Annotated in this window: 55 protein-coding genes and 1 tRNA gene (2 of these 56 running past the window's edge); 33 read left to right on the top strand and 23 right to left on the bottom strand. The window is 61.6% G+C overall.

Annotated features, from left to right (window positions below; all coding sequences use genetic code 11):
• From eno to NKJ81_RS24375, 11 genes are all read left to right on the top strand, one after another.
• Positions 1-754, top strand: partial view of a phosphopyruvate hydratase gene (eno, locus tag NKJ81_RS24325; protein WP_352471834.1) — the 3' portion only. The gene continues 521 nt to the left of window position 1, outside the view; only the last 754 of its 1275 coding nucleotides appear in the window; its start codon lies beyond the left edge, outside the window; its stop codon occupies positions 752-754.
• Between the two features lie 134 nt (positions 755-888).
• Positions 889-1209, top strand: coding sequence for an FtsB family cell division protein (locus tag NKJ81_RS24330; protein ID WP_023675088.1), 321 nt, complete (start codon positions 889-891; stop codon positions 1207-1209).
• 171 nt (positions 1210-1380) lie between these two features.
• Positions 1381-2421: a pyruvate dehydrogenase (acetyl-transferring) E1 component subunit alpha gene (gene pdhA / locus NKJ81_RS24335; RefSeq protein WP_352502934.1), complete on the top strand. Its 1041-nt coding sequence runs from the start codon at positions 1381-1383 to the stop codon at positions 2419-2421.
• A 15-nt stretch (positions 2422-2436) separates the two neighbouring features.
• Complete coding sequence (locus tag NKJ81_RS24340) at positions 2437-3840, top strand: pyruvate dehydrogenase complex E1 component subunit beta (protein WP_352542001.1); 1404 nt, start codon at positions 2437-2439, stop codon at positions 3838-3840.
• 18 nt (positions 3841-3858) lie between these two features.
• Positions 3859-5235 carry a pyruvate dehydrogenase complex dihydrolipoamide acetyltransferase gene (locus tag NKJ81_RS24345; protein ID WP_352542002.1) on the top strand — a complete coding sequence of 459 codons (1377 nt, stop codon included), beginning with the start codon at positions 3859-3861 and terminating at the stop codon, positions 5233-5235.
• 17 nt (positions 5236-5252) lie between these two features.
• Complete coding sequence (locus NKJ81_RS24350) at positions 5253-5672, top strand: hypothetical protein (protein WP_352448942.1); 420 nt, start codon at positions 5253-5255, stop codon at positions 5670-5672.
• On the top strand, positions 5669-6307 hold the full coding sequence (locus NKJ81_RS24355; RefSeq protein ID WP_352502931.1) for an SGNH/GDSL hydrolase family protein: 639 nt from the start codon (positions 5669-5671) through the stop codon (positions 6305-6307). The genes NKJ81_RS24350 and NKJ81_RS24355 overlap by 4 nt, the downstream gene beginning before the upstream one ends.
• Positions 6308-6318: 11 nt before the next feature.
• On the top strand, positions 6319-7764 hold the full coding sequence (gene lpdA, locus NKJ81_RS24360) for a dihydrolipoyl dehydrogenase (RefSeq protein ID WP_352542003.1): 1446 nt from the start codon (positions 6319-6321) through the stop codon (positions 7762-7764).
• Between the two features lie 99 nt (positions 7765-7863).
• Positions 7864-8121: a GlsB/YeaQ/YmgE family stress response membrane protein gene (locus tag NKJ81_RS24365; RefSeq protein ID WP_352542004.1), complete on the top strand. Its 258-nt coding sequence runs from the start codon at positions 7864-7866 to the stop codon at positions 8119-8121.
• Positions 8122-8257: 136 nt separating this feature from the next.
• A complete protein-coding gene (gene lipA / locus NKJ81_RS24370; RefSeq protein ID WP_352471839.1) occupies positions 8258-9223 on the top strand; it encodes a lipoyl synthase in 966 nt (321 codons plus the stop codon).
• Positions 9224-9233: 10 nt separating this feature from the next.
• Positions 9234-9695: a type II toxin-antitoxin system RatA family toxin gene (locus NKJ81_RS24375; protein ID WP_352542005.1), complete on the top strand. Its 462-nt coding sequence runs from the start codon at positions 9234-9236 to the stop codon at positions 9693-9695.
• On the opposite strand, the gene NKJ81_RS24380 is transcribed toward NKJ81_RS24375, so the two are convergent.
• Together NKJ81_RS24380 and NKJ81_RS24385 are read right to left on the bottom strand one after the other, a co-directional pair.
• The gene (locus tag NKJ81_RS24380; RefSeq protein WP_352542006.1) at positions 9671-10180 is read right to left on the bottom strand and encodes a CinA family protein; all 510 of its coding nucleotides are present in this window, start codon (positions 10178-10180) and stop codon (positions 9671-9673) included. The genes NKJ81_RS24375 and NKJ81_RS24380 overlap by 25 nt on opposite strands.
• The gene (locus NKJ81_RS24385; RefSeq protein ID WP_352542007.1) at positions 10177-11397 is read right to left on the bottom strand and encodes a bifunctional 2-C-methyl-D-erythritol 4-phosphate cytidylyltransferase/2-C-methyl-D-erythritol 2,4-cyclodiphosphate synthase; all 1221 of its coding nucleotides are present in this window, start codon (positions 11395-11397) and stop codon (positions 10177-10179) included. Before NKJ81_RS24385 ends, NKJ81_RS24380 begins: the two co-directional genes overlap by 4 nt.
• A gap of 179 nt (positions 11398-11576) precedes the next feature.
• Between NKJ81_RS24385 and dusB the strand changes: the two genes are divergently transcribed.
• The 8 genes from dusB (at position 11577) to hflX (ending at position 21698) form a co-directional block, all read left to right on the top strand.
• Positions 11577-12602, top strand: a complete 1026-nt coding sequence (dusB, locus tag NKJ81_RS24390) for a tRNA dihydrouridine synthase DusB (protein ID WP_352542008.1) — start codon at positions 11577-11579, stop codon at positions 12600-12602.
• Positions 12599-13741, top strand: coding sequence for a two-component system sensor histidine kinase NtrB (locus NKJ81_RS24395; protein WP_023675075.1), 1143 nt, complete (start codon positions 12599-12601; stop codon positions 13739-13741). The genes dusB and NKJ81_RS24395 overlap by 4 nt, the downstream gene beginning before the upstream one ends.
• The gene (gene ntrC / locus NKJ81_RS24400; RefSeq protein WP_254817199.1) at positions 13738-15198 is read left to right on the top strand and encodes a nitrogen regulation protein NR(I); all 1461 of its coding nucleotides are present in this window, start codon (positions 13738-13740) and stop codon (positions 15196-15198) included. The genes NKJ81_RS24395 and ntrC overlap by 4 nt, the downstream gene beginning before the upstream one ends.
• 128 nt (positions 15199-15326) lie before the next feature.
• Positions 15327-17612: a sensor histidine kinase NtrY-like gene (locus NKJ81_RS24405; protein ID WP_352502927.1), complete on the top strand. Its 2286-nt coding sequence runs from the start codon at positions 15327-15329 to the stop codon at positions 17610-17612.
• Positions 17602-18963: a nitrogen assimilation response regulator NtrX gene (gene ntrX, locus NKJ81_RS24410; RefSeq protein ID WP_352471845.1), complete on the top strand. Its 1362-nt coding sequence runs from the start codon at positions 17602-17604 to the stop codon at positions 18961-18963. Before NKJ81_RS24405 ends, ntrX begins: the two co-directional genes overlap by 11 nt.
• 88 nt (positions 18964-19051) lie before the next feature.
• Positions 19052-19915, top strand: coding sequence for a D-amino-acid transaminase (locus NKJ81_RS24415; protein ID WP_352502926.1), 864 nt, complete (start codon positions 19052-19054; stop codon positions 19913-19915).
• Between the two features lie 145 nt (positions 19916-20060).
• Positions 20061-20306 carry an RNA chaperone Hfq gene (hfq, locus tag NKJ81_RS24420; RefSeq protein ID WP_006202172.1) on the top strand — a complete coding sequence of 82 codons (246 nt, stop codon included), beginning with the start codon at positions 20061-20063 and terminating at the stop codon, positions 20304-20306.
• Entirely contained in the window at positions 20307-21698 is a 1392-nt protein-coding gene (hflX, locus tag NKJ81_RS24425) for a GTPase HflX (RefSeq protein WP_352542009.1), read from the top strand.
• 6 nt (positions 21699-21704) lie between these two features.
• Here hflX and mazG read toward each other — a convergent pair whose 3' ends face one another.
• The gene (gene mazG, locus NKJ81_RS24430) at positions 21705-22529 is read right to left on the bottom strand and encodes a nucleoside triphosphate pyrophosphohydrolase (protein ID WP_352542010.1); all 825 of its coding nucleotides are present in this window, start codon (positions 22527-22529) and stop codon (positions 21705-21707) included.
• A gap of 136 nt (positions 22530-22665) precedes the next feature.
• Complete coding sequence (locus NKJ81_RS24435; RefSeq protein WP_352542011.1) at positions 22666-23850, bottom strand: amino acid aminotransferase; 1185 nt, start codon at positions 23848-23850, stop codon at positions 22666-22668.
• A gap of 218 nt (positions 23851-24068) precedes the next feature.
• Here NKJ81_RS24435 and NKJ81_RS24440 point away from each other — a divergent pair, with 218 nt between their 5' ends.
• From NKJ81_RS24440 to NKJ81_RS24455, 4 genes are read left to right on the top strand one after another with little or no spacing between them, the layout of a single operon-like run.
• Positions 24069-24602 carry a sigma-70 family RNA polymerase sigma factor gene (locus tag NKJ81_RS24440; RefSeq protein ID WP_502896504.1) on the top strand — a complete coding sequence of 178 codons (534 nt, stop codon included), beginning with the start codon at positions 24069-24071 and terminating at the stop codon, positions 24600-24602.
• Complete coding sequence (locus tag NKJ81_RS24445) at positions 24599-25372, top strand: anti-sigma factor family protein (RefSeq protein ID WP_352471852.1); 774 nt, start codon at positions 24599-24601, stop codon at positions 25370-25372. Before NKJ81_RS24440 ends, NKJ81_RS24445 begins: the two co-directional genes overlap by 4 nt.
• Before the next feature lie 24 nt (positions 25373-25396).
• Positions 25397-26104 carry a Bax inhibitor-1/YccA family protein gene (locus NKJ81_RS24450; protein ID WP_352448927.1) on the top strand — a complete coding sequence of 236 codons (708 nt, stop codon included), beginning with the start codon at positions 25397-25399 and terminating at the stop codon, positions 26102-26104.
• 32 nt (positions 26105-26136) lie between these two features.
• Positions 26137-26691, top strand: a complete 555-nt coding sequence (locus tag NKJ81_RS24455; protein ID WP_352542012.1) for a DUF2076 domain-containing protein — start codon at positions 26137-26139, stop codon at positions 26689-26691.
• 102 nt (positions 26692-26793) lie between these two features.
• Here the strand turns inward: NKJ81_RS24455 and NKJ81_RS24460 are convergent, their stop codons facing one another.
• From NKJ81_RS24460 to NKJ81_RS24500, 9 genes are all read right to left on the bottom strand, one after another.
• On the bottom strand, positions 26794-27384 hold the full coding sequence (locus NKJ81_RS24460) for a hypothetical protein (protein ID WP_352471855.1): 591 nt from the start codon (positions 27382-27384) through the stop codon (positions 26794-26796).
• A 203-nt stretch (positions 27385-27587) separates the two neighbouring features.
• Positions 27588-28406, bottom strand: coding sequence for an MBL fold metallo-hydrolase (locus NKJ81_RS24465; protein WP_352542013.1), 819 nt, complete (start codon positions 28404-28406; stop codon positions 27588-27590).
• A 3-nt stretch (positions 28407-28409) separates the two neighbouring features.
• On the bottom strand, positions 28410-29204 hold the full coding sequence (locus NKJ81_RS24470; protein ID WP_352542014.1) for a TatD family hydrolase: 795 nt from the start codon (positions 29202-29204) through the stop codon (positions 28410-28412).
• Entirely contained in the window at positions 29204-30790 is a 1587-nt protein-coding gene (gene metG, locus NKJ81_RS24475) for a methionine--tRNA ligase (protein WP_352542029.1), read from the bottom strand. Before metG ends, NKJ81_RS24470 begins: the two co-directional genes overlap by 1 nt.
• Before the next feature lie 122 nt (positions 30791-30912).
• On the bottom strand, positions 30913-31968 hold the full coding sequence (locus NKJ81_RS24480; RefSeq protein WP_352542015.1) for a DNA polymerase III subunit delta': 1056 nt from the start codon (positions 31966-31968) through the stop codon (positions 30913-30915).
• Entirely contained in the window at positions 31965-32639 is a 675-nt protein-coding gene (gene tmk / locus NKJ81_RS24485) for a dTMP kinase (RefSeq protein ID WP_352542016.1), read from the bottom strand. The genes NKJ81_RS24480 and tmk overlap by 4 nt, the downstream gene beginning before the upstream one ends.
• 64 nt (positions 32640-32703) lie before the next feature.
• Positions 32704-33864, bottom strand: a complete 1161-nt coding sequence (locus tag NKJ81_RS24490; protein WP_352471861.1) for a D-alanyl-D-alanine carboxypeptidase family protein — start codon at positions 33862-33864, stop codon at positions 32704-32706.
• Between the two features lie 101 nt (positions 33865-33965).
• Entirely contained in the window at positions 33966-35189 is a 1224-nt protein-coding gene (locus NKJ81_RS24495) for a septal ring lytic transglycosylase RlpA family protein (RefSeq protein WP_352542017.1), read from the bottom strand.
• Between the two features lie 274 nt (positions 35190-35463).
• Positions 35464-36195 carry a hypothetical protein gene (locus NKJ81_RS24500; protein WP_352448919.1) on the bottom strand — a complete coding sequence of 244 codons (732 nt, stop codon included), beginning with the start codon at positions 36193-36195 and terminating at the stop codon, positions 35464-35466.
• 460 nt (positions 36196-36655) lie between these two features.
• On the opposite strand from NKJ81_RS24500, the gene NKJ81_RS24505 reads away from it, so the two are divergent.
• The 4 genes from NKJ81_RS24505 (at position 36656) to rimO (ending at position 39743) form a co-directional block, all read left to right on the top strand.
• A tRNA-Ser gene (locus NKJ81_RS24505) sits at positions 36656-36745 on the top strand.
• A 274-nt stretch (positions 36746-37019) separates the two neighbouring features.
• Positions 37020-37427, top strand: a complete 408-nt coding sequence (locus NKJ81_RS24510) for a DUF930 domain-containing protein (RefSeq protein WP_036238130.1) — start codon at positions 37020-37022, stop codon at positions 37425-37427.
• 190 nt (positions 37428-37617) lie between these two features.
• Positions 37618-38277: a TerC family protein gene (locus NKJ81_RS24515; RefSeq protein ID WP_023675054.1), complete on the top strand. Its 660-nt coding sequence runs from the start codon at positions 37618-37620 to the stop codon at positions 38275-38277.
• Positions 38278-38429: 152 nt separating this feature from the next.
• The gene (rimO, locus tag NKJ81_RS24520; RefSeq protein WP_352448918.1) at positions 38430-39743 is read left to right on the top strand and encodes a 30S ribosomal protein S12 methylthiotransferase RimO; all 1314 of its coding nucleotides are present in this window, start codon (positions 38430-38432) and stop codon (positions 39741-39743) included.
• Between the two features lie 64 nt (positions 39744-39807).
• Here rimO and NKJ81_RS24525 read toward each other — a convergent pair whose 3' ends face one another.
• The 8 genes from NKJ81_RS24525 to NKJ81_RS24560 all read right to left on the bottom strand — a co-directional run bounded on the left by NKJ81_RS24525 (position 39808) and on the right by NKJ81_RS24560 (position 48084).
• Positions 39808-40875 (bottom strand): BMP family ABC transporter substrate-binding protein, encoded by a 1068-nt coding sequence (locus NKJ81_RS24525; RefSeq protein ID WP_352542018.1) that lies wholly within the window; start codon positions 40873-40875, stop codon positions 39808-39810.
• Positions 40876-40922: 47 nt separating this feature from the next.
• Positions 40923-41897, bottom strand: a complete 975-nt coding sequence (locus NKJ81_RS24530; protein ID WP_352448916.1) for an ABC transporter permease — start codon at positions 41895-41897, stop codon at positions 40923-40925.
• The gene (locus NKJ81_RS24535; protein WP_352448966.1) at positions 41897-43009 is read right to left on the bottom strand and encodes an ABC transporter permease; all 1113 of its coding nucleotides are present in this window, start codon (positions 43007-43009) and stop codon (positions 41897-41899) included. Before NKJ81_RS24535 ends, NKJ81_RS24530 begins: the two co-directional genes overlap by 1 nt.
• Entirely contained in the window at positions 43006-44598 is a 1593-nt protein-coding gene (locus NKJ81_RS24540; RefSeq protein WP_502893792.1) for an ABC transporter ATP-binding protein, read from the bottom strand. The genes NKJ81_RS24535 and NKJ81_RS24540 overlap by 4 nt, the downstream gene beginning before the upstream one ends.
• Positions 44599-44750: 152 nt before the next feature.
• Entirely contained in the window at positions 44751-45728 is a 978-nt protein-coding gene (locus NKJ81_RS24545) for a quinone oxidoreductase family protein (RefSeq protein ID WP_352542019.1), read from the bottom strand.
• An 18-nt stretch (positions 45729-45746) separates the two neighbouring features.
• Positions 45747-46523: a phosphatidylcholine synthase gene (gene pcsA, locus NKJ81_RS24550; RefSeq protein WP_502893794.1), complete on the bottom strand. Its 777-nt coding sequence runs from the start codon at positions 46521-46523 to the stop codon at positions 45747-45749.
• A 35-nt stretch (positions 46524-46558) separates the two neighbouring features.
• Positions 46559-47173: a DUF1326 domain-containing protein gene (locus tag NKJ81_RS24555; protein WP_352502444.1), complete on the bottom strand. Its 615-nt coding sequence runs from the start codon at positions 47171-47173 to the stop codon at positions 46559-46561.
• Positions 47174-47187: 14 nt separating this feature from the next.
• The gene (locus NKJ81_RS24560) at positions 47188-48084 is read right to left on the bottom strand and encodes a DUF2182 domain-containing protein (RefSeq protein ID WP_352542020.1); all 897 of its coding nucleotides are present in this window, start codon (positions 48082-48084) and stop codon (positions 47188-47190) included.
• Positions 48085-48187: 103 nt separating this feature from the next.
• Between NKJ81_RS24560 and NKJ81_RS24565 the strand changes: the two genes are divergently transcribed.
• Positions 48188-49396, top strand: a complete 1209-nt coding sequence (locus NKJ81_RS24565) for a UbiH/UbiF family hydroxylase (protein ID WP_352542021.1) — start codon at positions 48188-48190, stop codon at positions 49394-49396.
• Between the two features lie 221 nt (positions 49397-49617).
• Positions 49618-49941, top strand: a complete 324-nt coding sequence (gene hspQ, locus NKJ81_RS24570) for a heat shock protein HspQ (protein WP_023675043.1) — start codon at positions 49618-49620, stop codon at positions 49939-49941.
• A 124-nt stretch (positions 49942-50065) separates the two neighbouring features.
• On the opposite strand, the gene NKJ81_RS24575 is transcribed toward hspQ, so the two are convergent.
• A complete protein-coding gene (locus tag NKJ81_RS24575; protein ID WP_352448908.1) occupies positions 50066-50695 on the bottom strand; it encodes an invasion associated locus B family protein in 630 nt (209 codons plus the stop codon).
• A 231-nt stretch (positions 50696-50926) separates the two neighbouring features.
• Here NKJ81_RS24575 and NKJ81_RS24580 point away from each other — a divergent pair, with 231 nt between their 5' ends.
• Together NKJ81_RS24580 and NKJ81_RS24585 are read left to right on the top strand one after the other, a co-directional pair.
• Positions 50927-52741, top strand: a complete 1815-nt coding sequence (locus NKJ81_RS24580) for an extracellular solute-binding protein (RefSeq protein ID WP_352542022.1) — start codon at positions 50927-50929, stop codon at positions 52739-52741.
• A gap of 23 nt (positions 52742-52764) precedes the next feature.
• On the top strand, positions 52765-53442 hold the full coding sequence (locus NKJ81_RS24585) for a DsbA family oxidoreductase (protein WP_352542023.1): 678 nt from the start codon (positions 52765-52767) through the stop codon (positions 53440-53442).
• A gap of 6 nt (positions 53443-53448) precedes the next feature.
• Here the strand turns inward: NKJ81_RS24585 and NKJ81_RS24590 are convergent, their stop codons facing one another.
• Positions 53449-53883, bottom strand: a complete 435-nt coding sequence (locus NKJ81_RS24590) for a hypothetical protein (protein ID WP_352448905.1) — start codon at positions 53881-53883, stop codon at positions 53449-53451.
• 628 nt (positions 53884-54511) lie between these two features.
• Between NKJ81_RS24590 and NKJ81_RS24595 the strand changes: the two genes are divergently transcribed.
• On the top strand, positions 54512-56401 hold the full coding sequence (locus NKJ81_RS24595; RefSeq protein ID WP_352542024.1) for an ABC transporter ATP-binding protein/permease: 1890 nt from the start codon (positions 54512-54514) through the stop codon (positions 56399-56401).
• Positions 56402-56673: 272 nt separating this feature from the next.
• Positions 56674-56680, top strand: the beginning of a protein-coding gene (gene mgtE, locus NKJ81_RS24600; protein ID WP_352542025.1) for a magnesium transporter. It continues 1358 nt past the right edge of the window; only the first 7 of its 1365 coding nucleotides appear in the window; the start codon lies at positions 56674-56676; its stop codon lies off the right edge, out of view.

A 56680-nucleotide genomic window follows, 5' to 3' on the forward strand; every position in this document is an offset into this window, starting at 1 on the left:
GCGCGACGGCGTGCGCTGGGGCTCGGAGATCTTTCATACGCTGCGAAAGAAGCTGAAGGACGCCGGCCATAACACCAATGTCGGCGACGAGGGCGGCTTTGCCCCCAACCTGAAGAGCGCGCCGGCCGCGCTCGACTTCATCATGGAATCGATCGAGCAGGCTGGCTTCAAGCCCGGCGAGGAGGTTGCGCTAGGCCTCGACTGCGCGGCGACCGAATTCTTCAAGGATGGCAACTACGTCTATGAAGGCGAGAGGAAAACCCGCGACCCGAAGGTGCAGGCCAGATATCTGGCCAAACTTGCTGCCGACTACCCGATCATCACCATTGAGGACGGCCTGGCGGAGGATGACTGGGACGGTTGGAAAATACTGACCGATCTCATCGGCAAGCAAACGCAGCTGGTTGGCGACGATCTGTTCGTCACCAACACGGCGCGGCTGCGCGACGGCATCCGCATGGGTGTCGCCAATTCGATCCTGGTCAAGGTCAACCAGATCGGCTCGCTTACCGAAACGCTCGACGCCGTCGAGACCGCGCACAAGGCCGGCTATACCGCGGTGATGTCGCACCGCTCGGGCGAGACCGAGGATTCGACCATCGCCGACCTCGCCGTTGCCACCAATTGCGGGCAGATCAAGACGGGCTCGCTGTCACGCTCGGATCGCATGGCCAAGTACAACCAGCTCATCCGCATTGAGGAGGAGCTCGGCAAGCAGGCGCGATATGCCGGCAAGTCGATCGTGAAAAGCTGATTTCGAGAGAAAATCCGTGGCGGCGAGGGCGGGGACATTCCCGCCCTTTTTTGCTTCCTGGCTCTGAATCCAACAGGCTGTAACCGTCCATTAAGCACAATCGGGCGACAAAGGCGGCGTAGAGGATTCGGACCATGTGGACACGCCAGCACAAGCAAAGAAACACCGGCCGGCTGATCATCCCCTCGCTCTGCGTGGTGTTCCTGACTTATTTCGGCTTCCATGCCTATCATGGCGAGTTCGGCATCTATTCCAAGTATCAGCTCGAAGCTGAGACTGCCGAATTGCAGGGCAGGCTCGATGCCGTCAGGGCGCGCCGGATCGATCTCGAGCGCCGCGTTCAGCTGATGCATGAGGGCACCCTGGAGAAGGACATGCTGGACGAGCAGGCGCGCAAGGCGCTTAATCTGTCCCACGCGGACGAGATCACCATCATGCTGCCGGTTGCAAGATAACCGGATTTCAGTTAATCGGTGATATTTGCAATGATTTTAATTGCTTAGATGCATGACAGCCATGCGTTTTCGGCATGGCGAAAGCCTTCCCTGCATGTTAGCCTGCCTCAAATCGGTGGGAGAACTGATCTCCCTCGCTGTCCGCCAAGAGACGCCAACAGGGAGTGATGCATGGCCACCGCCACCAGAAAAGCGCCTGCCAAATCCAAATCGGACGGCAAAACGCCGGGCCTTTCCACCCCAAAGCCTGTTGAATTCACCAAAGACCAGGAGCTTGCCGCCTACCGGCGCATGCTGCTCATCCGCCGCTTCGAGGAAAAGGCCGGCCAGCTTTACGGCATGGGCTTCATCGGCGGTTTCTGCCACCTCTACATCGGGCAGGAAGCGGTCGTTACCGGCATGAAGATGGCGCTGATCGATGGCGACCAGATGATCACCGCCTATCGCGACCATGGTCATATGCTGGCCATGGAGTTGTCGCCGCGCGGCGTCATGGCCGAACTGACCGGGCGCCGTAGCGGCCTGTCCAGAGGCAAGGGCGGCTCGATGCACATGTTCTCCAAGGAGAAGCATTTTTACGGCGGCCACGGCATCGTCGGCGCGCAAGTGTCGCTCGGCACCGGCATTGCGTTCGCCAACCGCTATCGCGGCAACAACAATGTGACGCTGACCTATTTCGGCGATGGCGCGGCGAATCAAGGCCAAGTCTACGAAAGCTTCAACATGGCCTCGCTGTGGAAGCTTCCGGTGATCTACATCATCGAGAACAACCGCTACGCCATGGGCACCTCGGTCTCGCGCTCGTCGGCCGAGACGGATTTCTCGCACCGCGGCGCGTCCTTCAAGATTCCAGGCATCCAGGTCGACGGCATGGATGTGCGCGCTGTAAAGGCAGCCGGCGACCTCGCCGCCGAATGGTGCCGCGCCGGCAACGGGCCGCTCATTCTCGAAATGCAGACCTATCGTTACCGCGGCCATTCGATGTCGGATCCGGCTAAATACCGCTCCAAGGAAGAAGTGCAGAAAATGCGCTCCGAACGTGACCCGATCGAGCAGGTCAAGGCGCGGCTGCTCGATAAGAAATGGGCAAGCGAGGACGAACTCAAGGCCATCGACAAGGAAGTCCGCGACGTTGTCGCCGACGCCGCAGAATTTGCCCAGAACGACGCGGAGCCAGATCCGTCCGAGCTCTGGACCGACATCGTACTTTAACGAGAGGGCAAGGACATGCCGATCGAAATTCTCATGCCCGCCCTCTCGCCGACCATGGAAGAGGGTAATGTTTCGAAGTGGTTGAAGAAAGAAGGCGACAAGGTCGCGGCCGGTGACGCCATTGCCGAAATCGAGACCGACAAGGCAACGATGGAAGTCGAAGCCGTCGACGACGGCACGCTTGCCAAGATCGTGGTTCCTGCCGGCACCGAAGGCGTCAAGGTCAACACACTGATCGCTGTGCTGGCCGTCGATGGCGAAGACATCGACGAGGCGGGCGAAGGCATTGGCGAGGAGGCTGTCGTGTCGCAAGCGGCAGCGCCCGCGGCTGCTCCGCCCCCCGTTGCTGCTCCGGCCAAGAGCGAAGCGGCAGCACCTGTTGCCGCCGCACCCAGGCTGGAAATTGCCGCCGATCCGGACATCCCGGCCGGCACCGAAATGGTCTCGACCACGGTGCGTGAAGCGTTGCGCGACGCAATGGCTGAGGAAATGCGCCGCGACGGCGACGTCTTCGTCATGGGCGAGGAAGTCGCCGAGTACCAGGGCGCCTACAAGATCACACAAGGCCTGTTGCAGGAATTCGGTCCGCGGCGCGTAGTCGACACGCCGATCACCGAGCACGGCTTTGCCGGCGTTGGTGTTGGCGCGGCGATGGCCGGCCTGAAGCCGATCGTCGAATTCATGACCTTCAACTTCGCCATGCAGGCGATCGACCAGATCATCAATTCAGCCGCCAAGACGCTCTACATGTCCGGCGGCCAGATGGGCGCCCCGATCGTCTTTCGCGGCCCGAACGGCGCGGCTGCCCGCGTCGCCGCGCAGCATTCGCAATGCTATGCCGCCTGGTACAGCCATGTTCCCGGGTTGAAGGTGGTGATGCCCTATACCGCCGCCGACGCCAAGGGTCTGCTCAAGGCGGCGATCCGTGACCCGAACCCGGTCATCTTCCTCGAGAACGAAATCCTTTACGGCCACTCCTTCGACGTGCCGAAGATGGACGATTTCGTGCTGCCGATCGGCAAGGCGCGCATTCACAAATCCGGCAAGGACGTGACCATCGTCTCGTTCGGCATCGGTATGACCTACGTGATCAAGGCCGAGGCGGAGTTGCGCGGCATGGGCATCGATGCCGAGATAATCGACTTGCGCACCATCCGCCCGCTCGACTTCGACACGATCATCGCCTCGGTCAAAAAGACCAATCGCCTCGTGGTGGTCGAGGAAGGCTTTCCGCAGAACTCGGTCGGCGACCATGTCGCCAATCAGGTCTCGCAGCGCGCCTTCGATTTCCTCGATGCACCGGTCATTACAATTGCCGGCAAGGACGTGCCGATGCCCTATGCGGCGAACCTCGAAAAGCTGGCGCTGCCCAATGTCGGCGAGGTCGTCGAGGCGGTCAAAGCCGTCACGTATCGCTGAGCAGGGCGGGAGGACAAAATGCCGATCAACATCACCATGCCGGCGCTTTCGCCCACAATGGAAGAGGGCAACCTTTCCAAGTGGCTGGTCAAGGAAGGCGACAAGGTCTCGCCGGGCGACGTGATTGCCGAGATCGAGACGGACAAGGCAACGATGGAAGTCGAAGCCGTCGACGAAGGCACGGTTGCCAAGCTGGTGGTTCCGGCCGGCACTGAAGGCGTCAAGGTCAATGCGCTGATCGCGGTATTGGCGGCTGAGGGGGAGGATGCTGCTTCTGCCGTCAAAAGCGGTGATGGCGCTGCGCCGGCCAAGGCTGAGGCTCCGAAAGCGGAAGCCGCCAAAGCGGAAACATCAAAGCCCGAAGCGTCGAAGCAGGAGCCTGCCGCACCTACGCCTAAGGCGGACGCGGTGCCGGTCGCCAACGGCCACGCAAACGGTGAGCGCATCTTCGCCTCGCCGCTGGCCCGGCGCATCGCCAGCGAAGCTGGTATAGATGTCGCGGCGCTGACAGGCTCCGGCCCCCGCGGCCGCGTGGTAAAGGCCGATGTCGATGCCGCAATTTCCAGTGGCGGCGCCAAGGCGGCACCAGCAGCAAAAGCGGCGCCCGCCGGCGCTCCGGCGCCTGCGGCCGCAGCACCCAAACCAATGTCCGACGAGCAGGTGCTCAAACTGTTTGCCGAAGGCTCCTACGAGCTGGTCCCCCACGACAATATGCGCAAGACCATTGCGCGGCGGCTGGTCGAGGCCAAAACCACCATCCCGCATTTCTATCTGACGCTCGACTGCGAGCTCGACGCGCTTCTGGCCCTGCGCACGCAGATCAATGCGGCCGCCCCGGCGAAGAAGACCGAGAAGGGCGAAACGCCGGCCTACAAGCTTTCGGTCAACGACATGGTTATCAAGGCTCTGGCCATGGCGCTGATGGCGGTGCCGGATGCCAATGTGTCGTGGACAGAAAACGCCATGGTCAAGCACAAGCATGCCGATGTCGGCGTTGCCGTGTCGATCCCCGGCGGCCTGATCACCCCGATCATCCGGCGTGCCGATGAAAAGACGCTGTCCGTCATCTCCAACGAGATGAAGGATCTTGCCGGCCGCGCCCGTAGTCGCAAGCTGAAACCGGAAGAATATCAGGGCGGCACCACGGCGGTGTCCAATCTCGGTATGTTCGGCGTCAAGGATTTTTCTGCCGTCATCAACCCGCCGCATGCGACGATCCTGGCGGTCGGCGCCGGCGAGCAACGCGCAGTGGTGAAGAACGGCGAGATCAAGATCGCCACGATCATGTCGGTGACGTTGTCGACCGATCACCGCGCCGTCGACGGTGCGCTCGGCGCCGAGTTGCTCGTCGCCTTCAAACGCATGGTCGAAAACCCGATGGGCATGCTGGTTTAAGAGAGGGGAACAGGGCGGTGCGGAAATTCTTCACCAGCCTTTTTGCCTTTTTTCTTTCCGGTTTGGCGGGCGGATTGGTGGCGCAGTGGCTCGCCGTCGCCACCAATGCCGACGTAGAGTACATCCTTGTGTTCATGATCTCGGTTCTCGTCACCGTCCTCGTGACGGTCGCGTTCTTCATCGCACAATTCATGTCGGACCCACGACGGGCAACAAAGCTGACGGCGACCATAGGGGTAGCGTTTTTTGTGCTCGTTGGAGTTGCCCTGATCGGCTGGACTTTCTCCCAGCCCCCAGGCAAGAGCCAGTGGTCGGGCGATCTTCCCGTAGTCGCCGGTCTCGTTCTGCCGGGCATCGCTACAGTGCTGGTCCAGTGGCTTTTCGTGCGCTGGCGATTGGCGCGCTCGCAACCAGGTTTCGGCGGGGCAGGCACATGAAGACGGTCCTCTGCTACGGCGATTCGCTGACCTGGGGCTATGACGCGGCAAACCTCGGCCGTCATCCGCCGGCGGATCGCTGGCCGAGCGTGCTGCAGGCAACATTGGGCAGCGGCGTCGAGGTCATCGCCGAAGGCCTGAATGGCCGAACCACCGCCTTCGACGATCACTTGGCCGGGGCGGACCGCAATGGCGCAAGGCTGTTGCCAACAATCCTGACGACGCACGCACCGATCGACTTGATCGTCATCATGCTCGGAGCCAACGATATGAAGCCGTGGATTCACGGTAATCCGGTCGCGGCCAAACAAGGCATGCAACGCCTGATCGACATCGTGCGCGGTCACGATTACCCGTTCGATTGGCCGGCGCCGCAGATCCTGATCGTCGCGCCGCCCGTAGTCAGCCGCACGGAAAACGCCGAGTTCAAGGAAATGTTCGCCGGCGGCGATGACGCGTCAAAGCGGCTGGCGCCGCAATATTCCGCCCTTGCCGACGAGGCCGGCTGCGGCTTCTTCGATGCCGGCACGGTGGCCAAAACCACGCCGCTCGACGGCGTCCACCTGGACGCGGAAAACACGCGGAACGTCGGGCAAGCGCTGGCGCCGCTCGTGCGCCTCATGTTGGAATTGTGAAGGAGAAAGCCGTGGCTGAGAACTACGACGTCATCATCATCGGCTCCGGCCCCGGCGGCTATGTCACTGCAGTGCGTTCGGCCCAGCTTGGCTTCAAGACGGCGATCGTCGAGCGCGAGCACTTGGGCGGCATCTGCCTCAACTGGGGCTGCATTCCGACCAAAGCGCTGCTGCGCTCCGCCGAGATCATGCACTATTCGGATCATCTGAAGGACTACGGCCTGAAGATCGATGGCAAGGTCAGCGTCGACACAGCCGCCGTCGTCGATCGCTCGCGAAAGGTCTCGCTGCGGCTCAACGGCGGCGTCGGCTTCCTGATGAAAAAGAACAAGGTTGACGTCATCTGGGGCGAAGCCAAGCTGACCAAACCTGGCGAGATCGTCGTGTCGAAATCGTCGAAGAAGCCGATGGAGCCGCAGCCGCCGGCGCCCAAGGGCGTCAAGGGCGAGGGCACCTACAGCGCCAAGCATATCATTCTGGCGACCGGAGCGAGGCCGCGCGCATTGCCCGGCATCGAGCCGGACGGCAAGTTGATCTGGACCTATTTCGAGGCCATGGTGCCGAAAGAGATGCCGAAATCGCTGCTGGTGATGGGCTCGGGCGCCATCGGCATCGAGTTCGCCTCGTTCTACCGCACCATGGGCGCCGAGGTGACGGTGGTCGAACTGCTGCCGGCTGTGATGCCGGTCGAGGACGCCGAGGTCTCGAAATTCGCGCAGAAGCAGTTCGAGAAGCAGGGCATGAAGATCATTCTAGAAGCCAAGGTGACCAAGGTCGAGCAGGGCACTAACTCGGTCACGGCGCATGTCGAGATGAAGGACGGCAAGGTCGAGAAGATCACCGCCGATCGTATGATCTCGGCCGTCGGCGTACAGGGTAACATCGAAAACCTCGGCCTCGAGACGCTCGGCGTGAAGACGGACCGCGGTTGCGTCGTCGTCGACGGCTACGGCAAGACAAATGTGCCGGGCGTCTACGCCATCGGCGACGTTGCCGGACCGCCGATGCTCGCCCACAAGGCCGAGCATGAGGGCGTGGTCTGTGTGGAAAAGATCGCCAATTTCCCCGGCGTGCATGCCATCGACAAGCTGAAGATCCCGGGCTGCACCTATTGCAATCCGCAAGTCGCCTCGGTCGGACTGACGGAAGCCAAAGCGAAAGCCGATGGCAAGGACATCCGCGTCGGCCGCTTCCAGTTCGCCGCAAACGGCAAGGCGATTGCGCTGGGCGAAGACCAAGGTTTCGTCAAGATCATTTTCGACAAGAAGACCAGCCAGTTGCTGGGTGCCCACATGGTCGGCGCAGAAGTAACCGAACTGATCCAGGGCTTCGTCGTGGCGATGAATCTGGAGACCACCGAGGAAGAGCTGATGCACACGATCTTCCCGCACCCGACGCTGTCGGAGATGATGAAGGAGAGTGTACTCGACGCCTATGGTCGCGCACTGAATGCATGATAAATTAGTTGGGGCGAGTCTCACACGGAAGACACAGAGGAACTCGACGGCAGAGCAATTCGTTTCGCAGGCATCATCCATCATACAAGGAGAGGGCATATGGAAATGAACGGCGTGGGCTGGGTTGCAGCCATCATCATCGGTGGCCTGGCGGGGTGGCTGGCCGAGATGGTCATGAAGAGCAATACCGGCATCCTCATGAACATCATTCTCGGCATTGTCGGCGCAATCGTGTTGAACGCCATCTTGCAGGCCCTGAACATCGGCATCTTCGGCGTCGGCTGGATAGCCTATCTGATCACCGGCTTCGTCGGTGCCTGCATTCTGATTGCGGTCGGACGACTGGTGCGCCGCTAACCTCTGTCGGCACTTGCTATGCGAAAAAGGTCACCGCGGCATGCGTGATCGCGGCCTTTTTCTTTTCGCCGAAAAGTCCTAGATGAGTGGGTAGAGCGAGCGCTGGACAAGCGCTTGCCAATGAGCCGGGTTTCACATGGTCACCGTCCTCGACACGATTGCCAATGCGCCGCGCCTGCGGCATCCCGAAAAGGCGCACAAGCCGGATCAGGACGTACTGCGCAAGCCTGACTGGATCCGCGTCAAGGCGCCGATGTCGAAAGGCTATGCCGAGACGCGCGAAATCGTGAAGTCTCACAAACTGGTGACGGTTTGCGAAGAGGCGGGCTGCCCCAATATCGGCGAGTGCTGGGAGAAGAAGCACGCCACCTTCATGATCATGGGCGAGATCTGCACGCGGGCCTGCGCCTTTTGCAATGTCGCCACCGGCATCCCGACCGCACTCGATCCCGACGAGCCGGCGCGCGTCGCGCATGCGGTCAAGCAAATGGGCTTGAGCCATGTCGTCATCACCTCCGTCGATCGCGACGATCTGGCCGACGGCGGGGCCCAGCATTTTGCCGATGTCATCCGTGCGATCAGGGCAGCAACCCCGTCGACGACGATCGAAATCCTGACGCCCGATTTCCTGCGCAAGGACGGTGCGCTGGAGATCGTGGTGGCGGCCAGGCCGGATGTTTTCAACCATAATCTCGAGACCGTGCCGTCTAACTATCTAACGGTTCGGCCGGGCGCGCGCTATTTCCACTCGATCAGGCTCTTGCAGCGGGTCAAGGAGCTTGACCCCTCGATCTTCACCAAGTCCGGCATCATGGTCGGCCTTGGCGAGGAGCGGAACGAAATCCTGCAGCTGATGGACGATTTGCGTTCGGCCAATGTCGACTTCATGACCATCGGCCAATATCTGCAGCCGTCGAAGAAGCACCATCCGGTGATCCGCTTCGTCACGCCGGAGGAATTCAAGTCCTTTGAGACGATCGGCAGGACCAAAGGCTTCCTGCTGGTAGCGTCGAGCCCGCTGACGCGCTCGTCGCACCATGCCGGGGACGACTTTGCCAGGTTGCGCGCGGCGCGCGAAGCGTTTCTCAAAAAGTCCGCCTAACACTGGTTTTATGCCACAATTCGAAGCCCATCGCCGCGTTGCGCATACGCCGGAGCAGATGTTCGCTCTGGTCGCCGATGTCGAATCCTATCCGCAATTCCTGCCGCTTTGCGAGGCACTGACGGTTCGCTCACGCAAGGAACGCGACGGGCGCACCTTGCTCATCGCCGACATGAGCATCGGCTACAAGGCGATCCGCGAGACCTTTACCACGCAGGTGCTGCTGAAGCCGGACGAGAACGCCATAGATGTCAAATACATCGACGGCCCTTTCAAATATCTGAGCAATGTCTGGCGCTTCGACCCGGCGGACGGCGCTGGTTGCAACGTCCGTTTCTTTATCGACTATGAGTTCAAGAGCCGCATTCTGGGTGCGCTCATGGGAACCATGTTCGACCGCGCCTTCCGTATGTTCTCCGAGGCGTTCGAGAAACGGGCCGAAATCATCTACGGCGCGCCATCGACGGCCTGATCCGCAGCGAGCGCGCGCAGACCCAGTTCAAGCGCATGACGGACCGTCTCCCGGCGGATGTAATCGCGGCCCTTGTCGGCGAACAGCTGGCATTCGCTGACTACCGGCCGGCCAGCCACGGCAACGCCGAACCAGACCAGGCCGACAGGTTTTTCCGGAGAGCCGCCGTCCGGACCGGCGATGCCGGTCACCGCCAGGGCGAGCCCGGCCGGCGAATGCGCCAAGGCTCCGGCCGCCATCTCCACCGCAGTCTCGCGCGAGACCGCGCCGTGCGCCTCGAGCGTAGCGGCCGAGACGCCGAGCATCTCGGTCTTGGCCTGGTTGGAATAGGTGATGAAGCCGCGATCGACCACCGCGGAAGAGCCGGCGATGTTGGTCAGCGCGGCGATGATCATGCCGCCGGTGCAGCTCTCCGCCGTCGCCAGCATCATGCCGCGCTGCTGGCAGGCCTTAAGCAGGGCATCTGCGAGACCGCTATTGCTCATTCAGGGACATCCCCTGGAAACACAACGCTGGCAGTCGCGATGGCCGCTATGCCTTCCTCACGGCCGACGAAGCCGAGCTTCTCATTGGTTGTCGCCTTGATCGAGATGCGATCGCGCGAAATTCGCAGCATTGCCGAAAGCGCTTCGGTCATGGCCTCGCGATGCGGGCCGACGCGCGGCGCCTCGCAGATCAGGGTGATATCGGCGTTGGCGATGCGTCCGCCGCGCGCGCGCACCAGCTTCACCGCGTGTTCGACGAAGATGCGTGAAGCGGCCCCTTTCCACTGCGGGTCGGAGGGCGGGAAATGCGTGCCGATGTCACCGGCGCCGCAGGTGGCGAGCAGGGCGTCGGTCAAGGCGTGGAGACCGACATCGGCATCCGAATGGCCGGACAACTTCCTATCGTGTGGAATGGCGACGCCGCACAGGGTGACATGGTCGCCGGGCACGAACGCATGGACGTCATAGCCATTGCCGGTTCGGATGTCGGGAAAACGCGGGGCGCTGGAAAGCCGCTGATCCGCCATTGCAATATCCCGTGCCCAGGTCAGTTTGACGTTGTCCGGCGAGCCGGGAACGATCTTCACCGGAATATGCGCCCATTCGGCGATTGCCGCATCGTCGGTGAAATCCGCTTTGCCCAGATGATGAGCCTTTTCGTGCGCAGCCAGGATCGGCCAGAACGGAAAGCCTTGCGGTGTCTGTGCGGCATGAAGCCCGGCCCTGGACACGGTTTCGCCGATCATGCCTTCGGCCGTTTCGCGCTTGAGCGTATCGGCAACGGGCAAGGCAGGCAGTGCCCCCTGGCGCTCGCCAATGGCGGCGATCGTGCGGTCTATCAGTTCCGCATCGACAAACGGCCGGGCCGCATCATGGATCAAGACCCGGCCCGGCGCATTGCTTCTCAACGCCAGCAGTCCAAGGCGGACGGACTCCTGCCGTGACGTACCGCCGGTCACCGCGACGACACGGTCGGCGTTCGCACCGGCCGCACGGCGGAAAAGCGCGCCGTCGTCGGCATGGATAGCAACGACGACAGGTCCAATCTTCGGATGCGTCAGAAAGGCGTCGAGCGTGCGTGCGATAACGGCGCCGCCGCCAATCTGCTGGTACTGCTTCGGCCCATTGGCCTGTCCGGCGCGCGCGCCGCGGCCGGCGGCAACGATGACCACCGCGACCTTGTCGTCCGCAGCTTGCTTTTCGCTCACATCTCTCATGCCGAGACGCTTAGCGCATGATCCCGAAAAGTGGTATCGCTTTCGGAAGACCTAGGATTGATGCTATCCGGCGATCCTTTTTTCCCAAATGCGCCTTAATGTCACGACATTGCGCGTTGCACATTGCCGCCGTTCTGGCTAGAGAATGTGCAGCAACCGAAGGTGCTTGGTTTTTGTGCATGCCTGATGTGACCAAATTGGCTTCGCCGCTGGATGTGGGTGGCGTGAGAATCCGCAATCGCGTATTTCTCGCGCCCATGTCGGGCATCACCGACGAACCGTTCCGGCAACGCGCCCATGCGCATGGCGCCGGGCTGGTCGTATCGGAAATGGTGGCGAGCGGCGAGCTTGCAAAGGGCAGGGCTGGCTCGGGCCTGCGCATCCGTCATTCCGGGCTGCCTGTCCACATGGTCCAGCTTGCCGGCCGTGAGGCGGCGCACATGGCCGAGGGCGCGCGAATCGCAGCCGGCGAAGGCGCCGACATCGTCGACATCAACATGGGCTGTCCGGCCAAAAAGGTGACGGGCGGCTATGCCGGTTCGGCACTGATGCGAGATCTCGACCACGCGCTGTCGCTGATCGAAGCGGTAGTCGGCGCGGTCGACGTGCCGGTCACGGTCAAAATGCGGCTCGGCTGGGACGAAGGCGCGCTCAACGCGCCGATGCTGGCGCGACGCGCCGAGCAGGCCGGGGTGATGATGGTGACGGTGCATGGCCGCACACGTTGCCAGTTCTATCAGGGCACGGCCGACTGGCGTGCCATCGCACGCGTCAAGCAGGCCGTCTCGATCCCTGTGGTTGCCAATGGCGATGTCGGCTCGCCGGCAGAGGCTGCGTCGATCCTTGACCAATCCGGCGCCGACGCGGTGATGATCGGCCGTGCGCACTATGGCGCGCCGTGGACCGCCGGCAGCATTGTAGCGGCCGCGCTGGCCGAGCCGGTATCCGGCATGCCGGAAAGCCCGCAAGCGCTGACCGATTACGTCATTGCCCATTACGAAGACATGCTGACGCTCTATGGCGTGGAAAGCGGATTGCGCCAGGCGCGCAAGCATCTCGGCTGGTATCTCGACCGCCACGCCGCCACAAGCGACGACCGGCGCAAGGCCATACTCACGTCTTTCGAGCCTGGGCGCGTCATTTCCTTGCTGCGCGACGTATTTTCAAGCGCTCCCGAAGCAGCGAACCTGCGGAGTGCGGCATGAACGCCACCGTCACACAGAGCACGGATATGGCGGACGCCGCGCATATTGTGCTCAACACCATTCGTCGGCCGGTGATCATGGTCGATCCGCAAGGCTTCATCACCTTCGCCAATGCCGATGCCGAGGATTTTTTCCGTTCGAGCGCCACGATGCTCGCCCGCAACACGCTGCACAAGCTCATTCCTTTCGGCAGCCCGCTGCTGACGCTTGTCGACCAGGTGCGCGAGCGCCGGGCGCCAGTCAACGAATACCGGGTGGACGTGTCGTCGCCGCGGCTCGGCATCGAGAAGGTGGTCGATCTCTACGTCGCGCCTGTGACGGAATTTCCAGGCTCCGTCGTGGTAATGTTCCAGGAACGCTCAATGGCCGACAAGATCGACCGGCAGATGACGCATCGCGGTGCGGCGCGCTCGGTCACCGGCCTTGCCGCGATGCTTGCCCATGAGATCAAGAACCCGCTGTCCGGCATTCGTGGTGCCGCGCAGCTGCTTGAACTGTCGGCGTCCGACGAGGATCGCGCACTGACCAGGCTGATCACCGACGAGACCGATCGCATTGTCTCGCTGGTCGACCGCATGGAGGTGTTTTCGGACGAGCGGCCGATCGACCGCTACCCCGTCAACATCCATGTCGTGCTCGACCATGTCAAGGCAATCGCCAAGAACGGTTTTGCCAAGCGGATCAAGATATTGGAGGATTATGATCCATCATTGCCTCCGGTTTTTGCCAATCGCGACCAGCTCATCCAGGTCTTCCTCAATCTGGTAAAAAATGCCGCCGAGGCGATCGGCAGCGATCCACAGGGCGAGATCATGCTGTCGACCGCCTTCCGCCCGGGCATTCGCGTTTCTGTGCCCGGAACGCAGGACCGCGTGTCGCTGCCATTGGAATTCTGCGTGCGTGACAACGGTTCGGGTGTCTCCGAAGATATCCTGCCGATCCTGTTCGATCCCTTCATCACCACCAAGCCGAACGGCTCCGGTCTCGGTCTGGCGCTGGTCGCAAAGATCGTCGGCGAGCATGGCGGCATCATTGAATGCGAATCGACGCCGCGCGGGACCACCTTCCGTATCCTGATGCCGGCATGGAAAGAAACCCAGTTTGGCACCGACGACGACGGTGAAGGAGACCGCAAATGACCGTTCGCGGCAATATTCTCGTCGCTGACGACGATGCGGCCATCCGCACAGTCCTCAACCAGGCGCTTTCGCGCGTCGGTCACGACGTGCGCGTCACCTCCAATGCCTCGACGCTGTGGCGCTGGGTGGCGGCGGGCGAGGGCGATCTGGTCATCACCGACGTTGTCATGCCCGACGAGAACGCCTTCGACATGCTGCCGCGCATCAAGAAGGCGCGACCGGAACTGCCGGTCATCGTCATGAGTGCGCAGAACACGTTCATGACCGCGATCCGGGCCTCCGAAACCGGAGCCTATGAATATCTGCCGAAACCGTTCGACCTGACGGAACTGCTCAACATCGTCAACCGCGCGCTTTCCGAGCCGCGGCGGCCCAAGATCGATACGCGTGCCGACGAGCCGCCTGAAACGATGCCGCTGGTCGGCCGCTCGGCGGCCATGCAGGACATCTACCGCATGCTGGCGCGCATGATGCAGACCGACCTGACGGTGATGATCTCGGGCGAATCGGGTACCGGCAAGGAACTGGTGGCGCGCGCGCTGCATGAATATGGCCGTCGTCGTGGTGGCCCCTTCGTCGCCATCAACATGGCGGCGATCCCACGCGACCTGATCGAATCGGAACTATTCGGGCACGAGAAGGGCGCCTTTACTGGCGCACAGAACCGCTCCACTGGCCGTTTCGAGCAGGCCGAAGGCGGCACGCTCTTCCTCGACGAGATCGGCGACATGCCGATGGAAGCGCAGACGCGGCTGCTGCGTGTGCTGCAGCAGGGCGAATACACCACGGTCGGCGGCCGCACGCCGATCAAGACCGACGTGCGCATCGTGGCTGCCACCAACAAGGACCTGCGCACGCTGATCAATCAGGGGCTTTTCCGCGAGGACCTGTTCTACCGCTTGAACGTTGTGCCACTCAGGCTGCCGGCGCTGCGCGAGCGCTCGGAGGACATTCCGGACCTCGTCCGCCACTTCTTCAAGCTCGGCGTCAGTGAAGGCTTGCAGACCAAGCGCATTTCCACCGGCGGCATCGAGCTGATGAAGCGCTACCCATGGCCCGGTAATGTGCGCGAACTCGAAAATCTCATCCGCAGGCTGGCCGCACTGTATTCGCAGGACGAGATCTCCGCGGAGATCATCGAGGCGGAGTTGAAGACCGGCGAAAGGCCTGTCGTTCCAGGTGGCGGCAACCTCATTCCCGACGACCTTTCCATCGGCCAGGCGGTGGAGCATTTCCTGCAACGCTATTTTGCCTCGTTTGCCGGCGACTTGCCCCCGGCCGGGCTCTATCAGCGAATCCTCTCCGAGGTCGAATATCCGCTGGTCCTCGCCTCGATGACCGCAACGCGCGGTAACCAGATCAAGGCTGCGGAATTGCTGGGGCTCAACCGCAACACGCTGCGCAAGAAGATTCGCGAACTCGGCGTCAACGTCTACAAGTCGTCCAGGCAGGTCTAGACGAATCCCTTTAAGAGCGCTTTCCAGGGGATCGATTGCCGAAAGATTTCCGTCTCGGCCACACTTGTTGCATAATCGCCACAATGCGTTGCATACATCCGACGCAATCACTGGCTCTAGACGGCGACATGGCCCTGCACGCACCGACACTGAGCAAATCGCTTTTCAGCAATACCGGCGCGCGAGACGGTCGCCGGCTGCTTGCGCTGCCGGGCGTGATCGCCGTTGCCGGTGCGCTGGTGACGGCGGCGATCTCCTTCGCCATTCTGGTCGGCGCGACGCCGATCACGCCCGACGCGAGGACGACGCTGGCGCTGATTGCGCTTAATGCGGCGTTCGTCCTGTTTCTGATCTTGCTGGTCGGCCGCGAGGTGCATCGCATCCTGATGGCACGCCGGCACGGCAAGGCTGCGTCGCGCCTGCATGTCCGCATAGTCGCGATGTTTGCGCTGGTCGCCGCCATCCCCGCGATCATGGTGGCGATCATCGCGTCGATCACGCTCGACATCGGCCTCGACCGCTGGTTCGAGATCCGCACCAAGACGATCGTCAATTCGTCGTTGTCGATCGCCGACGCCTATGTGCAGGAAAACGCGCGAAATCTTCAGGGCACGACGTTGTCGATGGCTTACGACCTCGACGCTTCGCGCACGCTCTACGGTCTCGATCGCACCGGGTTCCTCGATCTCATGAACAAGGAGGCGGTGGGACGCTCGCTGGCGCACGCAGCACTCATCAAGCCCGATGGTTCCTTCGTTATGAGCGCCAAGACCGACGCGGACTTTGCCATGCCGGAGCCGCCTGAGGGCGCCGTGGCAAGCGCTGCCGACGGCAAGCCGGTGCTGATAGAGCCGCGCACCCGCAACATCATGGGTGCGATCGTCAAGCTGCGCGAGATCGACGGGCTCTATCTCTACACCATCCGCCTCGTCGATCCCGAGGTGATCAAGGCACGGCAGATCGTCAAATCCAACACCGCCGAATATCGCGGTCTCGAAGACAATCGCCGCACCTCGCAAGTGGCTTTCGCGCTTCCCTATCTGTCGCTGACGCTGATCATCATCCTGTCTGCCATCTGGACCGGCATTGCGGTGGCCGACCGCCTGGTGCGGCCGATTCGTCAGCTCATCGGCGCGGCCGATGAGGTCGCCACCGGCAATCTCGACGTAGCCGTGCCTGTCCGCCCCTCCGACGGTGACGTCGCCTCGCTCGGCGACACCTTCAACAAGATGCTGATGGAGCTGAAATCGCAGCGCAACGAGATCCTGTCGGCCAAGGATTTGATCGACGAGCGGCGGCGCTTTTCGGAGGCGGTGCTTGCCGGCGTCACCGCCGGGGTCATCGGCGTCGATCCATATGGCATCGTCACCATCGTCAACCGTTCGGCGGAAACGATGCTGGCCATATCCGCCACGGCAGCGCTTGGGCAGAACCTTTCGGCCGTGCTGCCGCATGTCGGCCGCGTCTTCGAGATCGGCCGCAAGTCGGGCAAGCCGGTCTATCGCGAACAGGTCACCTTCTATCGTGCCGGCACTGAACGGACCTTCAACGTACAGATCACGATCGAAGCCGGCGACGACGGTTCGGAGGATAAATCCTACGTCGTTACAGTCGATGACATTACCGATCTGGTCCAGGCACAGCGTTCCTCCGCATGGGCCGACGTGGCGCGGCGCATCGCCCACGAGATCAAGAACCCGTTGACGCCGATCCAGCTTTCGGCCGAGCGCATCAAGCGCCGTTACGGCAAGGTCATCACCGAGGACCGTGAGGTTTTCGATCAATGCACCGACACCATCATCCGGCAAGTGGAGGACATCGGCCGCATGGTCGACGAGTTCTCGGCGTTCGCCCGCATGCCGAAACCGGAAATGAAGGCAATCGATCTGCGCGATTCGTTGCGCGAGGCCTCGTTCCTGGTCGAAGTGAGCCGGGCCGACATCACCTTCGAGCGCGTCTTCGGCAATGAGCCGCTCAAAGGCACGTTCGACAGCCGGCTGATGGCGCAGGCTTTCGGCAACGTCATCAAGAATGCTGCCGAAGCCATCGACGGACTTGATGCAGAGGATCGTCCGCACGGCATAATCCGGATTCAAGCCGGGCGTCAGAATGGCGCGATTCGAATCGACGTCATCGACAACGGCAGGGGCTTGCCGCGCGAGAACCGGCAGCGCTTGCTCGAGCCTTACATGACGACACGCGAGAAAGGCACCGGGCTTGGCCTCGCTATCGTCAAGAAGATCGTGGAGGACCATGGCGGGCGACTCGAATTGCACGATGCACCAGCGGACTTCCACGATGGGCGGGGTGCAATGATCAGCATCATCCTGCCGGTTGCCGCCACCGTTCCGGTACGCGGCGAGGGCAAGACGGAACACGAAAAAGAAACTGAAAAGGTCGGTAATGGCGTCTGATATTCTCATCGTCGATGACGAGGAAGACATCCGCGAACTCGTCGCCGGTATCCTGAGCGACGAAGGTCACGAAACACGCACGGCGTTTGATGCCGACAGCGCGCTGGCGGCGGTCGCCGACCGGGCACCCAGGCTGATCTTCCTCGACATCTGGCTGCAGGGCTCGCGGCTCGATGGCCTGGCTTTGCTGGACGAGATCAAGACGATGCACCCGAACCTGCCGGTCGTGATGATCTCGGGCCACGGCAATATCGAAACGGCGGTCTCGGCCATCCGCCGCGGCGCCTATGATTTTATCGAAAAGCCGTTCAAGGCCGACAGGCTGATCCTTATTGCCGAACGGGCGCTTGAAACGTCCAAATTGAGACGCGAGGTTTCGGATCTCAAGCTGCGCAGCGGCGAGACTTTCGACCTTATCGGCATGTCGTCGGCAATGAGCCAATTGCGCCAGACCATCGAGCGCGTCGCGCCGACCAACAGCCGCGTCATGATCATTGGCCCCTCCGGCTCGGGCAAAGAACTGGCGGCGCGCGCCATCCACGCGCTCTCAGCGCGCAAGAGTGCACCGTTTGTGACGCTGAGCGCCGCCAACATCACCCCAGAGCGTATGGAGATCGAGCTGTTCGGCACCGAATCGAACGGCGTCGAACGCAAGGTCGGTGCGCTGGAGGAGGCCCATCGCGGCATTCTCTACATCGATGAAGTGGCCGACATGCCGCGCGAGACGCAAAACAAGATCCTACGCGTGCTGGTCGAACAGCAGTTCGAGCGGGTAGGGGGCACCAAGCGGGTCAAGGTCGACGTGCGCATCGTCTCGTCGACCTCGCAGAACCTGGAAGCCATGATCGCCGACGGCCGTTTCCGTGAGGACCTTTATCATCGCCTGGCCGTGGTTCCGGTCATGGTGCCGGGACTGGCCGAGCGTCGCGAGGACATTCCTTATCTGGTCGACAATTTCATGAAGCAGATCGCTCGCCAGGCCGGCATCAAGCCGCGCCGCATCGGCGACGACGCGCTGGCTGTGCTGCAGGCGCACAACTGGCCGGGCAACGTTCGCCAGTTGCGCAACAATGTCGAGCGGTTGATGATCCTGGCGCGCGGCGACGATGTCGATGCGCCGATCACCGCCGACCTCTTGCCTGCCGAGATCGGCGACGTCATGCCTCGCACTCCAAACAAGTCCGATCAGCACATAATGGCGCTGCCGCTGCGGGAAGCGCGCGAACAATTCGAAAAGGATTATCTGATCGCCCAGATCAACCGTTTTGGCGGCAACATCTCGAAGACGGCAGAGTTTATCGGCATGGAACGCTCTGCATTGCACCGCAAGCTGAAGTCGCTGGGCGTCTGACAGCCAAACCAGTCGTGGCCCACGCAATTATCGGTTACGGCGGTCTTGGAATCGCATAAGAAGGCTGGACTTCTCTCAGGGATTAGCCATGCCGCGCATTGCGTATGTGAACGGGCGCTACGTCGCTCACGCCGAAGCTTCCGTGCATATCGAGGACCGTGGTTATCAATTCGCCGACGGCGTCTACGAGGTCTGCGAGGTGGCACGAGGCTTCATCGTCGACATGCCGCGCCATCTCGCCCGATTGAACCGCTCGCTCACCGAACTCTCGATCGATTGGCCGGTCACGCGCAGCGTGCTGCCGCTCGTCATGCGCGAGGTGGTGCGCCGCAACCGTGTCGTTGACGGCCTGGTCTATGTCCAGGTGACACGCGGTGTCGCCAGCCGCGAGTTTTTCTTCCCGCCAGCGGGCACGAAGCCGTCGCTGGTGGTGACCGCCAGAAAAGCCGATCCTGCAGCTGCCGCGAAGCGGGCCGAGAGCGGGATCCGGATCATCACGGTGCCGGAGAACCGGTGGGATCGGGTCGATATCAAGTCGGTCGGCCTGTTGCCGAACGTGCTGGCCAAGCAGAAAGCCAAGGAAGCCGGCGCTCAGGAGGCCTGGTTCGTCGATGTCGACGGCACCGTCAAGGAAGGTGGATCGTCGAACGCCTGGATCATCACCGGGGATGGCGTGCTGGTGACGCGGCCGGCCGAGCACGGCATCCTGCGCGGCATCACCCGTACGACGCTGTTCGACGTGGCCGCCAAGCTCGGCCTGAAGATCGAGGAGCGCGGTTTTTCGGTGGCCGAAGCCAAGGCCGCGCGCGAGGTTTTCATCAGCTCCGCGACCACGATTGCCATGCCGGTGGTGGCGATCGATGGCGCTCCCGTCGCCAACGGCCACCCGGGCTCGATAACAGTTTCATTACGGCAGGCCTTTTTTGACGTTGCGGAAAAAAGTCCAGCCTGATAACCGCACAGATGGAATGAACATCAATATATCTCGTTCTGCTTGTCGTTACTGACGGCAAGATGGTGTTTGCGTGCTTGACATGTGCCGGCTAATTTGGCGCATTGGCCTGCAAACCGAAGGGGATCGGCGAAAGACAAGAACAATGGCGGAACGATCGCAAAATCTTCAGGACCTGTTCCTGAATTCAGTTCGCAAGAGCAAAAATCCACTCACCATCTTTCTCATCAACGGCGTGAAGCTGACCGGCGTGGTCACTTCGTTCGACAATTTCTGCGTTCTGCTGCGTCGCGACGGCCATTCCCAGCTTGTCTACAAGCACGCTATTTCCACGATCATGCCGAGCCAGCCGGTTCAGATGTTCGATGGTGAGGAAAGCCAGGGCGCCTGATTGGCACGTGAGAAAGACGCGGACCGCCGCGTTCGCGGAAAACCAGCACATCAGACCGGGACAGAGGCCAACGGCCCGACCCGGGCGGTGGTAATCGTGCCGGTGCTTACCCGGCAGCCGCGTGGCGACGACGACACCAACCGCCCCCGCCTGACCCGTTCCGCCGAGGCTCGTCGCGACGAGGCCGTCGGCCTCGCCAGCGCCATCGACCTCGACCTGGTCCACACGGCGGTGGTGACCGTCAACGATCCACGCCCGGCGACCTTGCTCGGCAGCGGCAAGGTGGCGGAGTTCGCTGAGATCGTCAAAGAGGGCCACGCGGAAGTGGTCATTGTCGATCATCCGCTGACCCCGGTACAGCAGCGCAACCTCGAAAAAGAGTTGAACGCCAAGGTGCTCGACCGCACCGGGCTGATCCTGGAGATTTTCGGCGAGCGCGCCCGCACCAAGGAAGGCACGCTGCAGGTCGATCTTGCCCATCTCAACTACCAGAAAGGCCGCCTTGTGCGGAGCTGGACCCACCTCGAGCGCCAGCGTGGCGGCGCCGGCTTTCTCGGCGGCCCTGGCGAGACCCAGATCGAGTCGGATCGGCGTGTGCTGCAGGACAAGATCACCAAGCTGAAGCACGAGCTCGAAACTGTGCGCCGCACCCGCGACCTGCACCGCGCCAAGCGCAAGAAGGTGCCATTTCCGGTAGTGGCGATCGTCGGCTACACCAATGCCGGCAAGTCGACTCTGTTCAACCGGCTGACCGGAGCAGGGGTGCTGGCCGAAGACATGCTGTTTGCCACGCTCGACCCGACGCTGCGCCGCGTGCGTCTGCCGCACGGCACGCCGATCATCCTTTCCGATACGGTCGGCTTCATTTCCGACCTGCCAACGCATCTGGTCGCGGCCTTCAGGGCGACGCTGGAGGAAGTGGTCGAGGCAGACCTCGTCATTCATCTGCGCGACATCTCCGATCCCGATACGGCCGCGCAGGCCGAAGATGTCGAGCGCATCCTTGCCGATCTCGGCGTCGATGCCCGCGATAGCAAGCGCGTCATCGAAGTATGGAACAAGATCGACCGGCTCGACGAGGGCAACCGGGCGCGGCTGCTTGCCGATGGTGCTGACGGCAAGAAGGCACCGCCGATCGCCATATCGGCGGTAACCGGCGAGGGCATCGATGCGCTGAAGGTGATCATCGAGACGATGATGTCGGGCGAACTGGAGACCTTCACCGTCACACTCAAGCCCGACCAACTCGGCGTCGTCGACTGGCTTTACCGCAACGGCGACATCATCTCGCGCGACGACAATGAGGATGGCAGCGTAACCGTCGCGCTTAAAGCTACACACAGCGCCCGGCAGGAGATCGAAAGCCGATTGCGCCGTCAAAACAACGGGTAGAGGCGTTTACTTCGCGCTTTTTGCCTGCCGCCAGAGCGCTTCCATCTCGTCCAGCGTCGCCTCTTCCAGGCTGTTTCCCGACGCTTGCAGCGTCCGCTCGACATAGTGGAAGCGCGACCGGAATTTTTCGTTGGTGCCGCTGAGTGCCGCTTCGGAATCAATTTTGAGGTGCCGGCCGAGATTGACGACCGCAAACAGCATGTCGCCGAACTCGTCCTTGATCGGCGCAGTGTCGCCTTTGGCCAGCGCCTCGCGTAGTTCGCCGATCTCCTCCTCGATCTTGTCGAGGATCGGCGCCGCCTCGCTCCAGTCGAAGCCGACGCGGGCGGCCTTTTCCTGCAGCTTGAGCGCCCGGGTCAGCGCGGGCAGGGCGACCGGCACGCTGTCGAGAAAGCCCTTGCCATGGTCTTCCGGGTCGAGCCCACGGGCGAGGCGCGCACTGCGCTTCTCCGCCTTTTCCTCTGCCTTGATCTTTTCCCACATGCCCTTGGCCATGCCGGCGCTGCGCGCCTTGTCGTCGCCGAAGACATGGGGGTGGCGGCGGATCATTTTTGTGGTGATGGCCAGGACCACATCGCCGAATGAAAATTCGCCGGCCTCCTCGGCCATTTGCGCGTGGTAGACCACTTGCAGCAGGAGATCGCCGAGTTCATCCCGCAGATCGTCCAGATCGCCACGCGCAATGGCGTCCGCCACTTCGTAGGCTTCCTCGATCGTGTACGGCGCGATTGTCGAAAAGTCCTGCTCGATATCCCACGGGCAGCCGGTTTCCGGCGCCCGCAGCGCTGCCATGATCTCGATCAGTCGGGAAATGTCTTTCGAGGGTTTCATCTGGGAAACGCTATCCTGTACACGGCTGTGCGGCCAACGGCTTCAGCCGGTGAGGGCGCCTTGTCCACAGACGGGCCGCCAGACCATGATACGAAAGTGGAAGCCGGTTTCCGGAAGATCCTAGTTAGCAAAAGCATCAGTCGAGCACGGAGACTATCGCCTTGGCGAGCGCATCCATGCCGTCCTCGGGCAGGCCGGCAACGTTGATGCGGCTGTCGCCGACCATATAGATGGCATGCTCGGCGCGCAGCCGCTCGACTTGCGCTTCCGACAGGCCAAGCCGGGAAAACATGCCGCGATGGCTGGCGACGAAATCGAAACGGTCGGAGTTGGACTGCCGCCGCAGCGCCTCGGCGAACTGGACGCGCAGCCGCAGCATGCGCAGCCGCATCTCTTCAAGCTCTGCCTCCCAGTCGGAACGCAATGCGGGGTCTTCAAGCACGATGCGCACCGCCGCCGCGCCGTGGTCCGGCGGCATCGAATACATGGCGCGCGCCGCCGACAGCATCTGGCCCATCGCCAAATCCGCCTGCGCGCCACCTTTCGCCATGATCAGCGCTGCACCGACTCGGTCGCGATAGACGGCAAAGTTCTTCGAGCAGCTGGAGGCAACGACCATTTCCGGAACTTTTGCCGCCAGAAGACGCAAGCCGGCGGCATCCGCATCAAGTCCCTCGCCAAAGCCCTGATAGGCGATGTCGACAAAGGGCAGCAGGCCGCGCTCAACGACAAGATCGGCAATGGCAGCCCATTGCGAGATGTCTAGATTGGCGCCTGTCGGGTTATGGCAGCAGCCATGCAACAATACGACGTCGCCAGGATTCGCGGTTCTCAATGCATTCAGCATGTCGTCGAAGCGAACCGCACCAGAAGCAGCGTCGAAATAGGGATATTCGCGTGTCTGCAGGCCAGCGGCGCGCATCACCGGCATGTGGTTCGGCCAGGTCGGATCCGACAGCCAGACCATCGCGTCGGTGCGGGTCCTTTTCAGCAGCTCTGCTACCAGCCGCAGCGCGCCGGAGCCGCCTGGCGCCTGCGCCGCACGAATGCGCGTCATGTCGGCGGCTGGGCCGAACACCAACCTGGCCATCGCCGCGTTGAAGGCGGTATCGCCGGCAAGGCCGAGATAGGTCTTGGTATCCTGGCCCTGCAACAGCCGCTTTTCGGCTTCGCGCACCGCGCGCATCACCGGCGTCTTGCCGTCGCGATCCGTATAGACGCCGACCCCAAGATCGACCTTGTCGGGACGCGGGTCGGCGCGATAGAGGCCGATCAAGGCCAGGATCTTGTCGGCAGGCGCGGGCTGGAGATTTTCGAACATCGATAAGGTTCCGTTGGCGGCGGAGTGATACGCAAACCGGCCGTGCTTTGCCAGCAGTTTCATATGCGCCAACTCGGCGCCGGTTTGCCTCGAAGGCGGCCGATACTATCTGGCGGGCGAGAGCGGGCCCGATATCTCCCAGGACGAGAACGCGGCGAGCCGTAAGAAAATTTCGGGGAGAGCGGGATTAACATCCCGACCTGCTCCGTAAACAGGACATGAAACGGCCGATGCCACGCTTCGATATTCTGGGACAGCTCGGTTCGCTGCGCCGCTATGCACGCTCGCTGACGCGCGACAGCGCCGATGCAGAGGATCTGGTGCATGATGCGCTGGTGCGTGCCTATGAGCGACGCGGCAGCTTCCGCTCCGGCGGAAATCTTCGCGTATGGCTGCTGTCGATCGTCCATAATGCATTCATCGACGGTCTGCGGTCCCGCAAATCCGAAGCAATGCGCATCGAACAGGCCGGCTATCTCGCCGAGGCGAATGTCCCGGCGCCGCAGGAACATTCGGTCCGTCTGGCGCAGGTGCGCGAAGCGTTTTTCGAATTGCCGGAGGAGCAGCGTTCGGCGTTGCATCTCGTCGCCATCGAGGGGCTTAGCTACAGCCAGGCCGCTGAGGTGAGTGGCGTGCCGCTTGGCACGCTGATGTCGCGCATCGGCAGGGCGCGTGCGGCCCTGCGCGAGATGGAAGACGCGGTGCCGGCACGCGCGAAAGGCCATCTGAAGATCGTCGGAGGTGGATCATGAACCAACTGCGCGATCCCGTCACCGACACTGATCTCGACGCCTATGTCGACGATCAGCTGGACGTGGCTCGTCGCATCGAGGTCGAGGCGTTCCTTTCGGCCCGCCCGGACGCGGCCGCGCGGGTGATGTCCGACTTACGGATGCGTGACGAATTGCGCGTGGCGCTTGCCGGATCGAAAGGCATGGCGCGGCCCGCGACGGCCGATGCTGCACGGCGGCTGGAGCGGGGATTGGCGCGCGGCCGCGTCCTTGGTGCTTTGCAGCGAGCTGCGGCAGTTGCTGTCTTCGTCGCTGCCGGCTGGCTTGCGAACGGGCTCATCGGACCGATATCGGTGACGGAAGTCGTCGCTTCGACCCATCCGCCGGCCTATGTGGAGGACGCGGTCCGGGCGCACCGCACGACGCTCGTGCGCGAGGCGATGTCGTCGCAACCCGAAGCACCCGGCTACAATGCCGACGAAATCCGCGCCGCGACGGCGATCGTGATGCCATCGCTGCCGGCGGACTGGACGGTCCGTGACGTGCAGATCTATCCATCGCAATTCGGACCGAGCGTCGAGATGGCTGTCGAGACGAAAGAGATGGGGCTGGTCTCGTTGTTCGCGATCAGGCCCGGAACATTCGACGTCGTCAAGCCGACCGTCGTTCCCTCGGGCGAAGTTTCCTCGGCTTATTTCCAGATCGGCGAGGTCGCCTACGCGGTCGTCGGACGCAGCGATGTCGGCGGTCTCGATCGCACGGCCGAAGCGCTCGCCAAAACGCTTTACTGATCGACCTGCAAGAAGGAGAACCACATGAACAATCTCGGATATATCGGGGCCGGAGCCCGAGCCGGAGCCGTCTACGATGAAGGCCTGCGCCGGCACATGCTGCGCGTCTATAACTATATGGGCCTTGGCCTCGTCGTTACGGGCGTGATCGCGTTCGTGGTGGCTTCCACGCCCGCTCTTTACGTGCCGATCTTCTCCACACCGCTGAAATGGGTGGTGATGCTGGCCCCGCTGGCCTTTGTGCTCTTGTTCTCGTTTCGGATGCAGGCGATGTCGGCAGCCGGCGCCCAGGCGATGTTCTGGGCATTCTGCGCGGTCATGGGCCTGTCGCTGGCTTCCGTGTTCCTGGTCTTTACCGGCACCAGCATCGCACGCACCTTCTTCATCGCCGCCACCATGTTCGGCGCGACCAGCCTTTACGGGTACACGACCAAACGCGACCTGACGCAGTTTTCGTCGTTCCTGATCATGGGCCTGATCGGCGTGGTGATCGCCAGCATCGTCAATATCTTCCTGGGCTCGACCGCGCTCCAATTCGCGATCTCTGTGATCGGCATCGCCGTCTTCATAGGCCTCACCGCCTGGGATACCCAGACGATCAAAGAGCAGTATGCGGAAAACTTCGGCGCGGAATCACAGCAGAAACTCGCTGTCTTCGGTGCATTCTCGCTCTATCTGAACTTCATCAACATCTTCCAACTGCTGTTGAACTTCACCGGCGAGCGCGAATAGCCGGCGTTGAACCAAGACCGGAGTTGGACATCATGGACAGAAACGATCAGCAAGCGATCGGACAGCTCTTCGAGAAGTTGGCAAGCGCCGAGCGCCAGGCGCCCCCGCGCGATGCCGAAGCAGAGCGCTTCATCCAGGACCAGATCACCCAGCAACCTGGGGCGCCATATTACATGGCCCAGACGATCGTGGTGCAGGAGCAGGCCCTGAACGCAGCTCAGGCGCGCATAGAAGAACTGGAGGAGCAGGCGCGGCAGCCGGCCGGCGGTGGACCGCTCAGCGGCTTCTTCGGCCGCAGCGGCGGCAGGCGCTCAGGCTCGGTTCCGCGGGTAGGGCGCACCGCCTCCGTTGCAACTGAAGGGCCGCAGGACACGCCACAGCGGGCAGGCGGCGGTTTTCTTGCCGGCGCCGCGCAGACCGCGATGGGCGTGGCGGGCGGCGTGCTGCTCGGCAACGCGATCGCCGGCGTGTTTGGCGGCAGCGAAGCGAAGGCAGCTGAACAGCCGACGCCGCAGCCGGACGAAGCCGATCAGGCAGGCGATGCCAGCTCCGACAATGGCGGTGACTTCGGTGATATGGAGTTCTGATGAGCGACCCAGACTGTGCCTGTACCGGCGCTGGGGACGATTGCGGGTAAGCATAGGCGAGATGGCGAGGGCAACATCCGGGAAGCGAGCCCTCGCCGGCGGCTAATAACCCAGGCGCTTCAGTTCAGCCTTGACCGCTGCGATCGTCTTGAAGCGGAAGTGCTTCGTTGTGCCGTCGCGCCAATGGCAGTCGCATGTGGCGTCGAACTTCCGGCTCGCTTTCAATTGAGTCAGCGCCTTCTGGCCTGGCTTGGGGCCATCGAAGATGCGAACTTCGTAGAGCGTCCCTTCGACATCGTAGTGCATCTGAGCCCAGGAAAGTATCACGATCAGTTCCTTTGCCGGGTCGTGGTCGGCGTTGGCGAGGCCGAGCGCGATGTCCGGTGTGTCGCCCTCTTGTTCACCGAGCGTGACCTGGATTGCGCGATATCTGTTGTCAGCTAGCCGTTGCAGCGCGACGAGCGGGCGTTCCGGATATTCCTCGGCGGTCTGGTAATCGACGAAGAGTGTCTGGAGGCCGTTCCAGCTCACGGCTGTGGTGTGCGGATCAGCATTGTCGGCGAACCCAACAACACGTTTGGCGAAAGCCAGGTCGTTCTCGCCTGGCGTACGACTGACATCCTGAGCTCGCGCATCGGTGAGCGCGCAGGCGAGGGTGAGGGCAAGACCTGCAAGCAGCGGAAGCGTCTTCATGATTCGCAATCCTAGCATGCCCGTTGCCCCACAGCGCTGTTGCGAACGTCTACGAGTGACCGGCCTGATCTCGCCGCCATCGGATGCTATAGGCGTAGTCGCATAAGATAGATTATGGAACTGGCGTAGCCGATTGGATGTGGCGTGAAGATAGCACTCCGCGAGATCCAAACCCGCGAACCCAGCCCTAAAAACCTCGCCCTTCACGCTGATTCGTAAGGGATTTCGATCGTCATGCCGTCATAAGCAGGCTCGACGTTGGCCGGCGTCTCGGCCATTACCGTGGCGTAGTCGAGCGGAACATGCATATGCGTCAGCACCGCGTTCTTCGGCGCCAGTCCTTCGATCCAGCCAAGCGCCTGGCCAAGCGACAGATGGCTCGGATGGACGGTGTATTGCAGCGCGTCGATGACCAGCATGTCCAGCCCGCGCAAACGCTTGGCGGTCGCCTCCGGAAAGTCGCTGACGTCAGGGCAATAGGCCAGCCCGCCGATGCGGAAACCCAGCGAGGTGATGTCGCCATGGAGCTGCAGCAGCGGTTCGAGGGTGAGGGCGCCGCCCTCGCCTGCGATCACCACCGGCCTGTGGTGGTCGATGATATGGGCGTTGACGATCGGCGGATACGAACTGCCTTGCGGTGTTTCGAAACAGTAGCGGAACGCCTCGCGTAGGCGCAGCATGGTAGCCTGATCCGCATGGATGTCGATCCGGTGGCGCTGCTCGAGCACGAAGCCGCGCAGATCGTCGATGCCGTGGATATGGTCGGCATGCGGATGTGTATAGACCACCGCATCGATGCGCTTGACGGATGCCAGCAGCATCTGCTCGCGGAAATCCGGGCCGGTGTCGATGACGACCGTGGTCCGGGCGCCATTCGCCGCGATCCGCTCGACAAGCGCTGCGGTGCGCGTGCGCCGGTTCCGGGGATTTGCGGGATCGCAATTGCCCCAGTCGCCGGTGATGCGTGGCGTGCCCGGCGATGAGCCGCAGCCGAGGACGGTAAGACGTAACCGGTCGCTCATGCGTCAGGCGCCCGTCGCGCTCGGGCGCGGCATTTTCCTGAACAGCCGGATGAAGTTATCCGTGGTGATGTCAGCGATCTCGGCATCGCTGACGCCGATCGTCTCGGCCAGCACCTTGGCTGTATGCGCGACATAGGCGGGCTCATTGCGCTTGCCGCGAAACGGGATCGGCGCCAGGTATGGCGCGTCGGTTTCGACCAGCAGACGGTCGCGCGGCACATCGGCGGCGACGGCGCGCAGCTCGGCGGAGTTCTTGAAGGTCAGGATTCCGGAAAACGAGACGTACCCGCCGAGCGCCACGCCGATCTCGGCCAGCCGGCGTCCCGACGAAAAACAGTGCAGGATGAAGGGGAAGGCGCCCTTCCCTGTTTCTTCTTCGAGGATATTAGCCATGTCGTCGTCGGCGTCGCGCGAATGGATGACCAGCGGCAGACCGGTCACGCGCGCCGCGGCGATGTGGGTGCGAAAGCCCTGCGCCTGTGCGTCGCGCGGCGCATGATCGTAGAAATAGTCGAGTCCGGCCTCGCCGATCGCCACCACTTTGCGATGAGCAGAGAGCCGCACCAGATCATCGACACTGACGTCAAGCTCTTCGGCCGCATTATGCGGATGGGTGCCGACCGAGCAATAGACCTCATCGAAAGTCTCTGCAATCTCAAGCACTTGGTTAAATCGCTTCACCCTCGTCGAGATCGTCACCATTCGGCCGATGCCGGCCGCTAGGGCGCGGGCGACGATGGCCGCCCGCTCTTCGGCGAAATCCGGAAAGTCGAGATGGCAGTGACTGTCGACCAGCATCAGGCGCTTGTACCCGTTTGCTCGACATAGCGTGGAAATACCGGTTCCGGCGCCGGCAGCGGCGTACCGGATACCAGCGAATGGCCTTCCGCGACATGCTCGAAATTACGGCTGCCGGCCGGCACCGCCAAAAGGTCTAGCAGCTTTGCCGCCGACTGCGGAATGAAGGGCTGGCACAGCAACCCGACACGCCGGATCACCTCAGCGGTCGTCCACAGTACCGTTTCCATGCGCGCCGGATCGGTCTTCTTCAGTGCCCATGGCTCCTGCCCGGCGAAATAGCGGTTGGCTTCGGCCACCACGCCAAAGATCGCCGCCAGAGCAAAGTGGATGCCCTGGTCGGCCATCGTCCTGCGCGCCGTGACAAGGGCGGTATCTGCCTGATCGAGGATCGCTTTGTCGGCATTGCTCAATTCGCCGCGCTTAGGCACCACGCCGCCGCAGTTCTTGGCGATCATGGACAGCGAGCGCTGCGCCAGATTGCCGAGATCGTTGGCGAGGTCGGCATTGGTGCGGTTGACGATTGCATCATGGCTGTAGCTGCCGTCCTGGCCGAACGGCACTTCGCGCATGAAGAAATAGCGCACTTGGTCGAGGCCGTAGTGCTCGATCATCGCGAACGGGTCGACGACATTGCCGACCGACTTCGACATCTTCTCGCCACGGTTGAACAGAAAACCATGCGCAAACACGCGCTTCGGCAATTCGATGCCGGCCGACATCAGGAATGCCGGCCAGTAGACCGCGTGGAAGCGGATGATATCCTTGCCGATGACGTGGACGTTCGCCGGCCAGAAAGACCATCTCTCATTGGTCGGATCCGGATAACCGGCGGCGGTGATGTAATTGGTTAGGGCATCGACCCAGACATACATCACATGCTTCTCATCGCCGGGCACCGGCACGCCCCATTTGAATGTGGTGCGCGAGATCGACAGATCCTTCAGGCCGGATTTGACAAAGCTGATGATTTCATTGCGCCGCTCCGCCGGTCCGACGAACTCGGGGCTGTTCTCATAGAGCGCGAGCAGTCTGTCCTGATAGGCGGAAAGGCGGAAGAAATAGCTCTCTTCCTCGGTCCATTCGACAGGCGAGCCGAGCGGTTCGCGGCGCACGCCGTCGTCACCGACCTTGGTTTCGGCCTCGTCGAAATAGGCTTCCTGCCGCACCGAATACCAGCCACTGTAGCGGTCGAGGTAGATGTCGCCATTCTCAGCCATGCGCGTCCAGATCGCCTGGCAGGCCTTGTAATGACGCTCTTCGGTGGTGCGGATGAAAACGTCGTTCGAGCAACCGGTCGCTTCGAGCATCGAGCGGAAGATCGCCGAGTTGCGATCGGCAAGCGCTTTCGGCGTCAGGCCTTCGGCGTCCGCCGTCTGCTGCATCTTCAAACCGTGCTCGTCGGTTCCCGAGACGAAGAAGACGTCCTTGCCATCGAGCCGCTGGAAGCGGGCCAGCGTGTCGCTGGCGATGACATTGTAGGCATGGCCGATATGCGGCTTGCCGTTCGGATAGAAAATCGGCGTCGTGACGTAGTATTTTTCGCGTGCCATGGATGAGCCGTCATGAATGTCTGAATGAAAGATGTCGCGGTGAGATATCGCATCGAAACGGCAATTGCCATCCGACGCCAATGTGGTGGCTTCGAAGTTCCTGCGATTGATTGGGAATCAATACTCAGGGGCTTCAAAAGCCACGCCAGCGGCCGTCACATTCGCATTGCAGAATTCAGGCGGTCGATCATGGTCAGGGCGTGCTGCTTTTTGTCGAGGTTGTAGGTCTCGGTTTCAGATATAGCGTTCAAAGCCGCGTGCCAAGTATCCGACAGCGTTTTGGCTCGCGCGAGATCGCCGACGAGCGCGGCCTGGCTGGCGCCGGCCGACAGCAGATCAAGCGCACGGCGATTGAATATCTCGAACGGGATCGCCTGGTCGCGGCCGGCGACCGCCTCGGCAAGACGGTAGGCCGCCGCGACATCTAACTTCTTGGACATCACCAGAGCGTCGAGGGTGGCGGCGATTTCGAGCCCGCCATACTGCGTCAACAGGATCGCATTGCGCGCGCTGCCCCCTGACCGCTCCGCCAGCGCCGCGCGCGCCGCAGGATCCTCCGGTGGAGGCGGCTCGATGCCCTCCAGAACCGTCATCAAGCTCTCGGCATCGAGCGGCGCCAACCGCACCATCTGGCAGCGCGACCTGATCGTCGGCAGCAGACTGCCCGGCGCATGGACGATGAGGATGAATAAGGTGCGCGCGGGTGGCTCTTCAAGATTCTTCAGCAAGGCATTGGCAGCATTGGTGTTCATGTCGTCGGCGGGATCGACGATAACCACCCGGTAGCTGCCGTCGTGCGAGGTCAGCGACAGAAAACGGCTGACCTTGCGGATTTCGTCGACCGTGACCACTGTCTTGAAGCTCTTGGTCTTGTCGTTCGCCGGGCGTGTAAGATGCAGCACCGAAGGATGCGCGCCGGTGGCGATCTGTCGAAACAGCGACGAAGCCGGATCTGGAACGGCAAGGCTTTCCGGCGCCTGCTCGAAGGCCGGGTGCTTCAACAGATGATGCGCCAGGTGAAAGGCCAGCGTCGCCTTGCCGATGCCAACCGGTCCGGCAAAGATCAGTGCGTGCGGCAGCTTTCCCGAGCGGTAAGCGGTGGCGAGCATGTTGGCCGCCTGCAGGTGACCGACAAGACGCGGCGTCTCGGATGGCTCGGGCACCCCGTCCAGCGTGTCGTGCTGTTCGGGCGCGATGCGTTCGAAAATCATGCTGGCGCCGCCTGCTTTCTTTGCGCCGGCATCATCCTCTCGAGAGCCGCGAAGACCGCGGCGGTAACAACATCCTCCACCGCATCTAGGTCGGCTGAGGCATCGACGACAACGCAGCGTTCGGGTTCAGCTGAGGCGATCGCGAGAAACGCCTCGCGCCGGCGTTGGTGGATGGCCAATGTTTCTTTCTCGAAGCGGTCCGGTCCGTCACTGCTGCCCCGCCGGGCGGTAGCGCGCCTTAGGCCCTCGGCGGGGTCGATGTCGAAGATCAGTGTCATGTCCGGCACCATGCCGTTGATGGCGACCTTCTCCAATGCGTCCATGAATGCCGGGTCGAGGCCGCCGGTGACGCCCTGGTAGACGCGCGAGGAATCCATGAAACGATCGCAAAGTACGACCGAACCGCGCTCGACTGCCGGCCGGATGACCTGTTCGACATGGTCGGAACGCGCAGCGGCGAAAAGCAGAGCTTCCATCTTGGGGCCGAACGGCTCGGCTGCGCCTGAAAGCAGGACATGCCTGACCGCCTCCGCGCCCGGCGAGCCACCCGGCTCACGTGTCACCAGCACATCGTATTTCTTGGCGCGCATCTTCTTTGCCAGCCGCTCGATCTGCGTCGACTTGCCTGCTCCTTCGCCGCCTTCAAAAGTGATGAAAAATCCGCGCGCCAAAGCCTTTGTCCATACTTCGGGGACCGTATAGTCCCGGCGGAAAAAAAGGTCCACCGCGACGGTGCTAACGCAGCCAGCCGACGGCCAGTTCCTTGGCGGCGTCGAGCGCGCGCTGCGGAAGCGAACCGACACCGATCGACTCGGCGGCAAACAGCGGCGTCTCCTGGCTCAGCGTATCGCCGATCCAGACGCGCAGCGTACCCACCGGCTGCCCCTCCTCCACCGGCGCTGCCACCGGTCCGTCATAGACGATCCTGGCGGTGAGCTTGTCGCGGTTGGTGATCGGCAGGAAGATCTGCACCGGTCCTTTTGCCTTTAACGCGACACCGGACTTGGCACCGCCAAAGACCTGGGCTTCGCCAACCACTTCGTCCTTGGCGAATACTTCAGTCTTCTCGAAGGAGCGAACGCCCCAGTCGAGCAGCTTTCGCGCTTCCTCAGCCCGCTCACGGTCGTTTGCCAGACCGCTCATCGCCGCGATCACCCTTGTGCCGTTGTGGCTGACCGAGCCGACAATGCCGAACCCGGATTGCTCGCTGGCACCGACCGCGAGCCCGTCGGCGCCTATGTCCATGGCCAGTAGCGGATTGCGGTTCCTCTGGGAAATCTTGTTCCAGGTAAAATCCTTCTGGCCGTAATAGCGGTAGAGATCCGGGTAGTTGCGCCAGATATGCAGCGCCAGAAGCGCGAGTTCGCGAACGCTCGTTTGCTGCCCATCGGCCGGCAGACCGGTGGAATTGACGAAAGTCGATTTCTGCAAGCCGATCTGGCGGGCACGCCCGGTCATCTGCGCCGCGAAATTTGCTTCGGACCCGGCCATCCCTTCAGCGATGACGATACAGCCGTCATTGGCCGCCTGCACGGTCACGCCCTGGATCAGGTCTTCCAGCCGGATCGTCGACTTGAGCTTGGCGAACATGGTCGATGTCCCCGAAGGAGCGCCGCCTTTGCGCCAGGCGTTCTCGCTCACCACGAAGGTGTCATCGAGCGTCATGCGCCCTGATTTGATGGCGTCGAAAGCCACTTCCATCGTCATCAGCTTGGCCAGCGAGGCCGGAGGGATCAACCTGTCGGCGTCCTTGGAAAACAGCACGGTTCCGGTTTCGGCATCGATCATGAAGGCCTGGGCGGCCTTGGTCTCGAAAAGCTGAGCTGAGGCCTGCGCAAGCGAGAGCAGCAGCAGGCCGAGCGCCACAAGCCCGGTGAAAGGGTGAAAAGATTTCATCAGGTTCGACCAATGAGCCGGCGCTTTTGCAAGTTGGCAGAAGCTATCAGGCTTTTGCCTGGCGGATCAATCGCGCGCGAAAAAACCAGGCAGCCCCAAGCTCAGTTGCGTACAGCAAGCGCATCCGGCGCACCATGCGACCACGCTGCCTGCAGCATCTCGTCCAGGCTGCCACGACCGTCGGCAAAGAGGTTGACCGAGTACCAGTCCTTGCCTTCAAGTTCCGAGCGCTGGATTTCGGTCTTGCCGAAGCTGGAAAGCTGGGCCGCCACACGCTCCGCTTCGGCGGCATTCTCGAATGAACCCGCCGCGACATAGGCGGTGGGCGACCCGGCTGGAGGGGCTTGCCGCTTCCACGGTTGAAGAAGCTCGGCGGACGACATGCCGGTGCGATCCAGCCCGGCAAACGCGTTAGAGGCGCGCTGCACGCGCTCGTCGGCGTAAGACAGCGACGCCATGGTGAACGGCGATTGCGCCGGCAGGTTGATCTCCGGACGCTCCGGCACGATCGGGCCGAAATCGGGCAGTACAATGTCTCCCGAAGCAGATGCTTGCACCGCCATGACAGGCCGTGCATCGGATCCCTGCCCGGAATTCGTCAGCTGACCGGGGAACGGCAAGGCAGCAGCGCTCACCGGCAGGCTTGGCGACGGCCCATTCATCGCGACCATGACGCCGCTGGGCAGAGCGTCCGACGGATCCGGCGCCCTGTTGCCTGGACGATACGAAGCCACCAGATACTGCCCGTCATTGCCTTCGAGCGGCGCACGGCCGACATATTCAACCTTCACCTCGGCCGTACCGACATTGGCATAATCGAGCATTTCAGCAGCGCGCTTCGACACATCGATGATGCGTCCATCATGATAGGGCCCGCGGTCGTTGACGCGCACGATCACCGAGCTGCCGGTCTTCATGTTGGTGACCCGCGCATAGCTCGGCAGCGGCATGGTCGGATGCGCCGCCGTCAGATCTGCCATGTCGTAGACTTCGCCGTTGGCCGTCAACCGGCCGTGGAAGGCCTCACCGTACCAGGATGCGAGGCCAACCTTGGCGTAACGTTTGTCTTCCTTCGGATAATACCACTTGCCGCGCACCTGATAGGGCTTGCCGAGCTGGTCGCGTCCGCGAGACGTCTTGAACATGACGCGCGGGCTGGCTTTCACGCCGTATTCGGCTTCGGAAAAATATTCCTTGGAGCGAGGTTTCTTGTTGACCATCGCCTTTTGCTGCGGCCCGGCACATGCTGCAAGAAAGGCTGCCGACAAGGCCAACAGCGCGAAAGCGGAAGCGCGACGAAGACGCGGGCGCGCCGTGGTCTGCATATTTTGATTGTCCCCTATAGCATCGACGAAGGCACCGCAGCATGAACGTCAGCGATGCCAAAGCAGCCACTCCAGAAACGCCGGCGACGCCCTACCCCAATCCTTTTTGTGCGCAGGAATTGTTTATCACCGTATTAACCGATTGTGGTCGGAACCGGGCGAGATTGTGGCACGGACCGCTTCGCTGATCGGCATGAAAATCATCGCTTATCGATCAGAAACGCTCGTTGGTGGCGCACTTTGCCCCTGGCTTGGCGTGGCTGCGAGCGCAGATTCAGGGACCGAAGATCACAAGTTCGGTGAACGTCAGATCTCCAGGTGCGGGTGGTCTGGGACCTTTGAAGTATTTCAGCCCCTTGTTGGGGCGGTACCATCCCACCAAGCCTGGAATCGGCTCCTTGGCGTCGACAAAGCAAACCAGGATTCCGCTTCGCAAGAGAAAGCGCCCCATCGCGCCGGCGCAGCGGCCCAAATCCGCAAGCGAGCGGCAATAGATGACCTGATGGCATCGGATAACACCGTGCAACATTCGGCGCGGCATCAACACCAGGGGGAACGCTACTCCGTCGCAAATGCAGATCAACGACAGGCAGCCCAGCGCGGCGTGTTCCGAGAGTATGTATCTCTCACTCTCGGGCAGCATCGCCAATTCCGGGAGATCGGGACGCACTTCGACCACGCGACATGACCGCTGCGCCGAACTTAAAGCCGGCAAGAAGGTAAATTGTCCGCTGGAGAAGAGCCGAAAGCCGAGCGCCCGGTTGGCTTTCAATGTCGCTTGTGCAGGCGAAATGTTCGTGTAGGTCACGTCCTTCCGCTTGAGAACCGCCGCAACCAACATGGCGCCATAGGGACGGAAATCTGCATCGACTGACCAGCTTGAAAGATTGCAGCGAATTTCCTCGCTCTCCGACCCGTGATAGCGAGCATAAAGGGTGAGCACGACGCCGACGATCCGACCGGCATGCTCCAAAGCAAAGCCATATTGTGGGAACTCGGCAACCACAGGCCGCTGCGACAAGCGGGTCAGAGCGTGTATCCAGTAACTCCGATTACGCGCCGGAAAGCCCCTGCACAGGCAATCAACCACTCCCTCCCAGTCGGTTTCGCGGACTGGTCTACAGCGAAGACCGGGCGGGAGAGCGCCAAGTACGGCCAAAATCAACTCCAGAATACGATTTACTTACATGTGCCTAACGCGCCCAACATATCAGCGCTCAACGATTAATAGTCCGTGCGGGTTTTAAAAACGATTTTCCACACTCAGCACAAACACAGCTCGCCATGACGCTGCTCACCGCCCTGGATCGCGCCGAAAGGTGCGGCCGCCACGGTTGACTTGGCGCTGAATGCGGCTTTACAGGAATGGAGCGCGAACCGGTCGGGGAACGTCCTGGTGCCAATCCGGTACCGACAACTCGAACCCGCTCCTCTCGCGATATCCTAAGTGATTGAAAAATCACCTTGGAGGGATGGCCGAGCGGTTTAAGGCACCGGTCTTGAAAACCGGCGTGGGTGCAAGCCCACCGTGGGTTCGAATCCCACTCCCTCCGCCATATCCGTCTTCAATCCTGCAGGCATGACGTCGAGTTTTCCGCTCGTCGGATTCTCGACTGCCTGGGTTTAACAGGCCGGTCCGCTTCGGGGCGACCGCCGCTTTGCCCCATGCAGCGCACCACCTCTCGCGTCGCTGAAATGCAACAGGTGCTGATCGTGGCAACGATACCAAAGTACCGGTGATACTATTGCGTAATCAACAACCTGCCACAAAGCGAAGACTGTCACCCGCCGCGCAGCCGCGCTTCGTCGGGTTGATTTCTCCGCCCGAATATGATGCTTCTCCCGCCCATGAATAAACTATTTTCTGCGGTCCTCGCATGGACGATAGTGGCTTGGCCGGCCAGCGCAATGGACAGCGCATTGCGCGCCGGCCTGCTGAAACTCGATCCGCAAACCCGGCTGGAGCAGCGATGCGACGCCGAAATTCTCGACCGGATTACCCGCGACGACCACAAATACAAAGCCGATCGTGTCGTCGCCTACGCTTTTGCGACGCCCGAAATGGGCGCCGATGCGATCAAGAGCCCGGGTGCTGCGTTTCGCAGCAAGGGACAGTGGTACCGGCTGAAATTCAAATGCGAAACAGCGCCGGACCATATGGAAGTCCTGCAGCTCCGCTATCGGATCGGTGATGAAATTCCGGAAAGCGACTGGCCCAAATACAATCTCTATAACTAGGCATTCGCGACCTGTGGCCGCATTTTGCCGGTGTTCGGGCCGATCGTCGCAAACTCTGTATATTGCCGCAATAACGGGCGGTTTGCCGACCTTGTTCCAACCAGTCCCTTGACGCGCAGGAACCATACACGTTAGGCCCTCCAGGCATTCGACGCGAACGGTCGGCCAACCAGCAAGGGACTTCCAGTCGATGGAAATTTTCACTGCCGCGGGCTTCTCTGCCCTGCTCCAGGTCATCGCCATCGACCTCGTGCTTGCAGGCGATAACGCCATCGTCATCGGCTTGGCCGCGGCGGGCTTGCCGGTCGAGCAGCGCAAGAGAGCGATTCTCATCGGCGTGGTGGCGGCGACGGTGCTGCGTATCGGTTTTGCTGCGATCACCGTCACCCTGTTACAGATTGTCGGCCTGCTGCTGGCCGGCGGCATCTTGCTGCTGTGGGTGTGCTGGAAAATGTATCGCGAGCTGCGCACGTCGTATGCCGACGAGGTGGAGGCGACCGAAGCGCTGTCCAATTCCGATATCAACAGCGATGATATGGTGGCCGGCAAGGCGCGCAAGAAGACCTTGGGTCAGGCGGCATTGCAGATCGTCATCGCCGACGTGTCGATGTCGCTCGACAACGTACTGGCGGTCGCCGGCGCGGCGCGCGATCACTTCCAGGTGCTGGTGATAGGCCTCGTCCTGTCGATCGCGCTGATGGGCCTTGCCGCGAGCTTCATCGCCAAGCTGCTGCACCGCCATCGCTGGATCGCCTATATCGGCCTTTTGATCATCTTTTATGTCGCACTCGATATGATCTACCGGGGCGCGGTGGAAGTCTTGCCGCATGTCAGCAGTGCGGTGAGCTGACACGCCGACTCGAATTCTCATCGGCCGGCCTTTCAGCTTCGGCGAGCCTTCGGCGACGCTGGCGGTTGCGTTTCGCCGCAGCCGCTGCCCATACCAATGCCGCGACAAGTGTGATACTGCGCCGCCAATCCTGAAAATCCGGAAAAGCTTAGATGTCCGCCCCTCGCGTCAGTTTCGTCAGCCTTGGATGCCCGAAAGCCCTTGTGGATTCCGAGCGCATTATCACCCGCCTGCGCGCCGAAGGCTACGAGATCGCCCGCAAGCACGACGGCGCCGACCTGGTCGTCGTCAACACCTGTGGCTTCCTCGATTCGGCTCGCGACGAATCGCTCAACGCCATCGGCTCCGCACTTTCGGAGAATGGCAAAGTTATCGTCACCGGCTGCCTCGGCGCCGAGCCGGACGTCATCCGTGAAAGACATCCGAACGTCCTCGCCATCACCGGACCACAAGCTTATGAAAGCGTGATGGCGGCGGTGCATGAGGCTGCCCCCCCGAGCCATGATCCCCACATCGACCTTTTGCCGCCGCAAGGGGTCAAGCTCACGCCGCGCCACTATGCGTATCTCAAGATTTCGGAAGGCTGCAACAACCGCTGCACCTTCTGCATCATCCCGGCGCTGCGTGGCGACCTGGTATCGCGGCCGGCCGCCGACGTGTTGCGCGAAGCCGAGAAGCTGGCCAAGGCCGGGGTCAAGGAGATCCTCGTCATCTCGCAGGATACCAGCGCCTACGGCATCGACATCAAATACCAGACCAGCATGTTCGGCGATCGCGAAGTGCGGGCGAAATTCCTCGATCTATCGGAAGAACTGGGTAAGCTCGGTGTCTGGGTGCGCATGCACTATGTCTATCCCTACCCGCATGTCGCGGACGTCATTCCACTGATGGCCGAGGGCAAGATTCTTCCCTATCTCGATATCCCATTCCAGCACGCCTCGCCGCAGGTGCTGAAGAACATGCGCCGGCCCGCTCATGGCGAAAAGACGCTCGAGCGCATTCGCGGCTGGCGCGACGTCTGCCCGGACCTTGCCATCCGCTCCACCTTCATCGTCGGCTTCCCCGGCGAGACGGACGACGATTTCGAGATGCTGCTCGACTGGCTGGACGAGGCCAAGATCGACCGCGCCGGCTGTTTCAAATACGAGCCGGTCAGAGGCGCCCGCTCCAACGAGCTCGGCCTCGAGCAAGTGCCGCAGGAGATCAAGGAAGCCCGCTGGCACCGCTTCATGCAGCGCCAACAGAAGATTTCGGCAACGCAGCTAACCAAGAAAATTGGCAAGCGCCTGCCGGTCCTGATCGACGAGGCGCATGGCAATTCGGCCAAGGGCCGGACCAAATACGACGCGCCCGAAATCGACGGCTCGGTCCATATCCAGTCGCGGCGGCCACTGCGCGCCGGCGACATCGTCACGGTCAAGATCGAGCGCGCCGACGCTTACGACCTTTACGGCTCAGCAGTCTGATATTCCGTCCAAAATGAAAAAGGGCGCCACGTGGCGCCCTTTCGTTCGATATGTTTCCGACCGCCTACTGCGGCAGCTTGTCGTCGACGCCCTTCACGTAGAAATTCATGCCGAGCAACGTGGCGTCGTCGGCGACCTCGCCCTCCTTCAGCCAAGGTGTGCCGTCCTGCTTGGCGATCGGCCCGGTGAAGGGGTTCCAGCCGTCGGCGATCTTCTTGGTGGTGGCTTCGGCCATCGCCTTGACGTCGTCGGGCATGTTGGTGAACGGCGCCAGCTTGACGGCGCCGTCCTTAATGCCGAGCCAGACATTGTCTGGCTTCCAGGTGCCGTCGAGCGCCGCCTGGACCCGGCTGATGTAGTAGGGACCCCACTCGTCGGTCAGCGCGGTCAGCTGCGCGTGCGGCGCGAACTTGATCATGTCGGAGGACTGCCCGAAGCCGTGCAGCTTGCGCTCCTCCGCCACCTGCAAGGCAGCGGTCGAGTCGGTGTGCTGGACGACGATATCGGCGCCCTGGTCGAACAATGCCTTGGCAGCATCGGCCTCCTTGCCCGGATCGAACCAGGAGTTCACCCACACGATCTTCGCCTTGAAGTTCGGGTTGATCGACTGTGCGCCGAGCATAAAGGAATTTATGCCCATCACCACTTCCGGGATCGGGAAGGAAACGATGTAGCCGGCGACGCCCGACTTCGATTGCTTGGCGGCGATCTGGCCAAGCACGTAACGGCCTTCGTAGAAACGCGCATTGTAGATGCCGAGATTTTCGGCGGTCTTGTAGCCGGTGGCGTGCTCGAACATCACCTTGGGGAATTTCTTGGCGATCTTCACTTCCGGGTCCATGAAGCCGAAGGACGTGCCGAAAATGATCTTGCATCCCTCGCGCGCCAGGCGCTCGAAGGCGCGGTCGGCATCGGGGCCTTCGGAGACGTTTTCGAGATAGGCGGTCTCGACCTTGTCGCCGAGTGCCTTTTCCACCTCGAGGCGGCCTTGGTCGTGCTGGTAGGAGTAGCCGAAATCGCCGATCGGGCCGGTGTAGACCCAGCACGCCTTCAGCTTGTCCGCCGCCTCGGCTGATGCCGCCAGCGACAATGCGGCCGTCGCCGCCATCAGGGCAATAAGCAGTTTTTTCATTGTGTTACCTCTCTGAGTTAAGCCTTGGAGCTTCCGTCTTTTTGTTGTCAACGATCCGGAACGAATGGCTGGCCCAAGGAGGCCGGCGTGTTCATCATCGTCAAACGCTTGTTGCGCGAGATTAGAACGAGAACCACGACGGTTGCCAGATAGGGCAGCGAAGAAAGCAGTTGCGAGGGAAACGATTTTAAGAACGCAATTAACTTGTAGAGCAACCAGGGCGCGTCGACGAAGTCCTGCAGATTTATGGCTTGGACGTGAAGCTGGCCAACCCAGATCGCGCCGAAAATATAGGCGCCGGCCAGCACCCGCCAGGGCCGCCAGGAGGCGAAGACGACCAGAGCCAGCGCGATCCAGCCGCGGCCGGCGGTCATGTTCTCCACCCATTGCGGTGTGTAGACCAGCGATAGGTGACCGCCGGCGAGGCCGGCACAAGCGCCGCCGAAAATCACTGAGAGATAGCGGTAGCGGATGACATGGATGCCAAGCGCATGGGCGGATGCATGGCTGTCGCCGATCGAGCGCAGCGTGAGCCCGGTGCGGGTCTTGAACAGGAACCACATGACGGCGGCGGTCAGCGCGATCGAGATGTAGAAGATTGGATCCTGGCCGAACAGCAGCCTGCCAACGACCGGGATTGCGGTCAGGCCGGGAATATCGAGGTTTGGCAGCCTTTCGCCGGGCTGGCCGACAAAATTCGTTCCCATCATGCCGGAAAGGCCGAGGCCGAGCAGTGTCAGCGACAGGCCGGTGGCCACCTGATTGGTGGCCAGCGACAGCGTCATGACGGCGAACAGCAGCGAGAACACTGCCCCCATGGTGATTGCCGCCAACAGCCCTATCCAAGGCGAGCCGGTGAGATAGCCGGCGCCGAAACCGCCGACGGCACCCATGATCATCATTCCTTCGACGCCGAGATTGAGCACACCCGAACGTTCGACCACTAGTTCGCCGATCGCCGCGATCAGCAGCGGCGTCGCCGCCGTAGCGATGGTCAAGAGGATGTTGACGGTGATGTCCATCAGCGGGCTTCCTCCAGCTTCGGCCCTGCCTCGAGCTTCGGCGCGGAAAAGCCGGTCAGGCGAATGCGGTAATGGATGAGCGTGTCGCAGCCGAGCACGAAGAACAAAAGCATGCCCTGGAACACGCGCGCCACCTTGTCGGAGATGCCGAGCGCGCTTTGCACTGCCTCGCCGCCCAGATAGGTCAGCGCCAGCACAAGGCCTGCGGCGACGATGCCGAGCGGATTGAGCCGGCCGAGAAATGCCACGATGATAGCGGTAAATCCGTAGCCGGGCGAGATCACCGGCTGCAATTGTCCGATGGCTCCCGAGACCTCCGAAATCCCTGCAAGTCCGGCCAGTGCGCCCGACAGCAGGAAGGCAAAGAAGACCATGCGGTTAAGGCCAAACCCGGCGAAGCGCCCTGCCCTCGGGCTTGAGCCGAGCACGCGGACCTCGAAGCCTTTCAGCATACGGCTCATCAGGATCCAGATCAGTATCGCCGCGATCAGCGCGAAGACAAATCCCCAGTTTGCCCGGCCGGATTCCGGGAGGAGTTCCGGCAGTATCGCCGAGTCGTTGAACTGGATGGTCTGCGGGAAACCATGGCCCTGCGGATCGCGCCACGGCCCGCGTACGAGCCAATCGAGGAAGAGCTGGGCGACATAGACCAGCATCAGGCTGGTCAGGATCTCGTTGGTGTTGAAGCGCGTCTTCAGCAGTGCCGGGATTGCAGCATAGGCGGCCCCACCGACCATGCCGAGCAGAAGCATCAGCGGCAGCACCAATGGGCCTTCGAACTGCGGAAACAGCACGGGGATGATCGAGCCGACAATGCCGCCCAGGATGAACTGGCCTTCGGCGCCGATGTTCCAGATGTTGGCCTTGTAGCAGACCGACAGTCCGACCGCGATCAGGATCAGGGGGGCGGCCTTGATCGCCAGCTCATGCAACTGCCAGACCTGGCTGATCGGTTCGATGAAGTAGATGCGGAACGCGGTCAACGGGTTGACGCCGAGCAGCGCGAACATGATGGCACCGGCAATGATCGTCAAAACGAAAGCGATGAAAGGCGAGAGTGCCGAAAACAGCATCGAGCGCTGCGGGCGTTTTACAAGTTCGAGGCGCATCAGGCCGTCTCCAGCGTATGTTCGGCATGACCGGGTTCGGCGCCGCCCATCAGCAGCCCGATTTTCTCGAATGTCGCTTCAGCTATCGGTAGCGGCTTCGACAATTCGCCATTGTGCATGACCGTGATCGCATCGGAAATCTCGAACAGCTCGTCGAGGTCCTGGCTGATCACCAGCACCGCCGAGCCGCTGCGCGCCAGTTCGATCAGCGCCTGGCGGATGTGGGCCGCCGCACCCGCGTCGACCCCCCAGGTCGGCTGATTGACCACCAAGACGCTCGGCCGGCGGTCGAGTTCGCGGCCAACGATGAATTTCTGCAGATTGCCGCCCGAAAGAGCCGCAGCCTCCGGATCCGGCGCGCTCTTGCGCACGTCCATTGCCTTTATGATGCGCTGGGCAGCGGTATGGATCGCATCGCCCTTGACCATTCCACCGGCGCCGACAAACATCTTGCCATCGGTGGCGTGGCGCGACAGAAGCAGGTTCTCCGAAAGCTTCATGCGCGGTGCTGCGCCATGGCCGAGCCGCTCTTCCGGGACGAAGGCAGCGCCCATCAGACGCCTGCCGGTGATGGTGAGGCCGCCGGCATCCTTGCCGCGGATGCGGACCGAGCCGGCATCCTGCTGCAGCACCTCGCCGGAAACGGATTCGAAGAATTCGCCCTGGCCGTTGCCGGCCACACCGGCAATGCCGATCACCTCGCCGGCGCGGACCTCGAGATTGATGTTCCTGAGCGGGATCGAGAACGGGGTCGCCGGCTTGCGGGTGAGTTCGCGGATTTGAAGCAGCACCGGCGCGGTCTCGATACCCTCGGCCGGCGCCCGCACCACGGCCAGCACCTCGTTGCCGACCATCATCCGCGCCAACGAAGACGCGGTTTCCTGGCGCGGATTGCAATGGCCGACCACCTTGCCGTGACGCAGCACGGTGGCGCGGTCGCAGATCCGTTTGACCTCTTCCAGCCGGTGCGAAATGTAGAGGATGGACTTTCCTTCCGAACGCAGCCGTTCGAGCGTCTCGAACAACTTATCGGCCTCCTGCGGCGTCAGCACCGAAGTTGGTTCGTCGAGGATGATAAGTTGCGGCGTCTGCAGCAGGCAGCGGATGATTTCGATGCGCTGACGCTCGCCGACCGACAGATCACCGACCAGCGATAGCGGATCGAGAGGCAGGCCGTAACTGTAGGAGAGCGCCCTCGCCTTGGCCGCGATCGTGCTGATCGGCGAGCCGTCATCCAGCGACAGCGCGATGTTCTCCGCCGCCGTCAGCGCTTCGAACAGGGAAAAATGCTGGAAAACCATGCCGATGCCGAGCTTTTTTGCGGTGCCGGGGCTGGTGATCCTGACCGCCTGGCCATTCCAGAAAATCTCGCCGGAATTCGGTTCCAGCGATCCAAACAGCATTTTCACCAGGGTCGACTTGCCGGCGCCGTTCTCGCCAAGCAACGCATGGATCTCGCCCTTGGCGATGTTGAGATCGACATGGTCGCACGCCGTCAACGTGCCGAATATCTTTGTGAGGCCGCGAACCTCAAGCAGGTTTGCGCCGTCCTGATCTGCACTCACGGTGCCTCCATCTGGTTTGCCAGACATGTTCTGTGTTCCCGCAAGCATCGTATGCGCGGGCTGCTCTCTACGGTAAGCGCCTCACGACTTGAAAGAGCTTCAAGAATTTCAGCGGAAACTCAAGCGGTAAAAAGCAGTTCGCAAGAACGGCGGCGTCGGCGGCCCGAAACTGCGGGCGCCTAAGGGATAAGTATTGTTGTCCCGGTGGTCCGGCGCCCTTCGAGATCGGAATGCGCTTTGCCGGCCTCGCTGAGCGCGTAACGCTGGTTGATCTTGATCTTGACGGCGCCGCTGAGCACCACACCGAACAAGGCGGCGGCGGAAGCCTCGAGGTCTTCGCGCCTGGCATTATAGACGAACAGTGTCGGCCGCGTTGCGAACAGCGAGCCCTTCTGCGCCAGCAACGAGATGCTGAAGGGCGGGATCGGCCCAGACGATTGACCGAAGCTGACGAAAGTGCCGAGCGGCCGCAGGCAATCGAGCGAGGCTGGAAATGTGTCGTTGCCGACTGAATCGTAGACAACGTCGCATTTCTCGCCACCGGTGATAGCGGCAACGCCGGCCACGAAATCCTGTTCGCGATAGTTGATCACGTGGTCGAAGCCATGCGCCTTGGCGAGCTCGATCTTGTCGGTGGAACTCGCCGTGCCGATCACTGTCGCGCCGAGATGCTTGGCCCATTGGCCGAGGATCAGCCCGACACCGCCGGCCGCCGCATGAAACAGGATCGTGTCGCCGGCTTTCACCTTGAATGTACGGCGCAACAGATATTCGGCGGTCATGCCCTTTAGCATCATGGCTGCGGCCTGTTCGTCGCTGATGCCGTCCGGCACCTTCACCACGCGGTCGGCGGCGATCACGCGCTGCCCGGCATAGGCGCCGGTCGTCACGGCGTAGGCGATGCGATCGCCGGGTTTGAGCCAGTCGACATCCGAGCCGACATCCAAGACCACGCCGGCCGCCTCGCCGCCAGGGATCAGCGGAAATCCGCCCTGCGGCGGATAAAGGCCAGAGCGATAATAGACGTCGATGAAATTGAGACCGATCGCGGTATGCTTGACCAGGATCTGTCCCGAGCCCGGCTGCCCGGGATCGGCATCCTCATAGGTCAGGACCTCCGGGCCGCCATGGGCATGGATGCGGATCGCTTTGGACATTTTCTGGCTCTCTTGGGATCAGGCTTTCTTATCCGGCTTGGCGCCGAGATTTGGGAAGAACTGCATGATAGCGCCGATGCAAGCGAGGTAAAGCCCGGTGACCGTAATCCCGATCTTGATGAAATCGCTGACCTGCTCGCCCAGCACGCCGATCTGGTCGTAGAAGGAGGCAAGTGCGGCCTGCGCCAGCGCCAGCGCGCCGAAAGCGCACCAAAGCAGCGTCATACCGAGATTGATTGGCCGCAGCCGCTTCACCCGCACCGGATGGATGAAATTGATCGGCACGAAGGTGAGAATGCCGGCCACCACGACCACGGCGAAAGAAACCCATTGTCCGGGCTCGATGACGAACAGCGTGAACACCACCATGTTCCAGACGACCGGAAAGCCCTTGAAGAAATTCTCCTTCGTCTTCATGCCGGTATCGGCATAGTAGATTGCGCTCGACACCACGATGATCGCCGCCGACAGGAACGACAGGCGCTCGCCCATGAAGCCGCGCTGATAGAGCGCGAAGGCCGGAATCAACACGTAGGTCACGTAGTCGATGATGTTGTCGAGCAGTTCGCCCGACCAAGTCGGCAGGATTTCCTTGACATCGAGCTTCCTGGCGATCGGCCCGTCGATGCCGTCGACGAAAAGCGCCAGCCCCAGCCACCAGAACATCGCCGTCCAGCGCTGCTCGCTTGCTGCCACCAGCGACAGAAACGCCAGGAATGAGCCCGACGCGGTCAAGAGATGGACCGAGAACGCCCGCGCCTGAGGCCATGTGACTTTCTTCTTCGGCCGCGGAATCCGGTCGGCGATTTTCCTGGCCGTCGTCTTCTTGCTCACGGGCCCCGCCAGTCCAGCTTGCAGATTTCGGCCGAACGGCCAGCAAAGTTCCAGTTGCGGCCAAAGGCCCGCATTTTGCTCTTGTCGGATTTGGCGACGATGATTTCCGGCGCAATCCAGTATTCCGAATTGCTGATGACCGTATCCTTGTCGCGATCCTTGCCGGTGATTGGCGTCACCGCACCATCGATGATCTTCGGTATCTGAAAGATGCGTGTTTTCTCACGCGTCTCGTAGGTGATCGGCACCTGCTCGGCACCGAGGAACTGTCCGACAAGGATGGAGAGCAGCGATGTGGTTCCACCGGCCTTGCCGGTGAATATCTTCGTCAGTCCCTTCATAGCGTAAACCGAGGCGCGCTTGTCGATGAACAGGCCCGCCGTCCAGTTGCCGCGGCTCATATAACCGGGGATTTCCATGACCAGCCCAAGATTGAGGCCGGACAGGTCGACCTCGCCGAAATGGCCGGCATCGATCCGGAACCCCGCCCAGGTTTGGCAATAGCCTTCCGTAGGCGGATGATTGCCGAGCGACAGAACGCAAGGGCAAAAAACCGTGCAATTGCAGGAAAGGATGAGCTCTCCCTTCATTGCCCAGTTTTGATCTGTCATCGAATTCTCCCCCCTCATGCCGAGACTACTAGTAGCGCAGCTGCCCAGACAAGCAGTATCGCACCGCCCAACCGCGTCGGCAGATTGCCTGCCGTCTGTTTTTCGACCAGGCTAAACAAGCCGACCAGCGCCATCCAGAACACGTTCATCACACCGACGGCAAACATTACCAGCATCAGCGCCCAGCAGCATCCAAGGCACCACAGGCCCTGCTCCATACCGAGCCGGAAAATGCGAATGGGCCTGGCGCTCCAGTTGGCGAACAGGACCGAGAACGGATTTCTGCACTTCTCCAGACAGGCTTCCTTCAGCCAGCTGAACTGATAGAGACCAGCGATCGACAGCGCGGCTGCTCCGGCAATTCCAAGCAGCGGATCGAGCATCTGCCCGGATGACACGAATGCATGGACTGCGAGCGTCAGGGCAGCGAATATTGCCGAGGCGGCAAGCCAGACGCTCAAATATCCAGCGACCAGGATCAGCGGATGGGCAACGGGTTCCCCCTTGATCCGGGCGGTATCTGCGATCTCGCAATAGGTGCGGATCATCGGCGCCGCGGAGGGCAGCATGGTCGCGATGGCCATCAACAGCCACATCGCGGTGAGTGCCCCGCCTTGCGCGCCTACGCTTGCGCGAAGCGGCGCCGGCGCAAGGCAAAGGGCGAAGAAACGCGCAAGGAAATCCGGCAGCGGCAGTTGCGGCAGGTATTCCAGCACGGCGTCGCCGGGTACATCGGCGCCCGGGAGCCGGCTCACCGCCCCCCGAACTGCCATTGCGCCGAGAAGGAGCCAGGCAACGGCGATGCCCATGCCGGCAACGACGCCCACCGTCAGTCGAGGGCTGCATGCAACGCTCGCCATCGCGCGGCCGGTGCCGTCGAGGTGGCTGAAATCGTCTTGTTGGCCGGTCATGGCAACCGAATGGGCCGAATCGCCGCGTTGATCAAGCCGCATCACCTGACCTATATGGACCAGCAGGTCGGACGGGCCTCACCTCGCAATCCGGAAGCCGAATTTGAACCATCGGGAAACAGCACGGATACTGGTCGCCGGCAGCGGCCCTGCGGGGCTGATCGCGGCGCTTGGCTTTGCCGAGGCGGGCTTTCCCGTGACGCTCGTCGGACCCGATGCAGCCGGCCCCGACGGCCGGACGACAGCCTTGATGAACCCTGCCCTGAAGATGTTCGAACGGCTAGGGATCTTCGACGGAATCAGGCCGCACGCAGCGCCGCTCAAGGTGATGCGTATCGTTGACGCAACCAACCGGCTGATCCGCAGCCCGACAGTGACCTTTCGCGCCAGCGAGATCAACGAAGAGCAATTCGGGCTGAACTTGCCCAACAGCGTTCTCAACCGCATGCTAGCGGAGGCTGTCGCGCACTCGGGCATCGAATGGCGAAAGTCGATGGTGGAGGCATGGCGCCTCGATCCCGACCATGCCCATGCCGTTCTCGCCGACGGCAGCGAGGTTGAGGCATCGTTGGCAGTTGCCGCCGATGGCCGTCAGTCGCCGGCCCGCGAGGCAGCCGGCATCCGCACCTCGATCCGATCCTATCCGCAGGCGGCGTTGGTGCTCAATTTCGGTCACCGCAGCGACCATGCCTTCACCTCGACCGAATTCCACACCGAGACCGGTCCGTTCACACAGGTTCCCCTGCCCGGCAACCGGTCCAGCCTTGTCTGGGTGCTCGAACCCGATATCGCCAAGGACCTTGCAGCACTCGACGACGCCGAGCTTTCGACGCGGGTCGAACAGCGGATGCAATCGATGTTGGGCCGCGTGTCGGTTGAGCCCGGCCGGCAGGTCTACCCACTTTCAGCGGTGAGCCCGTGGCGGTTTGCGCAGCGCCGCGTGGCACTTGTCGGTGAAGCCGCCCACGTGTTTCCCCCAATTGGCGCGCAAGGCCTCAATCTCGGCATCCGGGACATCGACGACCTGATTGGTGCCGCAAGCAGAAACCGCTCGGACCCGGGCGCCCCCAAGGCGCTTGCAGCCTATGATTTCAAGCGGCGGCCGGACATTCTGGCGCGCAGCAGCGCGGTCAACCTGCTCAACATGTCGCTGCTTTCCGACATGCTGCCGGCCCAGCTGGTGCGCAGCGCTGGCCTGGGCGCGCTTGAGGGGTTTGCGCCGTTACGGGCGTTTTTCATGCGCGAGGGTCTTCGACCCGGCAGCGGTTTTGCGGCGTTTTTTGGCGGATTTCGAAAACCGGCTGAGCGATAGCGATCTTGGCCACCGCCCTTGATCCGCATCTCGCGATGCTCAACCCGGCATCAAGGGGATCGGGATTGAATTGACGCCGCGTCTGCGCCAAATAATGACGATGTCGACCTTAAGGTCTGGGCCAATCTTTGCCGGACCGGTGCGTAAGAATCTAAAGTCCTGGAGCGTTCCTTGCGTGTTCCGAGATGCGTGGCGTTCAAGAAGTTCAAGTGGTGAGTGCGATGAAGACAGCCAAATTCTCGATCGGACAGGTGGTTCGGCACCGGCTGTTTCCGTTCCGCGGCGTCATTTTCGACGTCGATCCGCAATTCGCCAATACTGACGAATGGTACGAGGCGATCCCCGCTGACGTGCGGCCGCGCAAGGACCAGCCTTTCTATCATCTGCTCGCCGAGAATTCCGAAACGGAATACATCGCCTATGTGTCCGAGCAGAATTTACTCGAGGACCGGTCGGGCGAACCGGTCCGGCATCCGCAGATTGGTGAAATGTTCGACAAGAAGCCGGACGGGCGCTACGAGCCGAAGCACCAATTGAGACATTGACTTAGCCGGGATCTGGCTGGGCTGGGACTGGTTTGAGACTTGGCTGAACGCGACAAACGGCCGGTCCAAACGAAAAAAGCGGGGTATGAGCCCCCGCTTTTTTGTTGGTTCGAAAACCCGTCGATCAGTTGGCGGCCTTCGCCTTTTCCTGCTCTTCCTTGAGCTTCTTGGCAAAGTCCTGATTGTTCTTGGCGACGAACTCCTGGAGCTTCTTCTGCCGGTCCTCGATGTCCGACTGCTGCAGCGGCGGGCCGTCGAAGGCGCCGCTGAAGCCGGTCAGCGCAATCTTGATCGGGTTCGGCTGGTTCTGGAAATTGACCGAGGTGAGCGTCAGCGCCGATCCCTTCTTGAAGGATGCGACAAGCTGATCGCTCAGCGGCACTTCCGCCACGCAGCGATCCGGAAAACAAATCACATAGTCGAGCTTCTGCGCCTTGCCGCCGTCGATCTGGAGGCCGATGCCGGGAGGAACGAGACGGCCGGTCGGAACCGTCACCTGGAACACCTTGCGGTTCACCTTGCCCTTCAATTCGATCAGGCTGACGCCGGTGATGAGCTGGCCGTTGCCGGCGGTGGTAATGTTCTGGACATTGCAGATGTCGACGTCTTCCTGCTTGGTGCAGGCCTTGAACCAGCCTTGCGGAATCTGCTGTTGCTGCTGCGCGGAAGCAGCGGGAATCCCGGCGCCCAGAATGCCGACCACGCCAGCGGCCATGACCGACAGGCGGTACGCGTTGCTGTTCAGGCTCGTCATGTCGTGCATTCCTCTCAAATGATCCCGGAACCGGCTTTTTTCATGCCGTGTGGTCCAGCTACCTGTTGCCGAAATGAGGCAACAGAATGACTTCGGACGGCGTGTTACACTGCAAGCGGTGCCGAATCCAGCCCGGGTCTCGCGAATCTTGGCCAAGGGATAGGCTCAAGGGGTTGGCCGGTGCACGACCGGCTCATGTATGCTGCGCATCGAATCGGGAAGGAGACGGTCATGGGCCGCGTTGTCGTTTGGCTGATCGCCGCAATCTTGTTTGTCGGCCTTTCCCTGCAGCCGGCTCTGTCGGAACCGAAGCACGCGCTAGCCATGCAGGGCGAGCCGGCGCTGCCGGCCGACTATGATCATTTCAACTACGTCAATCCCGACGCGCCGAAAGGCGGCAGCATTACCTATTGCGTCGTCGGCAGCTTCGATAATCTCAATCCGTTCATCCTGAGAAGCCTGCGCACTACCGCGCGTGGCATGATGGATCAAGCCTATGGCAATCTCGTCTTTGAGCCCCTGATGCAGCGCAACTACGACGAGGCCTTCAGTCTCTACGGCCTGCTCGCCGATTCCGCCGACATGGACCCCGAGCGCAAGAGCATCGAATTCCACCTCGATCCCAGGGCCAAATGGTCGGACGGCGAGCCGGTGACGCCGGAAGACGTGATGTTTACCTATGACGTCTTCACCGAGAAGGGCCGGCCGCCTTACAGCGACCGTATGGGTATGATCGCCAAACTCGAAAAGACCGGCGACCGTAGCGTGCGGTTCATCTTCAACGACGATGCCAACCGCGAGACTCCATTGATCATCGCGCTGACGCCGATCCTGCCGAAGCACGCCTTCAACAAGGAGACCTTCGACAAGACGACGCTGAAGCCTTTGATCGGCAGTGGCCCTTACACGGTGGCGCAGGTGGTGCCCGGCCAGCGCATCGTGTTCAAGCGCAATCCGGATTATTGGGGCAAGGACGTGCCATCCAAGCGCGGCTTCGACAATTACGACCAGATCACCATCGAGTATTTCCTCAACGCCAACGCCAAGCAGGAAGCGTTCAAGAAAGGCATCTGCGCCATCGACGACGACAGCGACCCGGTCAAACGCGAGCGCGATCTCGATTTTCCGGCCTTCCACAGGGGCGAGGTCATCGCTGAAACTTTCGACACCGGCATCCCGCCGGTGGTCAACGGCTTCCTGTTCAACACGCGGCTGCCGAAATTTTCCAATCCGGTCGTGCGGCGTGCACTCGGCATGCTCTACGATTTCGAATGGGCCAACAAGAACCTGTTCGGCGGCAAATACACGCGCACCGTGAGCTTTTGGCAGAATTCCGAGCTGTCCGCGCTCGGCCACCCGGCCAGCGAACAGGAAAAAGCCCTGCTGGCGCCCTACCCCGATCGCGTGCCCGCAGATGTCATGGACGGCACCTACAGGCCGCCCGTCACCGACGGCTCCGGCCAGGACCGCAAGGTGCTGAAGGCGGGGTTCGAGATATTGAAAGGTGCAGGCTATACCGTGCAGGACGGTGTGATGCTCGATCCCGAGGGTAAGCCGTTCGGTTTCGAAATATTGACCGCCTCACAGGACGAGGAGCGTCTTGCCGCCATTTACCAGCGCGCCCTGGCGAAGCTCGGAATTGGCGTCAGCATCCGCAGTCTCGAAGGCGACCAGATCCAGTCGCGCAAGCAGCGCCTCGATTTCGACGTGCTGATCGGTTCTAGCGCCAGCTCACTGTCTCCCGGTATCGAGCAACGCGCGCGATGGGGGTCGTCGACAGCAAAAAAGGAAGGCTCGTTCAACCTAGCGGGTGTCGCCGACCCCGCAGTGGATGCGGCGATCGAGGCGATGCTGAGAGCTCGTTCGAAGGAGGACTATGTAGCGGCCGTCCGCGTTCTCGACCGGCTGCTGATCTCCGGCAATTACATGGTGCCGACGCAGCACAACAACCAGCAATGGCTCGCCTATTGGAACTATCTGGAACATCCGCAAAAGACGCCCATATACGGTTATCAGCTGCCGACCTGGTGGCGCAAACCGAAGTGACCTCTTCACAACAGGAGATCAAGATGAACGACGAGAACTCGATTACTGTCGATGTGGTCTCCGACGTCGTGTGCCCCTGGTGCTTTATCGGCCAGAAACGGCTCGACAAGGCGATTGCCGCCGTCGATATCGACGTTCACATACGCTGGCGGCCCTTCCAACTCGACCCAACAATCCCGCCCGAGGGCAAGAACCGCCGCGACTATATGGTGGCGAAATTCGGCAGCGAGCAACGCATCCGCGAAATCCATGCCCGGATCGAGCAGCTGGGCGAGGCTGAAGGCATCTCCTTCGCCTTCGACGCCATCAAGGTCGCGCCCAATACGCTGGATGCGCACCGTCTCATTCGCTGGGCCGGCACGGCCGGCGAGGCCATTCAGAACCGGCTGGTGCGCCGGCTGTTCCAGCTGAATTTCGAGGAAGGCGCCAATCTCGGCGATCATGCCGTGCTGATCGAAGCCGCCCGCGAGGCCGGCATGGATGCGTCCGTGGTCGAAACGCTTCTGCCGACCGACGCCGATGTAGAGGCCGTGCGCACCGAAATCGCCACCGCTTCGCGCATGGGCATATCGGGTGTGCCGTGCTTTCTGCTTGAAGGCAAATATGCGGTGATGGGTGCCCAGGACGCCGATACGCTCGCCGATGCACTCCGCCAGGTCGCCGCGGCCAAGGCACGCGGCGAACTGGAAACAGCGAACTGAGTCGGACTATTTCACGGTCACCTTGGCCTTGCTGACGAAAAAGCCATGGCCATGCTTGCCGGTGCAGGTCAATCCCTTGGTGGATGACTGGCAGGAAAATGGCCCCTTGCTCCACCTGTTGCCGTAGGCCAGCCTGGTGACGCCGCCGCAGCAGCCTTGCTCGCCCGGATTCTTGATCAGCGTCGCCGGGCCTTTCGGGCCGAGGATGATCGTGACGTAGCTGGGCTCGACGCGCGAACAACTCAGTTCCGGTCCGCCATCCTGCGGCTCGTAGGTGCTGGTGCCGCCCTTCGGTGTGTAGATGCAGCCAATATTGCCGGACGGCGTGTTGAACTCGATCTGTCCCTCGGCGTTTGCGGGAACGGCCTGGCTGCCGGCATATGTTTGCGGCAGCCAGGCGAACGTTGCGAGCATCGCCGCAAACAATGTCCGTGCAAGCATGAAGAACTTCCCCCCGGTTCAAACCTGGATGCGTCCGGCAGGTTCGATCCGAAGCGCATCTTTGTCAAACGAGGTTTGGGCGCGCTTTTAAAAAAGCACGGGCCAATTGATATTGATCCGCATCCTGGACTGTGTCGGCAAAGTCATTGCTTGGCCGATTACGGGTTCCTGACAAGGCGGCTTCAAACACGAATCATACGGTCACGTCCTGGCCGCCGACGAGGCCGGACTGGCCGTGAAGGCGGTTCAGGCTGTGAAGATCGGCCGCTGGAAGGCGCTTCTATGTTCACAAAGCTGTGTGAAGACCTTCCCTTGGGGAAGATCTCTACTTGCTCGGGCGCAGGCAAGTAACTATTTGAAATTGCGTTGGTATTCCGCCCCTCGAAACGTGACGGCACAGCGCCGTGATCATTCATTCTGTTGCTCCACTGCAACGGCCGGCAAGCTAAGCCACCTGCGACTGGTGAAAAGCTAATGGAAAATGATCAATTGGTGTTACTGTCCGTAACAAAAGAAAAATCGTTTGGGCGGGATAGTGATTCGGGTCGATAGACCAACGCGACATTCAATATCGGAAAAATGGCTCCGCGGTGCCGCAAGGCCGTCGCCCCTGACGCCCGTATCGTCGATGCGCAGCTTCTGGGGACTGATGCGGGCCTACTGGTTCTCGGACCGGTGGGTGGAAGCCTGGACGCTCACCTTGGTAATAGGCTTGCTGACAGGGCTCTCCAGCAAAGCCGACGTCTGGTTTACCGTGGCGGCGGCTGAACTATATACCTCAATCGCTTTTTTTCACGACGCCGCGAATACCACGCCGCTCAAAACGCTGCTGACCAATGCCGGCCTGCTCGTGCTGCTGGTTGTGCTCAAGGACATGGGCATTACCAGTACATGCAAGTTTGTATCGGCGACATTGCATCGCAAATGGCGCGGCTGGCTAGATAGCCGCTTCAATGCGGCGCTACTCGACCCCAACCATTCACACTACCACGCCCAGCATGGCTCGTCCGGCACGGCAGCGCCCGACAACATCGACCAGCGCGTGCAGGAATCGATCAAGGACATGACAGGCGGCGCTATTGGGCTTGCCATGGGCGTATTCAGTGTCTTTACCTCGCTCTACTTTGTCGGTGGAGCTTTGTTGGCAAATTCTGTGGAGGTAAAAGGACTCGAGTTCCTCGGCAGCTACGGGAGTGTCGTGCTTGCTCTGCTGGCGGTCGCTCTCTACGTGCCGTTCAACACCTGGATCGCAGTCAAAATCGGCGGAATGCTGGAGTGGCTCAACATCAGGATGCAGAAGGCTGAAGGCAGCTATCGGGGCGAACTGATCACGTTATTGCGCCGCAGCTTTCATGTGGCGGCCTCGCAAGGCGAAGTCGTGCAGAAGACGATACATAGCCGGCTCTATCTCGACATCGATAGGACTTGGTCGAAGTTCAACATCGTCAACACCATCTATTCGGGATTCGAATCGGTCTATAACTTTGTCGGTGCCAAAATTGTCGCCTTCGGGCCTGGCCTTGTGCCGTTTATCCATAACGGCCTCGACCTCAAGGGTTACATAACAGGTTCCGAACAGGTCAACGCGCTGATCAGCAAATGTTCGTGGTTCATCCATGTCATGCCAAGTCTTGCCACCTTGCGCGCCAACAGCTTGCGCGTCATTGAATTGGCGCAGGCGATCGAAAACGTCCAGCACCCGCAGGAATTCTATCAGCAGACCGGCCGCTCCGACTTCCGCTACGACCGCCAAAACCCGGTCTTCGGCCTGACCATCCAGAAGCTTGAACTGGCGCATCAGGGTGAGGATGCAACGCCCTTCCTGAGTGCCGCGAACTTGCGCTTCCGGCGTGGCGAGTGGACGTTCCTCAAGGGCGAATCCGGCTGTGGCAAGACCTCGCTGGTCAAGGCGATCAACGGCCTGTGGCCTTATGGCCGCGGCACCATCGTCTTCCCGGAAGGGGTCAAGAGTTTCTACGCCGCCCAGGAGGTGAAGCTGCAGCAGGTCTCGCTGAAGCAACTGGTCTGCCTGCCAGGTTCCGAGCATGATTACGTCGACATCCAGGTCGCCTCCGCCCTGCACAAGGCCGGTCTCGGCGACTTCATCGAGCATCTGGCCGATGAGAGCCGTGAAGGAAAGATCTGGGATCAGGTTCTCTCGGGTGGGCAGAAACAGAAGCTGGTTGTCGCCCGTATCGTGCTGCAGCAGCCGGGATTGCTGTTCCTCGATGAAGCCACCGGCGCGCTCGACCCCGATGGACGGATCGCCTTCCACCAGGCGATCAAGGACAATTGCCCTGATGCAACTGTGATCTCGATCATGCATGAGGCGACGCCGCCGAGATCGCTCGCGGGCACCGAATTCTACCACAGCGTGGTTGCGATCGCCGACGGCGTCGCCACCAAGAAGCCGCTGGTTCCGAGCTTGCCGGTAGAGCTCACCACCATCCTCACGCAGCCGACGCGGCCGGCCGAGGACAAATGGCTGCGCTTTCCCCGCCGGCTGAAGCAGAGATAGCCGCGGGCACCACTTGCCGGCATCCAGCCAGCCTGCCACGTCGCCCGATCACAGTCTCGCGATCCGCCGGTTTGCCGCCGTTTTAACCCGCTCTCGCGATTGACTCGGCAAGGCGCGCTCCTATGTTGCGCCGGCTTGCAGAATCTCAACTCGAACCCGCGAGCAGAAAGGTCACCGCGCCATGCCTGGCGACAGTCACAGTCGAACGCAACCGCCGTCCGCTTGACGTGACCTGACAGGCTCACGTCCTGCCGGACGGCAAGGAGTGAGCCATGAACG

The sequence above is a fragment of the Mesorhizobium sp. M0018 genome (genome assembly GCF_040323955.1).
Lineage (GTDB): Bacteria > Pseudomonadota > Alphaproteobacteria > Rhizobiales > Rhizobiaceae > Mesorhizobium.

What these genes read in the sequence shown, in the direction of transcription:
- ntrX (WP_352471845.1), top strand. Translation starts at nt 17,602, where the DNA reads ATGGCGTCTGATATTCTCATCGTCGATGACGAGGAAGACATCCGCGAA.
- pdhA (WP_352502934.1), top strand. Translation starts at nt 1,381, where the DNA reads ATGGCCACCGCCACCAGAAAAGCGCCTGCCAAATCCAAATCGGACGGC.
- lipA (WP_352471839.1), top strand. Translation starts at nt 8,258, where the DNA reads ATGGTCACCGTCCTCGACACGATTGCCAATGCGCCGCGCCTGCGGCAT.
- NKJ81_RS24405 (WP_352502927.1), top strand. Translation starts at nt 15,327, where the DNA reads ATGGCCCTGCACGCACCGACACTGAGCAAATCGCTTTTCAGCAATACC.
- NKJ81_RS24540 (WP_502893792.1), bottom strand. Translation starts at nt 44,598, where the DNA reads ATGTCTGGCAAACCAGATGGAGGCACCGTGAGTGCAGATCAGGACGGC.
- rimO (WP_352448918.1), top strand. Translation starts at nt 38,430, where the DNA reads ATGTCCGCCCCTCGCGTCAGTTTCGTCAGCCTTGGATGCCCGAAAGCC.
- NKJ81_RS24530 (WP_352448916.1), bottom strand. Translation starts at nt 41,897, where the DNA reads ATGGACATCACCGTCAACATCCTCTTGACCATCGCTACGGCGGCGACG.
- NKJ81_RS24435 (WP_352542011.1), bottom strand. Translation starts at nt 23,850, where the DNA reads ATGTTCGAAAATCTCCAGCCCGCGCCTGCCGACAAGATCCTGGCCTTG.
- NKJ81_RS24590 (WP_352448905.1), bottom strand. Translation starts at nt 53,883, where the DNA reads ATGCTTGCACGGACATTGTTTGCGGCGATGCTCGCAACGTTCGCCTGG.
- NKJ81_RS24465 (WP_352542013.1), bottom strand. Translation starts at nt 28,406, where the DNA reads ATGAGCGACCGGTTACGTCTTACCGTCCTCGGCTGCGGCTCATCGCCG.
- NKJ81_RS24580 (WP_352542022.1), top strand. Translation starts at nt 50,927, where the DNA reads ATGGGCCGCGTTGTCGTTTGGCTGATCGCCGCAATCTTGTTTGTCGGC.
- NKJ81_RS24340 (WP_352542001.1), top strand. Translation starts at nt 2,437, where the DNA reads ATGCCGATCGAAATTCTCATGCCCGCCCTCTCGCCGACCATGGAAGAG.
- NKJ81_RS24490 (WP_352471861.1), bottom strand. Translation starts at nt 33,864, where the DNA reads ATGAAATCTTTTCACCCTTTCACCGGGCTTGTGGCGCTCGGCCTGCTG.
- NKJ81_RS24440 (WP_502896504.1), top strand. Translation starts at nt 24,069, where the DNA reads ATGAAACGGCCGATGCCACGCTTCGATATTCTGGGACAGCTCGGTTCG.
- mazG (WP_352542010.1), bottom strand. Translation starts at nt 22,529, where the DNA reads ATGAAACCCTCGAAAGACATTTCCCGACTGATCGAGATCATGGCAGCG.
- NKJ81_RS24445 (WP_352471852.1), top strand. Translation starts at nt 24,599, where the DNA reads ATGAACCAACTGCGCGATCCCGTCACCGACACTGATCTCGACGCCTAT.
- NKJ81_RS24515 (WP_023675054.1), top strand. Translation starts at nt 37,618, where the DNA reads ATGGAAATTTTCACTGCCGCGGGCTTCTCTGCCCTGCTCCAGGTCATC.
- ntrC (WP_254817199.1), top strand. Translation starts at nt 13,738, where the DNA reads ATGACCGTTCGCGGCAATATTCTCGTCGCTGACGACGATGCGGCCATC.
- NKJ81_RS24480 (WP_352542015.1), bottom strand. Translation starts at nt 31,968, where the DNA reads ATGATTTTCGAACGCATCGCGCCCGAACAGCACGACACGCTGGACGGG.
- NKJ81_RS24460 (WP_352471855.1), bottom strand. Translation starts at nt 27,384, where the DNA reads ATGAAGACGCTTCCGCTGCTTGCAGGTCTTGCCCTCACCCTCGCCTGC.
- NKJ81_RS24375 (WP_352542005.1), top strand. Translation starts at nt 9,234, where the DNA reads ATGCCACAATTCGAAGCCCATCGCCGCGTTGCGCATACGCCGGAGCAG.
- NKJ81_RS24595 (WP_352542024.1), top strand. Translation starts at nt 54,512, where the DNA reads ATGCGCAGCTTCTGGGGACTGATGCGGGCCTACTGGTTCTCGGACCGG.
- NKJ81_RS24395 (WP_023675075.1), top strand. Translation starts at nt 12,599, where the DNA reads ATGAACGCCACCGTCACACAGAGCACGGATATGGCGGACGCCGCGCAT.
- hspQ (WP_023675043.1), top strand. Translation starts at nt 49,618, where the DNA reads ATGAAGACAGCCAAATTCTCGATCGGACAGGTGGTTCGGCACCGGCTG.
- NKJ81_RS24555 (WP_352502444.1), bottom strand. Translation starts at nt 47,173, where the DNA reads ATGACAGATCAAAACTGGGCAATGAAGGGAGAGCTCATCCTTTCCTGC.
- NKJ81_RS24355 (WP_352502931.1), top strand. Translation starts at nt 5,669, where the DNA reads ATGAAGACGGTCCTCTGCTACGGCGATTCGCTGACCTGGGGCTATGAC.
- dusB (WP_352542008.1), top strand. Translation starts at nt 11,577, where the DNA reads ATGCCTGATGTGACCAAATTGGCTTCGCCGCTGGATGTGGGTGGCGTG.
- NKJ81_RS24455 (WP_352542012.1), top strand. Translation starts at nt 26,137, where the DNA reads ATGGACAGAAACGATCAGCAAGCGATCGGACAGCTCTTCGAGAAGTTG.
- NKJ81_RS24415 (WP_352502926.1), top strand. Translation starts at nt 19,052, where the DNA reads ATGCCGCGCATTGCGTATGTGAACGGGCGCTACGTCGCTCACGCCGAA.
- NKJ81_RS24380 (WP_352542006.1), bottom strand. Translation starts at nt 10,180, where the DNA reads ATGAGCAATAGCGGTCTCGCAGATGCCCTGCTTAAGGCCTGCCAGCAG.
- NKJ81_RS24575 (WP_352448908.1), bottom strand. Translation starts at nt 50,695, where the DNA reads ATGACGAGCCTGAACAGCAACGCGTACCGCCTGTCGGTCATGGCCGCT.
- NKJ81_RS24365 (WP_352542004.1), top strand. Translation starts at nt 7,864, where the DNA reads ATGGAAATGAACGGCGTGGGCTGGGTTGCAGCCATCATCATCGGTGGC.
- NKJ81_RS24560 (WP_352542020.1), bottom strand. Translation starts at nt 48,084, where the DNA reads ATGACCGGCCAACAAGACGATTTCAGCCACCTCGACGGCACCGGCCGC.
- NKJ81_RS24510 (WP_036238130.1), top strand. Translation starts at nt 37,020, where the DNA reads ATGATGCTTCTCCCGCCCATGAATAAACTATTTTCTGCGGTCCTCGCA.
- NKJ81_RS24345 (WP_352542002.1), top strand. Translation starts at nt 3,859, where the DNA reads ATGCCGATCAACATCACCATGCCGGCGCTTTCGCCCACAATGGAAGAG.
- NKJ81_RS24585 (WP_352542023.1), top strand. Translation starts at nt 52,765, where the DNA reads ATGAACGACGAGAACTCGATTACTGTCGATGTGGTCTCCGACGTCGTG.
- NKJ81_RS24330 (WP_023675088.1), top strand. Translation starts at nt 889, where the DNA reads ATGTGGACACGCCAGCACAAGCAAAGAAACACCGGCCGGCTGATCATC.
- NKJ81_RS24525 (WP_352542018.1), bottom strand. Translation starts at nt 40,875, where the DNA reads ATGAAAAAACTGCTTATTGCCCTGATGGCGGCGACGGCCGCATTGTCG.
- NKJ81_RS24450 (WP_352448927.1), top strand. Translation starts at nt 25,397, where the DNA reads ATGAACAATCTCGGATATATCGGGGCCGGAGCCCGAGCCGGAGCCGTC.
- hfq (WP_006202172.1), top strand. Translation starts at nt 20,061, where the DNA reads ATGGCGGAACGATCGCAAAATCTTCAGGACCTGTTCCTGAATTCAGTT.
- NKJ81_RS24545 (WP_352542019.1), bottom strand. Translation starts at nt 45,728, where the DNA reads ATGTCCAAAGCGATCCGCATCCATGCCCATGGCGGCCCGGAGGTCCTG.
- NKJ81_RS24470 (WP_352542014.1), bottom strand. Translation starts at nt 29,204, where the DNA reads ATGCTGGTCGACAGTCACTGCCATCTCGACTTTCCGGATTTCGCCGAA.
- NKJ81_RS24385 (WP_352542007.1), bottom strand. Translation starts at nt 11,397, where the DNA reads ATGAGAGATGTGAGCGAAAAGCAAGCTGCGGACGACAAGGTCGCGGTG.
- NKJ81_RS24495 (WP_352542017.1), bottom strand. Translation starts at nt 35,189, where the DNA reads ATGCAGACCACGGCGCGCCCGCGTCTTCGTCGCGCTTCCGCTTTCGCG.